A 43,603-nucleotide genomic window follows, 5' to 3' on the forward strand; every position below is an offset into this window, starting at 1 on the left:
CACGGCCGAGCTGTTCAAGACCGCCGTCATCGACGCCCATGCCCGCTTCCAGCCCCAGGCCATGATCGTCGGCGCTTCCTGCACCGCCGAGCTGATCCAGGACGATCCCGCCGGCATGGCGCTGGCCATCGGCCTGCCCATCCCGGTCATTCCTCTGGAGCTGCCCAGCTATCAGAAGAAGGAAAACTGGGGCGCGGCCGAGACCTTCCGCCAGCTGGTCCGTCACCTGACGACCGCCGTCGAGCGCACGCCGATGGCGGGCAGGAAGCCGGTCTGCAACATCCTCGGCCCCACGGCGCTCGGCTTCCGTCACCGCGACGACGTGGTGGAGATCACCCGGCTGCTGGAGCGGATGGGCGTCCAGATCAACGTGACCGCCCCGCTGGGCGCGACGCCCGCCGACATCGCCCGCCTGGGGGCCGCCGACTTCAACGTCGTGCTCTATCCCGAGATCGCCGGAGAGGCCGCCAAACAGCTCGAGAAGCAGTGCGGCCAGCCCTCCATCAAGACCGTGCCGCTGGGCTATGGCGCGACGATCGACTTCATCAAGGAGGTCTGCGCCCTGACCGGGCTCGATCCCGCGCCCGTGCTGAACGGCGTCCCGTCGCGGATGCCCTGGTGGTCGCGCTCGGTCGATTCCACCTACCTGACCGGCAAGCGCGTCTTCGTCTTCGGCGACGCCACCCACGTCATCGCCGCCGCCCGCGTCGCCTCCGAGGAGCTCGGCTTCGAGGTCGTCGGCATGGGCTGCTACAATCGCGAGTTCGCCCGCGAGGTCCGCGCCGCCGCCGCCGACCTGGGCCTCACCGCCCTGATCACCGACGACTACCTCGAGGTCGAGGACGCCATCGCCGCGCTCCAGCCCGAACTGGTGCTGGGCTCGCAGATGGAGCGCCACATCGCCAAGCGGCTGCGCATCCCCTGCGCCGTCATCTCGGCCCCCTTCCACGTCCAGGACCACCCGGCCCGCTTCTCGCCCCAGATGGGGTTCGAGGGCGCCAACGTCCTGTTCGACACCTGGGTGCATCCGCTGGTCATGGGACTGGAAGAGCACCTGCTCCACATGTTCCGCGACGACTTCGAGTTCTCGGACGAGGCCGGTGCCTCGCACCTCGGCGGACACGGCGCGAGCGCGGCGAAGACGACGGTTCCGCTCGCGGCCGACGCCGTCGCCTCGACCGATGTCGCCTCGGTCTCCTCGGAGATCGTCTGGGCTCCGGACGCAGAGGCCGAACTCAAGAAAATCCCCTTCTTCGTGAGGGGCAAGGCCAAGAAGAATACGGAACGCTTCGCCGCAGAGCACGGCTTGGCGACCATAGGGGTGGAGACGCTGTACGATGCGAAATCGCACTACAGCCGCTGAGCACAGCACCCCGACGGGCCCCACGACGCCACAGATGCGTGTGGTCATCGTCACTCTCGACAATCATCTGGCGGGCGCCGTGGCCTCCGCCGAGGCTGAGCTGCGCCGCACCGTCCCGGGCCTGACCGTCGCCCTGCACGCGGCGTCGGAGTGGGGCAGCGACCAGACCGCGCTCGACGCCTGCCTGGCCGACATCGCCACCGGCGACATCGTCATCGCCTCGATGCTGTTCGTCGACGATCACGTCCAGATGGTCCTGCCGGCGCTGAAGGCGCGCAATGAAGCCTGCGACGCCATGGTCTGCATGATGTCGGCGGCCGAGGTCGTGAAGCTGACCCGCATGGGTCCCTACAAGATGGACGGCTCGACCAAGGGTCCGCTGGCCATGCTGAAGAAGCTGCGCGGAAACACCAAGGCGACCGGCGGCGTCCCCGGCGAAAAGCAGATGGCCATGCTGCGCCGCCTGCCCAAGATCCTGGCCTTCGTGCCCGGCACGGCCCAGGACGTGCGCGCCTATTTCCTGACCCTGCAGTACTGGTTCGCCGGCTCGACCGAGAACATGGTCTCCATGGTCCGGTACCTGGTCGACCGCTACGCCGACGGCGAGCGGCGGGCCCTGCGCGGCACGATGAAGGCCGCCGCCCCGGTCGAGTATCCCGAGATCGGCGTCTATCACCCCCGCATGGGCGACACGGCGTCGGCCCGCATGGCCGAGAGCGCGGATGCCCTGCCGACCCACGATGGGTCGAACGGCACGGTCGGTCTGGTGATCCTGCGCTCCTACGTCCTGGCAGGCGACGCCGCCCACTACGACGGCGTGATCGAGGCCTTCGAGGCGCGCGGCGTGCGGGTCATCCCCGCCTTCGCCAACGGCCTGGACGCCCGCCCGGCGATGGACAAGCTGTTCATGAAGGACGGCCGTCCGGCGGTGGACGCCATGATCAACCTGACCGGCTTCTCGCTGGTCGGCGGGCCCGCTTACAACAACTCCGAGGCCGCGGCCGAAGTGCTGGGCAAGTTCGACGTCCCCTACATCTCGGCCCACCCGCTGGAATTCCAGTCGTTCCAGCAGTGGAGCGCGGGCGACCAGGGTCTGTTGCCGCTGGAAGCCACAATGATGGTCTCCATCCCCGAGCTGGACGGCGGCATCGCCCCCATGATGTTCGGCGGTCGCACCGACGGATCGGGCGAGGCCTGCACCGGCTGCCGTCGCCGCTGCACCTTCCCCGGTGCCGACGCCAAGTCGATGGTCGCCTGTCCGGAACGGGCCGCCACCCTGGCCCAGCGCGTCGATCGTATGATCGCGCTTCGCCGCTCGGCCCGCGCGGATCGGAGGATCGCCGCCGTCCTGTTCAACTTCCCGCCCAACGCCGGGGCCGCCGGAACGGCCGCCCAGATGTCGGTCTGGGCCAGCCTGCACAAGACCCTGACCCGCCTCGCCGCTGAGGGCTATACGGTCGAGGTTCCCGAAAGCGTCGATGCGCTGCGCGAAATCATGCTGGAGGGCAACGCCGCCCGTCTCGGCACCGACGGCAACGTCCACGTCCGCATCCCGGCCGAGGACCACGTCCGCCGTGAGACCTGGCTGAAGGACATCGAAGCGGTCTGGGGCCCCGCCCCCGGCAAGTCCCTGACCAACGGCTCGGACCTGTTCGTGCTGGGCGCGCGCTTTGGCAACGTCTTCGTCGGCCTGCAGCCGCCGTTCGGCATCGAGGGCGACCCGATGCGGTTGATGTTCGAGGGCGGCTTCGCCCCGACGCACGCCTTCAGCGCCTTCTACCGCTGGATCCGCGAGGACTTCGGTGCCCACGCCGTGCTCCACTTCGGCACCCACGGCGCGCTGGAGTTCATGCCCGGCAAGCAGACCGGCCTATCGGAAGCCTGCTGGCCCGACCGCCTGATCGGCGACCTGCCGAACCTGTATCTCTACGCCGCCAACAACCCGTCCGAGGGCATGATCGCCAAGCGGCGCTCGAACGCGACGCTGATCAGCTACGTCACGCCGCCGGTCAGCGACGCAGGCCTCTACAAGGGTCTGCTGGACCTCAAGGCCCTGGTCGATCGCTGGCGGGCGACCGAGGTCGAGGCCTCCGCCGAGCGCGCCCAGCTGGCTCCGATGATCTTCGAGGCCGCCGAAGTCCTGAACCTCGAGCTGATCGACGGCACCGAGGGCGCCCGCGTCAACGCCCTGATCGCGACGCTCCAGGAGCTGGAGCAGACCCTGATCCCCAACGGCCTGCACGTCCTGGGCGAGGCCTTCACCGCCGACGAACGGGTCGATCTGCTGCTCGCGGTCAGCGAAGCCCGCGAGGGACCCAAGCCCGGCCGCGACGCGGTCCAGGCCATCGTGGACGGCGCCGACGCCCGCACGGCGCTCGGCATCAGCGGTCTGGCCTCCGACACCGCCGGCATCGACCTGTTCCGCCACCTGCACGCCACCAACGTCTCGCTCTCGACCAACCCCGAGATGGAGGCCCTGATCGCGGCCCTAGACGGCGGATATGTCATGCCGTCGCCCGGCGGCGACCTGCTGCGCACGCCCGAGATGCTGCCGACGGGCCGCAACATCCACGGCTTCGACCCCTTCCGCATCCCCTCGGCCTATGCCGTCGCCGACGGCCGCCGCCAGGCCGACCGCCTTCTGGCCAAGCACAAGCTGGAAACGGGTGCCCTGCCGGAATCCATGGCCATCGTGCTGTGGGGCACCGACAATCTGAAGTCCGAAGGCGGCCCGATCGCCCAGGCCATGGCCCTGATGGGTGCCCGCCCCCGCTTCGACGGCTACGGCCGCCTGTGCGGTGCGGAACTGGTCTCGCTGGAAGAGCTGGGTCGTCCCCGCGTCGACGTGATCGCCACCGTCTCGGGCATCTTCCGCGACCTGCTGCCGCTGCAGATGAAGATGCTGGCCGACGCCGCCTGGCTGGCCGCCACCGCCGACGAACCCGTCGAGCAGAACTTCGTGCGCAAACGCGCGCTGGAGCATCAGACCAAGCTGGGCTGCGACCTCGAAACCGCCGCGCTCCGCGTCTTCTCCAACGCCGAGGGGGCCTACGGGGCCTCGGTCAATTCCCTGATCGACTCGGGCGCCTGGACCGAAGAGGGCGAGCTCGCCGACGCCTTCGAGAGCCGCAAGGGCTTCGCCTATGGCCGCAACGGCAAGCCGATGAAGCAGGCCGCCCTGCTGAACAGCGCGCTCGCCGGCATCGACCTGGCCTATCAGAACCTCGACTCGGTCGACCTCGGCGTGACCACCATCGACCACTATGTCGACACCCTGGGCGGCGTCGCCAAGTCGGCTGAACGCGCCCGCGGCAAGGCCTCGCCCGTCTACATCGGCGACCAGACGCAAGGCGAAGGCAAGGTCCGGACCCTGGCCGAACAGGTCACCCTGGAAAGCCGCACCCGCGTCCTGAACCCCCGCTGGTTCGAGGGTCAGCTGAAGCACGGCTCCGAGGGCGTCCGCGCCATCGAGGCCCAGGTGACCAACACCCTGGGATGGTCCGCCACGACAGGCGACGTCCAGCCCTGGGTCTATCAGGAAATCTCGGAGACCTTCGTGCTGGACGCCGTCATGCGCGACCGTATGGCGACCCTGAACCCCAAGGCCTCCGCCCGCATGGCCAACCGGCTGCTTGAAGCCTCCGACCGCGCCTACTGGGCCCCGGACGCCGCTACGCTCCAGGCGCTCCGCGACGCCGCCGACGAACTCGAAGACCGCCTCGAAGGGCTCACGCCCGCCGCGGCGGCTTAAGGACCACACTGATGACCATGACCCTCGACATGCCCCAGACCCTCAAGCGCCGTCCCCCGGACGGCGCGGGATCGGTGCAGGTGGAAATGGACGCCACGCTGAACATCGGCTCGGCCAAGGTCTTCGCCGTCTACGGCAAGGGCGGCATCGGCAAGTCGACCACCAGCTCCAACCTGTCCGCTGCCTTCTCGCTCCTGGGCAAGCGCGTGCTGCAGATCGGCTGCGATCCCAAGCACGACAGCACCTTCACCCTGACCAAGCGCCTGGTCCCCACCGTCATCGACGTCTTGGAGACGGTGAACTTCCACTCCGAGGAGCTACGCCCCGAGGACTACGTCTATGAAGGCTTCAACGGCGTGCGCTGCGTCGAGGCGGGCGGACCGCCCGCCGGCACCGGCTGCGGCGGCTATGTGGTCGGTCAGACGGTCAAGCTGCTGAAGGAACACCACCTGCTGGAAGACACCGACGTGGTGATCTTCGACGTGCTGGGCGACGTGGTCTGCGGCGGCTTCGCAGCCCCGCTCCAGCACGCCGAGCGGGCGCTGGTCGTCACCGCCAACGACTTCGACAGCATCTTCGCGATGAACCGCATCGTCGCGGCCATCAAGGCCAAGTCCAAAAACTACCAGGTCCGTCTGGGCGGCATCATCGCCAACCGCAGCTCGGGCACCGACGAGATCGACCGCTTCAATGCCGCGATCGGCCTCAAGCGCATCGCCCACTTCCGCGACCTGGACGAAATCCGCCGCAGCCGCCTGAAGAAGTCGGTCGTGTTCGAGATGGACGGCTCCGACGAGCTGGAAGCCGCCAAGGCCGAATACATGCGCCTGGCCCAGTCGCTGTGGGACGGCATGGAGGCCATCGAGGCCGAGCCGATGCGCGACCGCGACATCTTCGAGTTCCTGGGGTTCGATCAGTGAGCGCCACCCTCGACACCCGCACGACAGCGACTTGGGACCAGTATCGCGGCCGGCTGGAGACCTATTTCGACCGCACGGCGCTGGACGCCTGGGCGCAGCTGACCAGTGACGCGCCGGTGTCGAAGATCCGCGCCACGGTGCGGGCCGGGCGCGACGAGATGCGCGGCGTCCTGCTGAACTGGATGCCCGCCGATCTGACCGGCCTGCGCATTCTGGACGCCGGCTGCGGCACCGGGGCCCTGGCCGTCGAGGCCGCCCGCCGCGGCGCCGAAGTGGTCGCCATCGACGTCTCCGCCAGCCTGGTCGACATCGCCCGCGAGCGCGCGCCCACCGACCTGGCCGGCGCCATCGACTGGCGCGCCGGCGACATGATGAGCCCGGACCTCGGCGACTTCGATCACATCGTGGCGATGGACAGCCTGATCCACTATCCGACCGACGACATCGTGGCCGTGCTGGCGGCCCTGTCGCAGCGGACACGCGGCTCGATCGTCTTCACCGTCACCCCGCGCACGCCGGCCCTGATGCTGATGCTGACCATGGGCAAGCTGTTTCCGCGCGCCGACCGCGCCCCGGCCATCGTCCCGGCCAAGCTGGACGCGCTCGCCGCCCGCCTCTCGGCCCTGCCCGGCGTTTCGGTGGGCCGCACCCGCCGGGTGCAGGGCGGCTTCTATACGTCCCAGGCATTGGAGCTCGTGCGCCGATGACCGACCTGCGGCAGAGAGCAAACGCCAACCGGGCCGCCTTCGCGCGCCTGATGCGCGCCTGCCTGCCGTTCGCCGACGCCGCCACGACCGAGCTGCCGCTGTCGCGCCTCCTGCGCCTGTCGCTGTTCCAGGTCTCGGTCGGCATGGTCACCGTGCTCCTGACGGGCACGCTCAACCGCGTCCTGATCGTGGAGCTGAACGTCCCGGCGGTGCTGGTCGCCACCATGGTCGCCCTGCCTTTCCTGTTTGCCCCGTTCCGCGCCCTTATCGGGCATCGATCGGACACCCATCGCTCCCATCTCGGATGGCGGCGCGGGCCCTACATCTGGTTCGGGACACTGCTGCAATTCGGCGGCCTGGCCATCATGCCCTTCGCCCTCCTGATCTCGGGTGGCCAGGGAGTCGGCGCGGTCTGGATCGGCCATGTCGCGGCGATGGTCGCCTTCCTCCTGACCGGCGCGGGCATCCACACCACCCAGACGGCAGGGCTGGCGCTCGCCAATGACCTGGCACCCGAGCACGCCCGGCCCCGCGTCGTGGCGTTGCTCTACGTCATGCTGCTGGTCGGCATGCTGATCGCGGGCGTCGCCATGGGTCTGATCCTGATGGACTTCCAGGCCGTGAAGCTGGTCGGCGTCGTCCAGGGCGCGGCCCTCGTCGCAGTCGTCCTCAACATGACCGCCCTGTGGAAGCAGGAGGCGCAGAACCTGGCGCTCACCGCGCCGTCCCAGCCCCGCCCGCCGTTCCGCGACAGCTGGGCCCAGTTCATCGCCGGCGGCCGCTCGGGCCGCCTCTTGGTCGCCACCGGCCTCGGCGCCGCCGCCTTTTCCATGCAGGATGTGCTGCTCGAACCCTACGGCGGCCAGATCCTCGGCCTGTCGGTCGGCCAGACCACGGGCCTGACGGCGCTCTGGGCGCTTGGCACCCTGATCGGTCTCGGCTGGTCCGCCCGTCGTCTGAATCAGGGCGGCGAGCCGCACCGAATGGCCGGCCACGGCCTGGTGATCGGCGTTCTGGCCTTCGCCGCTGTCATCTGCGCCGGACCGTTCGCGTCCGCGCCCCTGTTCTGCCTCGGCGTCGCGATGATCGGTCTCGGCGGCGGACTGTTCTCCGTCGGCACCCTGACGTCAGCGATGTCGCTCGCCCGCGACGGCCGGTCCGGCATTGCGCTTGGCGCCTGGGGCGCGGTCCAGGCGACCGCCGTCGGCCTCGCCGTTCTCACCGGGGGCGCGCTTCGCGACCTCGTCTCCGCCCTGTCCTCGTCAGGCCTCCTCGGCCCGGCGATGAGCCAGCCCTTCACCGCCTACGGTGTCGTCTACCACCTGGAGATCGGCCTCCTGTTCGCCGCCCTGGTCGCCATCGGGCCCCTTGCCCGATACGCGCCCGCCGCTTCGCCTCAGTCGCTTACCCCTCAACGGTTCGGCCTCGCCGATCTGCCCGCCTGATCCTGGTTCGCAAAGGAGCCTGACATGGAAAACAGTCCCTTCCTCTTCGGTGATTTCGACGCCGCAGAACTCGCCCTGATGGTCTTCTGGCTCTTCTTCGCCGGACTGATCGTCTACCTCCGTCGCGAGGATCGCCGCGAAGGCTATCCTCTGGAGAACGACGTCACCGGTCAGCACGAGCCGCTGGGCGGCCTCTTGTTCACCGCCAAGCCCAAGACCTTCCTGCTCCCGCACGGCCACGGCACCCGCGTCCTGCCGCGTCCGGAGAACCGCGACACCCGCCCGATCGCCGCGCGTCGCAGCGCCCCGACCGACGGATCGCCGCTGGAGCCCACGGGCAATCCCCTGCTGGATGGCGTCGGACCGGGCGGCTACGCCGAGCGTCCGAACTATGCCGACCTGACGCTGGAAGGCCTGCCGCGCATCGTGCCGCTCCGGGTCGCTCCTGACTTCCACGTCGCCCGTGAGGACATCGATCCGCGCGGCCTGGCGGTCCTGGGCTGCGACGGCAAGAAGGGCGGCGAGGTCTCCGACATCTGGGCCGACCGATCAGAGCAGATCATCCGCTACCTCGAGGTCGCCGTCGGCACCAAGAAGGTGCTGCTGCCCATGCAGATGTGCATCGTCGATGGCGGCGCGCGCGCCGTGAAGGTTCGCGCCATCACCTCGGCCCAGTTCGCCGATGTCCCGACCACGGCCAGCCCCGATCAGGTCACCCTGCTCGAGGAAGAGAAGATCGTCGGCTACTACGGCGGCGGCCACCTCTACGCCACGCGCGACCGCCAGGAGCCCTGGCTGTGAGCCGCCCGGCCGGTATCAGCGCCGCCATCGGCCAGGAGCACGAAGGAGAGCCCGTCCGCGGGCTTCCCGGCCGGCTTCCCGAGGGCGAGCACATCCTGTGGCAGGGCGCGCCGGACTGGCGCGTTCTGGCTCGGACCGCCATGCGGGCCCACTGGGTCGCCGTCTATTTCGGTGTCCTGGCGGTCTGGAATCTGGTCAACGGCGTCATGCAGGGGTCAGGCCTGGCCTCCACCCTGACCTCGGTCGGCTGGACGGTCGCGGTCGGCGCAGCCGCGGTCGGCCTGCTGGTGGGTTACGCCGTCTTGGTCGCCCGGACGACAGTCTATACGATGACCAACAAGCGCTTCGTGCTGCGCCACGGCGTGGCCCTGTCGAAGTGCTTCAACATCCCCTACCGTACCATCGGCGCGGCGGCGGTGAAGGTTGATTCCAAGGGCTTCGGCGACATTCCGCTGAGCCTCGCCGACGGTGCCCGCATCGCCTATCCGCACCTGTGGCCCCACGTCCGGCCGTTCACCATCCTGAACCCCCAGCCGATGATGCGGGCCCTGCCCGACGTCGCCTCGGTCGCCGAACGCCTGAGCCTGCAGCTCCAGCTCGCCGCCAACGCCGCCGACAAGCCCTTCGTGGCCGAGCCGGTGCGCACGACGGCGCGTCCCGAGCGTCAGGCCCCCTCCGACGGCCAGCCCGCAGCCGCCTGAACCCGAGATCAAGGAACCCGGCCATGTCCAACCTCGACGAACAGCCCTTTCCCCGAGCGCCCCTGATCGCCGCCATCCTGGTGGTCGGGCTGACGGTGGCCGGCGTCGGGGCGACGCGGCTGGGCCTGATCTCGCCCGGCGTCGCCGAAGCGTCGAACGCCACGGCAGTGGCCTCCGCCGACATGCGCTTCGCCGACCGCGCCGACGGCGGGGTGGTGGTCACCGTGATCGATGACGGGGAGCGCATCATCCCGCCCGCGACCGGCGGCTTCGTCCGGGGTGTGCTGCGTGGCCTGGTCCGCGACCGCCGCGCGCAAGGGATGGGCTCCGAACAGCCTTTCCGCGTCACCGAATGGTCGGACGGCAAGGTGACCATCCAGGACCTGGCCACCGGCCGCGTGGTCAAGCTGGATGCCTTCGGCCCCACCAACCGTCAGGCCTTCCTCGACCTGATGACCCCACCTTCGGAGACCGCCGCATGAGCCGTCGTTTCGACACCGGCTGCACGATCGAGGTCGAGCACTCCGACGAGAATCTCTGCGCCCACGTCGCGCTGGACGGCGATCCCGTCATCGGCCCCGGCGATGCGGTGCAGGTGCACGGTGAACCCATCCACGTCGCCTTTGGCGAACGCCGCACCTTCCGCCGCACCGCCACGGTGACACGCGCCACCTGGCTGGAACGCACCTTCACCCGCCTGACGTCGGGCCTGGAGTTCGGCGAACTCTACGATGTCAGCTTCACACCCCGGAGGACCCTGTGACCGCCGTCCCCTTCGACCAATATGAAGAAACTCCCGGCCTGACGGCGCTCCGCCGCGAGGCCGCCCGCCAGAAGGTCAACGCGGACAGCTCGATGAAGCTGGCGACCGAGGACACGGTCCTGTCGCCCCGGTTCTATACGACCGACTTCGCCGCGCTGGACCGCATCGACGTGACGCCGGTCCGGGCCCAGTGGGACGCCCTGATGGCCGAGTTCGCCGAGGACCGGAACAAGGACCACTTCAAGCGCGACGCCGCCTTCGACGGCATCATCGAAAACCTGCCCGAGGATCTGCGGAAGGAATTCACCGACTTCCTGGTGTCGTCCCTGACGTCAGAATTCTCGGGCTGCGTCCTCTACGCCGAGATCGCCAAGCGGGTGCAGAACCCCGACATCCGGGCCCTGTTCAAATACATGAGCCGTGACGAGAGCCGCCACGCCGGCTTCATCAACGACACGCTGAAAGACGCGAAGATCGGCGTGGATCTGAGCTTCCTGACCAAGGTCAAGAAGTACACTCACTTCAAGCCCAAGTTCATCTTCTACGCCGTCTATTTGTCGGAGAAGATCGGCTACGCCCGCTACATCGCCATCCACCGCCATCTGCAGCGGAACCCCGAGAAGCGCTTCCACCCGATCTTCAAATGGTTCGAGCAGTGGTGCAACGACGAGTTCAAGCACGGCGAGGCCTTCGCGCTCCTGATGCGCAACGATCCGAAGCTGCTTTCCGGCGGCAACGTCTGGTGGATCCGCTTCTTCCTGCTGTCGGTCTACGCCACGATGTACGTCCGGGATCACATGCGGCCGGCCTTCCACAAGGCGCTGGGCGTCGACATCACCGAGTATGACTACGACGTCTTCCGCATCTGCACGGAGATCTCCAAGCAGGTCTATCCGGTCTCGCTGCGCACCGATGAGCCCCGGTTCCGCGACGGCATGGAGCGCCTGCGCCAGACCTCGGACGCCATGGGCGACGCCAAGGCCAGGGGCGGCCTGATCGCGGGCATCCAGCGCTTCGGCCTGACGCTGAAGGCGGGCGCCACCTTCCTCGGCCTTCTGCTCCTTCCTGTAGACCGCCATCCCCTGCCCGCCGACGTCCGCATGGAGCCGCGCTGGTAGTCATGGACGCGGTTCAGCCCCTCATCGTCGCCGCCGGTCTGTGGTGGGCCTCCACGGGGCTGATTCTGTGGCTGGTGCGTCGTGACGCGGCCAGCTTCGGCGTGTCGCTGATGCTCGGCGCGATCGTGGCCGTTGCTGCCATGCTGGGCCTGTGGATGTCGGCCGACGACACCAGCGCGAACGGCGCCTACGTCGCCTTCGGCGCCGCGCTGGCCGTCTGGGGCTGGCACGAGATGGGCTTCCTCATGGGCAAGCTGACCGGCCCGCGCCGCACCCCCTGCCCGCCCGACGCCGCCGGCTGGCGTCGCTTCGCCGTATCCACGGAAACGGTGATCCATCACGAGATCGCGCTCGCCCTGACCGCGCTGGCCTTCATCGCCCTGACCTGGGGCCAGCCGAACCAGGTCGGGACCCTGACCTTCCTCCTGCTGTTCGGCATGCGCCTGTCGACCAAACTCAACATCTTCCTGGGCGTGCCCAATCCGCCGTCCGGCCTGCTACCCAAGGGCCTGGCCTATCTGGGCACCTACTTCAGGAAGGCCCGCTTCAACGCCCTGTTTCCGGTATCGCTGGCCGCTTCGATCATCGTGACGATCCTGCTGGCCGAGGCCGCCCTGCTCAGCAGCGGCGGGGCCCGCACCGGCTATGTCCTGATGCTGTCGCTGGCCGCGCTCGGCCTGCTCGAGCACGGCTTCCTCATGCTGCCGGCCACCCGCCGCCGACCTGCGCCCGAGAGCGCGCTGTGGGCCTGGGCGCTGACGGCCGAAACCAAACCAACCCAGGTCGCCCTCGCGGAGGCCGACCAATGACAAAGACCACCGGGGGACTGTCCGCCATGAACTATGAAACCTTCTTCCAGGCGGAGCTCGACAGCCTTCGTGACGCCGGCAACTACCGCGTCTTCGCCGAGCTGGAGAGGAAGCGCGGCTCGTTCCCCCGTGCCGTCAAGCACGGCGACGGCCCCGACGAGGTCACCGTCTGGTGCTCCAACGACTACCTCGGCATGGGCCAGTCCGCCCATGTGCTGAAGGCCATGCACGAGGCGCTGGACAGCTGCGGTGCCGGCGCCGGCGGCACCCGCAATATCTCGGGCACCAACCACCACCACGTCCTGCTGGAACGCGAGCTCGCCGACCTGCACGGCAAGGAAGCGGCGCTGCTGTTCACCTCGGGCTACGTCTCCAACTGGGCCGCGCTCGGGACCCTGGCGGCGCGTCTGCCGAACTGCGTGGTCCTGTCCGACGCCCAGAACCACGCCTCCATGATCGAGGGCATCCGCCACAGCCGCGCCGAGCGCCAGATCTTCCGCCACAATGACCCCGAGCACCTGAACCAGCTCCTGTCCGAGATCGACCCGTCGCGGCCCAAGCTGGTCGCCTTCGAGAGCGTCTATTCCATGGACGGCGACATCGGCCCGATCCGCGAGATCGTGGAGGTGTCCGAGGCCCACGGCGCCATGACCTATCTGGACGAGGTCCACGGCGTCGGCCTGTATGGACCGCGCGGCGCGGGCGTGGCCGAGCGCGAAGGCCTGATGGACCGCATCACCGTCATCGAGGGCACGCTGGGCAAGGCGTTCGGCGTCATGGGCGGCTACATCGCCGCCTCCAGCGCGCTGTGCGACTGGGTGCGCAGCTATGCGTCGGGCTTCATCTTCACCACGGCGCTCCCGCCCGCGGTGGCGGCCGGCGCCTGCGCCAGCGTGCGCCACCTGAAGTCATCGGAGATGGAACGCTCCCGCCACCAGGACCGCGTGGCCCGCGTCCGCTGGCGCCTGGACCTGGCGGGCATTCCGCACCTGGCCAACGACAGCCACATCATCCCGGTCATGGTCGGCGACCCGCACAAGTGCAAGATGATCTCCGACTGGCTGATGGAGCATCACGGCATCTATGTGCAGCCCATCAACTATCCCACCGTGCCCCAGGGGACCGAGCGGCTGCGCATCACCCCCTCTCCCGTCCACACCGACGAGGACATCGACCGCCTGATCGACGCCCTGTCCGAGATCTGGAGCCACTGCGCCCTGGCCCGGACCTCGGTCGCGGCCTAGTCCCCACTCGCTACACGCGTGAAGCTATTCTCCGTGCTTGCCTAAACTTGCCCATTCGGGCGGGGCGGCCTTGTGAATCCATTGCTCGGAGACCAGCCACCCCTTGAAGGGGCGTAAAACCAGCACGCAGGCCAGGGCGATCAGCGGGAAGGTCACGGCGAAGTGGACCCAGATCGGGGGCTGGACCGTGAACTCGAAAGCCATGAAGGCGATCATGCCGACCACGCCGATGGCGCTCATGGCGAAGAAGGCGGGGCCATCGGCGGGCTCGGCGAAACCGTAGTCCAGACTGCAGACCGGGCAGGCGTCGCGGATGGTGAGAAAGCCCTTCAGCAGCGGTCCCTGGCCGCAGCGGGGACAGCGGCAGCGCAGGCCTGTCGAAAGCGTCGACAGGCGGGGCCATTCGGCGGGCGGTGTTTCGGACATGGTTGCTCCTGTCGGCCTTTGGAACGAACGCATCAAGGGGCCTGCGGTCACACCCTGTTAACCGCGTCGAAAGGGCGATCGGGCGATTCAGGGGCGACATGGCCCGCGCGCGATCCAGGACCGCGATAGGACGGACCTCGACGGCGCTCGGCGTCGCGGGGACGATCGCGCTCGTCCCCGTGCTGACCGGCGTCGCGCCGGTGGTGGCGCAGGAAGCCGCCGCCGCGCTGGATCCCTTGACGATCCGCATCGGAGCCAATGAGGGCTTCACCCGGGTGGAGTTCGCCGGCGTCGTCGGCAGCCGCGCCCGCGTCCGCCGCGAGGGCCAGACCGTCATCGTCCGCGTTGGCACGACGGCGGCACCGGACGTCAGCCGCCTGAAGGTGGATCCGCCGCCGGGCGTAGCCGAGGTCCAGACCCGGTCGGTCATGGACGCCACCGAGATCGTCGTCACCCTGGCCGAGGGTGCCGACGCGCGCTCGGGGGTGGCCGACGGCGCGGTGTTCCTAAACCTCTATCCCGCAGGGGCGGCGGTGCCAGTCGAGACCGCCAGCGCGGTTCCCGCGGGCGGGGCGGTACCGGTCACGGCGACGACGGCGCAGGACCGCGTGACCCTGACGTTTGGCTGGGCTTCGCCCGTGGGCGCGGCGGTCTTCCGGCGCGGCGAGGCGGTGTGGGTGGTGTTCGACACCGCCGCCCGCATGGACATGAGCCGGGCGCGCGCGCTGGGTCCGGCGTCGGACGCCCGCTGGGCCGTGGGCCCGGATTATACCGCCATCCGCATTGCCGCGCCGGAGGGGCTGGCGGTCACGGCAAACGGACAGGGCCCCCAGTGGAGCGTCACCATCGGCGGGCCGAGCGGGGGCGGATCGGGCATCACGGTCGATCGCGAGGACGCGGGTGCGACGTCGCTGGTCGCCACCATGGCCGGGGCGACCAAGACGGTCTGGTTGACCGACCCGATGGTCGGCGACCGCTTCGCGGCGGTCACGGCGCGGGCACCCGGCAAGGGATTTGGGGACCGGCGCCGGACGGTGGATCTGACCCTTCTGCCGACGGCGCATGGCCTGGCGGTGGAGACGCCGACCGACGACCTGATGATCCGGGCCGAGGGCGATCTGGTGACGCTGGGTCGGCCCGGCGGCCTGACCTTGTCGCCGCCGTCGATGGCGCTGGAGGCGGCCACGCCGGTCGAGGCGGAGACGCCCCGGAAGGCGGACTTTCCGGCCCTGGTGCTAGCGGATTGGGCCGCGACCGGCGAGGAGGGCTTCTCCGCCCGGCATCGCCGGCTGCAGGACGCGGCGGCGGAGGAATCCATCGCGGCGTCAGACAATCCGCGCGCGCCCATCGAAGCGCGGGTGGCCTATGTGCGATTCCTGGTGGGATCGGGGCTGGGGTACGAGGCGGTCGGCGTGGTCAACGCCATGTTCGCACAAACCCCCTCCTTGCAGGGCGAGCCGGAGCTGAGGGGACTGCGCGGGGCCGCGCGGGCCTCTATCGGGCGGGTCGAGGAGGCCGCCCTGGACTTCGGCGCGGGGCCCTTGGCAGGCGATCCGTCGGCCAAGGTCTGGCAGGGCTGGATCGCAGCCGAGCAGGGCGACTGGGCGGGCGCGCGTCAGGCGTTCGCGGCCGGGGCCGCGGCCATCGACCAGTTTCCGGCGGAGTGGCGGGCGCGGTTCGGGGCGGCGCATGCGATGGCGGCGCTGGAGACCGGAGACCTGAACGCGGCGCGGGCGCTTCTGGCCTACAGCTTCTCGCAGGAGGCGCCGGCGGCGGACGAGCTGACGGCGCGGCTGGTGCAGGCGCGGCTGTTCGAGATCGACGGGCAGACCGATCGGGCGCTGGCGGTCTACAAGGCCATCGCGCGGGCCCCGCTGGACGGGATCGCCACGCCGGCGAAGCTTGGCGTCATCAAGATCGAGATGGCCAAGGGGACGATGACGGCGGACGCCGCCGCCGGCCAGCTGGAGCAGCTGAAGTGGCGCTGGCGGGGCGACGCGACCGAGCTGGCCGTGATCCGGACGCTGGGGGAGCTCTATCTGTCGCAGGGGCGGTACCGCGAGGCGATGGACACGCTGAAGCGGGCGGGGAACCGGCTGGCCAACCTGCCGGGCGCGGCGGAGCTGCAGCTGGATCTGTCCAATGCGTTCAAGGCGCTGTTCCTGGACGGGGCGGCGGACGGGTTGCAGCCGGTGCAGGCCCTGGCGCTGTTCTATGATTTCCGCGACCTGACGCCGGTGGGGGCGGACGGGGACGAGATGGTGCGGCGCCTGGCGCGGCGGCTGGTGGACGTGGACCTGCTGGACCAGGCGGCGGAGCTGCTGCGCTATCAGGTCGAGAACCGGCTGGAGGGGGTGGCGAAGGCGCAGGTGGCGACGACGCTCGCGACGGTGCTGCTGATGGACCGTCAGCCCGAGCCGGCGTTGCAAGCGATCTGGAACTCGCGGACGACGTTGCTGCCCAGCGCGCTGAACGCCGAGCGGCGGGCGCTGGAGGCGCGGGCGCTGATGGAGCTGGGGCGCTATGACCATGCGCTAGAGGTGCTGGGCGATGACCGGTCGGCGGAGGCCAACGGGGTGCGGGCAGACATCTTCTGGAAGCAGGAGAACTGGGCCGGCGCGGCGTCGCTGTACGAGGCGCGGCTGGGGGATCGGCACGCGGACACGGCGCGGCCCCTGACCCCGGACGAAGAGAGCCGGGTGATCCGGGCGGGCGTGGGGTATTCGCTCGCGCGGGACGGCGGGGCGCTGGCGCGGCTGTCGCGGAACTATGCGCCGTTCACGGCCAATGCGCGGTCGCCGGCGGCGATGCGGATCGCGCTGGATGGTCTGGACGGGATGGATGGCGTGGTACGGGCCCAGGACTTCGCCGGGCTGACGGCGTCGGCGGACACCTTCACGGGCTGGATCGCCCAGATGAAGCAGCAGATGCGGGAACGCACCGGCGGGGCGCAAGCGGCTGCCGGACAGGCGACGGGCGGGAGCCGCCCTGCGACCCCCGCCCGTGCTCAGGCTCAAGCGCCAGCGGCCGCGAGACCCGCGGCCGGCTGAAACGGCTTACTTGTTGACCGCGTCCTTCAGCGGCTTGGACACGCGGAAGCGCACGGCCTTCGACGCGGCGATCTTGATGGTGGCGCCAGTGGCCGGGTTGCGGCCTTCGCGGGCGGCGCGGGCGGCGGTGTCGAACACGCCCAGGTTCGAGATGCGGACGTCGCCGCCGCCGATCAGCGACTTGTGGATGTTCTTGACGATGGCGTCCAGAACGCGGCCGGCGTCGGCCTGCGAGACACCGGCATCCTTGGCGACGGCGGCGATGAGTTCAGCTTGAGTGGTCATTGTGGGTCGTTTCCCGAATTAGCTCGCCTTGATTCCCAAGGCGATGACGGGGGGATCAACGCGCCTTTCCCCGGACAATGCAAGCGGGAATGGCGCTGAAACCCCCGCGTGGTGGGGTTCTAGCCGCTGCCTGAGGCCTGTCGGAAGCTCTCGACCAGGCTGCCCGCGACCAGTCTCCAGCCGTCCACGAGGACGAAGAAGATCAGCTTGAACGGCAGCGATATGACCACGGGCGGGAGCATCATCATGCCCATCGACATGAGCACGCTCGCGACCACCAGATCGATCACAAGGAACGGAACGAAAAGGAGAAATCCGATCACGAAGGCCCGCTTGAGCTCGCTGATCATGAAGGCCGGGATGATGACGCGAAGGGGCAGTTCGTCGGCGGTCGTGGGGGTCTCCAGCTGGCTCAGTCGGGTGAAGAGGGCGAGGTCCTCGGGCTCCACCTGGGCCAGCATGAAATCTTTCACAGGTTCCGACGCCAGATCGAACGCCTGGGGCAGTTCCATCTCCTGATCCATCAGGGGACGGATGCCCGAATCATAGGCGTCTTGCCACGTCGGGGCCATGACGATGGCGCTGAGGAAGAGCGCCAGGGACACCAGAACCGCGTTCGGCGGCGACTGCTGCATGCCCAGCGCGGTGCGAAGGAGGCTGAGGACGACCACGATCCTTACGAAGCTGGTGGTCATGATGACGATGGAGGGCGCCAGCGACAGGACGGTCATCAAACCGACCAGCTGGACCACGCGCTCGGTTAGGCCCGCACCGGTGCCCAGGTCGATGTTGATGGCGGAACCGGAAGCGGCGGCGGCCGCCGCGTCCTGGGCGAAGGCTGCGATCGGCCAGGCGAGGCAGATCAGGGTAGCCAGCGCCGAGAGCTTGAGCGCGCGCAGGATCTCGGCGCGGGTGGGGATGACGAAGATATCCTTCGCCCTCACTTTCCCTTCCCCTTCGGCTCGATGAGCTCCTTGCCCTCGCCGAGCAGGAGGACGCGCTCCTCGTCGTCGATCTTCACCAGAACCAGGCGACGGGCGGGGTCGAGCACAAGCGTCTCGACCACGGTCATGCGCCGTTCGCCGCGCTCGGCGTTGAGGCGCGCCATGAGCTGGGGGGCGTAGCGGCGGGCGGCCCAGGCGGCGAGGCCGATCAGGCCGAGCGTGAAGGCCAGGCCGAACAGTGCCCTGAGGAGATCGAGGAAGTTCATGCGACGGCGGCCCCGGGAAACTGACCGGAGCCTTAAGGAACTCGGTTAACGCCGCGTTTAGATAAGGCCTCGTTAACCACACACCCGGCATTTTCGTCCCACCTGATGATGAGGAGACGACCGATGGGCGTCGCCGACCTGCCGCTGCTAGGACAGATCCGGGGCCGCCTGACGTGGCTCGACGAGCGTCAGCGGCTGATCGCCCAGAACGTCGCCAACTCCGACACGCCCGGCTACGTCGGGCGCGACCTGAGACAGCCGACGGATTTCGCCGCCGCCCTGCGCGATGGCGGGGGGCTGCATATGGCCCAGACGCGGCCGGGCCACATGCCGGTGGGCGGGCCAAATGGTGCACCGGTGGCCCGTTTCACGTCCGAGGCCGCGCCCGACTCGGAAACGACGCTCGACGGCAACGCCGTGGTGGTCGAGGAGCAGATGCTGAAGATGGCCGAGAGCCGCATGGCCTACGACGCGGCCATCGGCCTGTATCAGAAGTCGCTGGCCATGCTGCGGCTGGCCGCCAAGCCGCCGGGCCGCTGAGGGAGCTGAATAGATGACCGATCCGATCAACGGCCGGGGTGGCAATCAACGCAACAGCGCCATGCAGGTGGCAGCCTCGGCGCTCACCGCCCAGCAGTCGCGCATGCGCATCATCGCTGAGAACATCGCCAACGCCGAGTCGACCGCGCGCACGGCCGGTGGCGAGCCCTATCGCCGCCAGGTGCCCGTGTTCGAGGCGCGGCGCATAGACGGGGCCATGGGAGTATCTTTGGCCGAGGTGCGGCCCGACCAGCGCGAGTTCCGCCGCGAATACGACCCCAGCCATCCGGCGGCGGACGCCGACGGCTATGTGCTGCGGCCCAATGTCGACACCCTGATCGAAGCGATGGACATGCGCGAGGCGCAGCGCGCCTATGAGGCCAATCTGAACGTCATCGAGACGGCGCGGACCATGGCGAGCCGCACCCTCGACATCCTGAAGCGCTGACGGAGAGCCATAGATGAATCCGTTGATGGCGGCCCGCGCCTATGCCGCGGCGCAAGGAACCGGCGGTGCCACCGCGGGCGCGGCGGTGGCGGAGGCGGGGGGGCCTGACTTCTCCCAGCTGGTGCAGAACGTCATAGGCGACATGACCCAGGCGACCCGCGCGGCCGAGACCCAGATGGTCCAGACCGTCCAGGGCCAGGGCTCGATGATCGACGTGGTGACGGCGGTGGCCTCGGCCGAGGCCTCGCTGGAGACGGTGATCGCGGTGCGCGATCAGGTGATCTCGGCGTATCAGGAAATCATGCGGATGCCGATCTAGGTGGCACGACCGCTGGGCCCGCGGGGCCTCGCTGCTTGAGCGCGGGGTTGTGGCGCTGCCGCTCGCGACGTGGCCGCTCGTTGCCCGGGCGCAGGCGAGTGTCACTGTGGCCCGGCCCGTTGCGTCTCGCTGCTAACGCGCTGTTTGCAGTGCCGCCATTCCCTGACAGGATGTCGGAAAGGGGCACATGATGACAATCACAACCAGCATGCGGGACAACAACCTGAAGCGTGACGACCGCATGGTCATCCTGGCCTCCTCGGTCGGGACGGTGATCGAGTGGTACGACTTCTATCTGTACGGCTCGCTGGCGGCGATCATCACGGCCCAGTTCTTCTCGGGCGTGAACGAGACGACCGGCTTCATCTTCGCCCTGATGGCGTTCGCGGCCGGGTTCGCCGTGCGGCCGTTCGGGGCGGTATTCTTCGGACGGCTGGGCGACCTGTGGGGGCGCAAGAACACCTTTCTGGTGACCATGCTGCTGATGGGGCTGTCGACCTTCGTGGTCGGGCTATTGCCGTCCTATGCCGCGATCGGCGTGGCAGCGCCGGTGATCCTGATCGCGATGCGGCTGGTCCAGGGGCTGGCTTTGGGCGGAGAATACGGCGGAGCGGCGACCTATGTCGCCGAGCACGCGCCGCCGGGGAAGCGGGGCCTCTACACCAGCTTCATCCAGATCACGGCCACGGCGGGCCTGATGCTGAGTTTGCTGGTCATTCTGGGTGTCCGGGTCGCCGTGGGCGAAGAGGCGTTCATCGATTGGGGCTGGCGGATTCCGTTCCTGCTGTCGATCCTGCTGCTGGGCGTGTCGCTTTGGATTCGGCTGAAGCTGGCCGAGAGCCCGGCGTTCCAGCGCATGAAGGCGGAGGGCAAGGGGTCGACGACCCCGCTGAAGGACAGTTTCGGACGCTGGCCCAATCTGAAGCTGGTGCTGATCGCGCTCCTGGGCCTGACGGCCGGACAGGCGGTGGTCTGGTACACAGGGCAGTTCTACGCCCTGTTTTTCCTCGAGAAAGTGCTGAGGGTCGAGGCGGCGCTGGCCAATGTGCTGATCGCGACAGCGCTTCTGCTGGCCACGCCCTTCTTCGTCTTCTGGGGCTGGCTGTCGGACAAGGTGGGGCGAAAGCCGATCATCCTGGCCGGGTGCCTGCTGGCGGCCGCGACTTACTTTCCGCTGTTCGGCATGCTGACGGAGGCGGCGAACCCCCGGCTCGCGGCGGCCGTCGCCACGGCACCGGTGACAGTGATCGCCGATCCGGAGGACTGTTCGGTACAGTTCGATCCGGTCGGCAAGACCGTGTTCGACAGTTCGTGCGACCTGGCCAAGAGCTGGCTGGCCAAGGCCGGTGTCAGCTACGCCAATGAAGCCGCGGCGGCAGGGACGGTCGCGCAGGTTCGGATCGGCGAGGTGACAGTCGCCAGCTTCGACGGCGCCGCGCTGGACCCGGCGGCGTTCGGGGAGACCAAGGCCGCGTTCGAGGCGGAGCTGGGGGCCGCCCTGACGGCGGCGGGCTATCCGGCCAAGGCAGACAGCGCGCTGGTCAACCGGCCGCTGGTGGTGGCGATCCTGTTCGTGCTCGTCTTCTATGTGACCATGGTCTACGGGCCGATCGCGGCGGCTCTCGTGGAAATGTTCCCGACCAACATCCGCTATACGTCCATGTCGCTGCCCTACCACATCGGCAACGGCTGGTTCGGTGGCTTCCTGCCGACGACAGCCTTCGCCATCGTGGCGGCGACGGGCAATATCTACGCTGGGCTCTGGTACCCTGTGGTCGTCGCCATCATGACCGTCGTTCTGGGCGTCCTGCTGGTTCGAGAGCGGAAGGACGTCGACCTGTCCGCCTGATCACCGCTCGACCATTCGGGTGTAGAGGTGCCAGGTAGCGTAACCAAGCACCGGCAGGACCACCGCGAGGCCGACGAACAGCGGCAAGGCGCCGAGCACCAGCAGGACGGCGACGCGGACGCCCCAGGAGGCGACCGTTGGCAGGTTGGCGCCCACCGCGCGGATCGAGGTGCCGACGGCGGTGCCCGCGTCGACGGGCTTGTCCACCACCATCGGAAAGGACACGAGCGTCAGGAAGACGGTCAGGACGGCGAAGACGGCGCCGACGGCGTTGCCGACCAGGACCATGGTCCAGCCCTCGCGCGTGGAAAACAGCTGCTCGAACCCGCCGGCGATCGTCATGGGACCGACACGGGCGAGCGTGAGTTCGTAAATGACCCAGGCTGCCCCGATCCAGGCGGCGAAGAAGACCAGCGACATCAGGGTCAACATGACCAGCGGGGTCCGACTGCGGCCGTTCAGCGGATCAAAGAAGTGGCGGTAGCTGGAGGAAATGCCGAGATCGCGCCGGCGCGCGATCTCGTAGAAGCCAGCGGCGACGGCCGGTCCCATCACGGACAGCCCAGCGACGAGCGGGAAGAAGACAGGGAGCAGCCGGTCGTTAAGAGCGATAGCGGCGGTCAGCAGGCCGAGAACCGGATAGAGGACCGCCAGCACCAGGATGTCGCCGCGCTTGGCGTTGAAGTCCTTCCACCCCTCCGCCAAGGCCCAGTCGAGGTCACGTCCGGTGATACGGTGAATGGCAGGTGCACTGGAACGCGGGGCGACGGGAATGCTGGACATGGCAAGCTCCGGAAGGCGGTCGACGGCGGCAGTCTCTCTTTGGTCAGGATACGCTGAGCGCATCGGGGGGTTACCGGAAGCTAGGCGCGCGCGGGCGCGGAGGCCAGCGCGATCCCGTCACGGTTGGGTGATCGCCGGCGCTCGGTCCCCCTTTGCTGAAGAAGCCGGATCTCATTTTGTCTATCCGATCATCCAAGGCTGCCCGGGTTGTCTGCTGGCCATCCGCACCCATCGCCTCGCCGCTCCTGCCCGCGCCGGATCGAGACAATCGCAAGCTCCCCATGCCCTGAATCGTTCATATGCCCCCTCGTCCCGCCCTGCGGGTCCGCCTTTGTCCAAGGAGCGCGCCGTATCCTGGACGTTTCAGATAGAGGTGCTCGACACCTGCGGCTTCTTCACCGCCCAACGCGGGCGGGCCCAGGCCATGGATATTGCCTCGCCCAGCCCGGGGTGAAGCGACATCGCCGCACCCTGATAAATTCCCATATACTTCAATGCGTTGGTTCCAAATCACGGCTTCTTGACCTTCCGCCCCCTCGCCTATAGGTTCCGCGCCGAATTCAGACCCCTGTCGGGGCCCGCAAAATCTTGCGCGGCCGGGCGGGGCCAGAAGCGCCAGAACCCATGTCCACCCCACCGGAATCGCGCGAAGAGGCGATCGCTCGCCTCAATCGCTCCGCATCCGCGCTGGAGGCGGCGGCCACGTCCGACAAGACCGCCGAGGCGGTCGCACAGGCGGTGGCGGGCAAGGCCTACCGGATCGTCGCCGAGCTGATCGGCGGGGTCCTGGTCGGTCTGGCGCTGGGCTTCGTCGTCGACCGCTTCGCGGGCACGACGCCGTGGGGACTGATTGGCGGCGTGCTCTTCGGGTTCGCCGTCTCGATCTGGATGGCGTGGCGGACGACCAAACGTCTCCAGGCCGAGGCCGATGCGGCCGGGGTGGTCCCGAAGTCCATCCCGTTCGACGATGAAGACAACGAGGAGCGATAGGCTTTGGCCGATCCGATCGAACAGTTCGAAGTGAAACCGATCCCCGGCCTTGAGTTCGGCGAGGTGACGCTGCCTGTGCTCGGCGCTCAGCAGATCGCCGTGACGAACTCGCACGTCGCCATGACCATCGCCTTCGCCCTCGTCGTTCTGTTCCTGACCGCCGTGACTTCGGGCGCCAAGGTCGTTCCCGGCCGGCTTCAGTCGGCGGGCGAGACCCTGTTCAGCATGATCGACGGGGTGACCGACTCGATCATCGGACACGAAGGCCGCAAATACTTCCCCTTCGTCTTCACCCTGTTCACCCTCGTGCTGGGCATGAACCTGCTGGGCATGTTCCTGACCTTCACGGCGACGTCGCAGCTGGCCGTCACCGGAACGCTGGCGCTGATCACCATCCTGCTGGTCGTCGGCATCGGCGTTGCCAAGCACGGCCTGGGCTTCTTCCTCCTGTTCTGGCCAACCTCGGCGCCTCTGGCGATCCGCCCGGTCGTGGGCCTGATCGAGTTCCTGTCCTTCCTGCTGCGCCCGATCACGCTCGCGCTTCGTCTGTTCGGCAACATGCTGGGCGGCCACATCGCGCTGAAGATCTTCGCCGGCTTCGTCGTGAGCCTCGGCATCGTTGCCTTCAGCGGCGAGGGCATCGGCGTGTTCGGCCTTCCGCTGGCAGGCCTGTCGATGGTCATGGTCGTCGCCATCACCGCTCTCGAGTTCCTCGTGGCCTTCCTCCAGGCCTTCGTCTTCGCCGTTCTGGCCAGCATCTATCTCAACGATGTGGTCAACCTGGGTCACGGGCACTAAGCCCCGACCCAGCCGCTCAACCCCTCCTTCCAACCCCGACTGAATAGGATCACCAACATGGAAGCCGACTCGTTCAAGTACTTCGGTATCGGCCTGGCCACCCTGGGCATGCTCGGCGCCGGCATCGGCGTGGGCAACATCTTCGGCCAGTTCCTGGCCGGCGCCCTGCGCAACCCCTCGGCCGCCGCCTCGCAGGTCGGCAACCTGTTCGTGGGCGCCGCCCTGGTCGAGGCCCTGGGCATCCTGGCCTTCGTGCTCGGCATCCTGGCCTGGCTGGGCTAAGGCCCACGCCGCTTCAGTGAAGACCGGCGGCGTTTCCTCCAGCCGAGGAAGCGCCGCCGTCCTGTTTCCCCTTCCCGCAGACGGACGTCATGGCCGCTCCTGAGAAAACCGACGAACACGGCGGAACCTACGCCACGACCGAAGCCGCGCACGGCGGCGGCGAGGCCGGTGGCCTGCCCCAGTTCGACACCTCGGTCTGGGCCGGGCAGATCGTCTATCTGCTGTTCCTCTTCTTCGTCCTCTACCTGCTGATCTCCAAGGTCTTCGCCCCGCGTCTGCGCCGGGTGATGGACGAGCGGGCCTCGACCATCTCGAACGCCATCGCGACCGCCCGCTCCGTCCAGGCCGAGGCCGCCGAGCAGGCCGCCGCCGCCAAGGCCGAGGTCGAGCAGGCCCGCAACGACTCCCGCCGCCTGGCCGCAGAAGCCAAGGCCCGCGTCGCCGCCGACGCCGAGGCCCGCCGTCAGGCCGAGGAGGCCGAGGTCAACGCGAAGATCGAAGCCGCGGAAGCCCGCATCGCGGCCACCCGCGACGCCGCCATGGCCCACGTCTCGACCATCGCCGCCGACACGGCCTCGGCCATCGTCGAGCGACTGACCGGAAAGCCCGCCTCGGCCACGGAAGTCGCCGACGCCGTCAAGGGAGCCGTGTGAGATGCCCTACTTTCTGAACTTCGACTACTTCTACCGCCTCGAAAATCCAGAACTGTGGGTCGGCATCGGCCTGGTCCTGTTCTTCGTGATCCTGGTGGTCGCGGGCGTGCCGAAACTGGTCGCCGGCCAGCTGGACGCCAAGGCCCACAAGATCCAGTCCGACCTCGACGAGGCCGCGCGCCTGCGGGCCGAAGCCGAAGCCCTGCTGGCCCAGATCCGTGCCGAAAAGGCTGAGGCTGAAGCGCAGTCCAGGGCCATGCTTGCCGCCGCCGAGGCCGACGCCCGCCTGATGGAAGCCGAAGCCAAGGTCAAGCTGGAAGAGGCGCTCGCGCGTCGTCAGGCCATGGCCGAACGCCGCATCGCCTCCGCCGAGGCCCAGGCCGCGGCCGAGGTGAAAGCGGCCGCCGCCGACGTCGCCGCCCAGGCCGCCGAGACCATCCTCGCCGCCCGCGCAGCGACGGCCAAGACCGACCCGCAGCTCGACGCCGCGATCGCCCAGATCGGGACTCGCCTGAACTAACTCCGCCTTGGCATCTCGGAAGGCGCGAAGCGCCTATCCGGGACGGGCTGCCTTCCAGGACTCAATGGGCGGGCGCCGCCCCGCTCATATCCCCGTGTTTGGCTCTCTTCTCCCGCTCCATCAGCCGGGCGTAGACGTTGCCCAGCACTATGCCGAAGACGATGTGCGTGGCCAGCATCCAGGCCACCACGGCGAAGCCGCCGCCAGCGTTGAACATGCGGGGATCGCCGAACATCACGGCGCCGCCCATCATCACGACCCAGGCGCTGACCGCGAAGACGATGCCCTTGGTCTCCGGCGTCTGGGTCGGAACTCTTGGGCAGAGCACGCCGAACAGCGCCCCTAGCACAAGCGTCCCGACGAGGAAGTGGGCGATCCATCCGACCAGCAGGTTGCCTTCCATGCCGATCAGCGTGGCGACGACCGATGGAAATGGCTGGATCCAGGGCCCCGCAACCACATTCACGGCCTCGAGGATCGATACGGCAACGGTGGCGACAAAACCCGCGACCATGCCCTTTTGTACGCGTGACATCATAACGACAGCGCCTCCCAACGCTTCTTTCGTTCCGATAACGCGCCTTGCAGCATACGCCTGTCCGTTGCCGGGCAGAATGTCGCAGGCTTCACAAGTCTGTGCTTCGCTTATGCGAAACGCACGTCGAGCTCTGCCTCGGTCATGTCGAACAGCCGGGCCGCATCGGGCTCGACCAGAGCATGCGGCTCTGCCTTCGCTAGCCCCGGCGGCCCCCTCATCTCCCTGGCCTTCTGCGGCCCGACGAAGGCCCCCGGTCCGATCGCGGGATCGGTCGCCGCCATCAGGATCGGCAGGGCTCCGTCCGCCGCCGAATGGCTGATGAAGGGCTCGATGAACGGCCGATAGACCAGCTGCATCACTGCCCGGCTAACGGGTCGGCGCCCCAGAGGCCCGGACCCGATCAACCCGGTCCGCGCATACCCCGGATGCGCCACCACGCTGGTCAGGCCCCACCCGTTCGCCCGGCTCCTCCGATCCAACTCCAGCCCGAACATCAGCATCGCCAGCTTCGTCTGCCCGTAGACCGGCCAGGGCTTGTAGCCCGTCCGATAGTTCAGATCATCGAACCGCAACCGCCCCTGCCGATGCATGATGCTCGACAGCTGCACCACCCGCGCCGACCCCGCCTTCAGCAGCGGCATGAGCCGCGCCGTCAGGGCGAAGTGCCCCAGATAGTTCGTCGCCCACTGCAGCTCGTGACGATCCTCGGTCTCCTGCCGAGGCTCCACCGCCATGATGCCTGCATTGTTCACCAGCACATGGATCGGCGATCCGTCCGCCAGCATCCGCTCCGCGAACGCCGTAACCGACCGCTGCTTCGACAGATCCAGCGCCTCGACCCTCAGCCGGGCCTTGGGAACCTCACGCCGGATGCGCTTGGCCGCCGCCTCGCCTCGGTTGACATCGCGCACCGCCAGGATCACCTCGGCACCCTTGCGGGCCAGCTCCAGCGCGGTCTCATAGCCGGTGCCGCTGTTGGCCCCGGTGACGATGGCCAGACGGCCGGTCTGGTCGGGAATGTCGCGGGTGGTCCAGGTCATGGGAGTGGTCCTCTAGGTGTCCAGGCCGAAATCGAAACGGTCGCTAGACATATCTGCACTGCGTGCAAATATGCAAGAGGTGCAAACCGAGACCGAACAACCCGGCCTGCGCGAACGAAAACGCGCCGACACCCACGCTCGCATCCATCAGGCGGCGCTGGCCCTGTTCGCGCGCCAGGGCTTCGAGGCCACGACGCTGGACGACATCGCCGCCGCCGCCGGGGTGTCGCGCCGAAGCCTGTTCCACTATTTCGGCTCCAAGGAGGACATCGTCCTCTCGACCAAGGCCGGTCTCGCCGAACTGATCGAGGCCGCCATCGCGCGCCGTCCCGCCGACGAGCCCCTGCTGGAGATGGCCGAGCACGCTCTGACCGACATGGCCCAGGATTTTCAGGGTCCCGAGGCGCGGGCACTGGCCCGCCTGATCCACGACACGCCCGCTCTGCGCGCCGGCGACCACGCCAGGTACGAAGCCCTGGAACACCGCATGGCCTCGGCGCTCGCCGCGAGAAAGGGTCTGCCCGCCGACGACCTTCAGGCCCGCGTGGTCGCCACCACCGCCGTCGGCGTGCTTCGCATGGCGACCGAGACCTGGCTCGCCGCCGACGATTCGCGCGGTCCGGAAGTCCATGGCAAGGCTGCGTTCATGGCGTTACGGGCGGCCACAACGGCGAAGCGATAGCCCCTTTCGCCAACTAGAGCTGATCCGGCGTCAGACCCGTTCTCTTCGCGATGCGGGCGAGCATCTTCGGCCCGATCTCTTCCCGGTCATGAAACGCGAAAACAAAATCGTCACGTCCCTGCCGAGCTAGAACGCGATGAGACCCGGACCGCCTCTTCTCGGCCCAGCCTTGACGGAGCAACGCGGCGAGGAGGCGAGACGCCTTCACGCTCGGCCAGTCGCTCATGCGGCGGCGAACAGTCCATCGACTTCCGGAGCCGGTTCACCGTTCTCCAGGCGATCGGCGAGGATGCGCAGAACCAGAGCCTCGACCCGAGCGAGCGCCTCCGACCGCGTGGCCCCATAAGCGAGGGCCCCTGGAATCGCGTCCACCTCCGCGATCCACCGCCCGTCGTCTTCGCGCTCGAACTCGACCTTCATGCCCCCATGATCGTCGAACGAGGGCGAGATGTCGACCGCCCTACTCCGCCGCCATGTTGTGCCCTTCCGGCGCGGTCCAGCGCAGTCGGGGCGAGCGGGCAGCGCGGGTCTCGTCCAGACGGCGCAGAGGCGCATGGAAGGGCGCGTTTTTGAACCGGTCGACCTCGCCGGCCTTGGCGGCCTGGGCCAGCAGGCGCAGGGCGTTGATGAACCGGTCCAGCTCGGCCTTGGACTCCGTCTCGGTCGGCTCGATCAGCATGGCCCCGTGCACGACCAGGGGGAAGTACATGGTCATGGGGTGGAAGCCCTCGTCGATCATCGCCTTGGCGAAGTCCAGCGTGGTGATCTCCGTGCCCTTCAGCCATTCGTCGTCGAACAGGGCCTCGTGCATGCAGGGGCCGTCGGGGAAGGCGGCGCTCATCACGTCCGACAGCCGGGCCTTGATGTAGTTGGCGTTCAGAACCGCGTCCTCGGCGACCTGGCACAGGCCGTCGGAGCCATGGCTCATCATGTAGCTGAGGGCGCGGACGAACATGCCCATCTGGCCGTTGAAGGCGCACATGCGGCCGAACGCCTGGGCCGCCTCGTCCTCGCCGCGCTCGATCAGCTTGAAGCCGTCGCCGTCGGCCACGACCCACGGGGCCGGCGCGAAAGGCGCGAGGGCTTCGGACAGCACCACCGGACCGGCCCCCGGCCCGCCCCCGCCGTGCGGCGTCGAGAAGGTCTTGTGCAGGTTGATGTGCATGGCGTCGACGCCCAGGTCGCCCGGTCGCACCCGGCCGACGATGGCGTTGAAGTTGGCACCGTCGCAGTAGAAATAGGCTCCCGCTTCGTGCGTCAGCCGCGCGATCTCGATGATGTCACGCTCGAACAGGCCGCAGGTGTTGGGGTTGGTCACCATGATGGCGGCGACGTCGTCACCCAGCTTGGACGCCAGGTCGGCCACGTCCACGCGGCCGTCATCGGTCTGGGCCACTTCAACGACGGTGTAGCCGACGAAGGCCGCCGTGGCCGGGTTTGTTCCGTGGGCCGAGGTCGGCACCAGGACCTTGCGGCGCTTCAGGTGTTCGCCCGACGCCTCGTGCGCGGCGCGGATGGCCATCAGGCCGCAGAGCTCGCCGTGGGCACCCGCCTTGGGCGACATGGCCACCGCCGGCATGCCGGTCAGGGTCTTCAGCCAGTGGGCCAGGGTGTCCATCAGCTCCAGAGCGCCCTGCACAGTCGAGACCGGCTGCAGGGGGTGGATGTCGGAAAAGCCCGGCAGGCGCGCCATCTTCTCGTTAAGGCGCGGATTGTGCTTCATCGTGCACGAACCGAGCGGATAGAGCGCCAGGTCGATGGCGTGGTTCTTCTGGCTGAGCCGCACGTAGTGGCGCATCGCCTCGGGCTCGGCGAGCCCCGGCAGGCCGATCGGATCGCGGCGGACGAGGTCGCCCAGATCGCCGCCGTCGGACTTCGGTTCGGCCAGATCGACGCCGGTCTTGAACCAGCCGTCGCCCTCGAAGATCAGGGGCTCGTCCTGCAGCAGGCCGCGCCCGCCGGTCAGGGTCGGGTGCTTGTAGTCATGATCCGGCGTGGACGGAGCCGGAGCGGTCGGACGGCCGACGGTGTTCATGGTGCTCATCACTCAGGCTTCCTTTAGTTCGCCAGGACCTTGGCGAGCGCGCTCGCCAGGATCTGGATGTCAGCGTCCAGCGTCGTCTCGGTGGCGGCGACCAGCAGGACGTCGTCCATGCCGGCCCCGGGGTTCAGACGGCTGAAGGGCACGCCAGCCAGCACGCGGTGCTCGGCCAGACGCTCCACCACTTCAGCGGCGGGGCGCGGCAGGCGCACGGCGAATTCGTTGAAGAAGCGCGGTGTCAGAACTTCCACGCCCGGAATGGCGGCCAGCGCGTCCCGCGTCGCCAGGGCCTTCTCATGGTTCAGCAGGGCCAGCTTCCTCAACCCCGTCTCCCCCAGCAGGCTCATGTGGATCGAGAAGGCCAGGCAGCACAGGCCCGAGTTGGTGCAGATGTTCGACGTCGCCTTGTCGCGCCGGATGTGCTGCTCGCGCGTCGACAGGGTGAGCACGAAGCCCCGCTCGCCGTCCGCGTCGACCGTCTCGCCGCACAGGCGGCCCGGCATCTGGCGGATCAGCTTTTCGCGGCAGGCGAACAGGCCGACGTAAGGACCCCCATAGTTCAGAGCGTTGCCGATCGACTGGCCCTCGGCCGCGACGATGTCGGCCCCCATCTCGCCGGGCGATTTCAGCAGACCCATCGACACGGCCTCGGTGACCACCACGATCAGCAGGGCACCGGCGGCCCGAGCGGCCTCGGCGATCTTGGTCACATCGGTGGCAGTGCCGAAGACGTTGGGCGTCTGCACGACCACGCAGGCCGTGTCCGGTCCGATCTTGCCGATCACGTCGGCTTCGGCGTCGATCGCGGCCGGCAGCACCTCGGTCTCGACACCCACGGCGTGGACCACCGTCTCGGTCGCCGCGACATAGTGGGGATGCACCCCGCCCGAGATCACCGCCTTGTTCCGGCGCGTCACCCGTGTGGCCATCAGCACGCCCTCGGCCATGGCGGTCGAGCCGTCATAGAGCGAGGCGTTGGCCACCTCCATCCCGGTCAGGTTCGCGACCTGGGTCTGGAACTCATAGAGGTACTGTAGCGTCCCTTGCGCGATCTCGGGCTGGTAGGGCGTGTAGCTGGTCAGGAACTCCGAGCGCTGGATGATGTGATCCACCGTCGCCGGCACATGGTGGCGATAGGCCCCGGCCCCGCAGAAGAAGGGCACGTCGCCCGCGACCGTGTTCTTGGCCGCCAGGCCTTTCAGCGCCCGCTCGACCTCCAGCTCCCCCATGACGCGGGGCAGGTCCACGACGCCGTCGCGCCGCGCGGACTGCGGCACGTCCACGAACAAGTCGTCGATCGACGAAACGCCGATCGCCGCCAGCATGGCGGACCGGTCGTCGGGGGTCAGGGGCAGGTAGCGCATATCTCTATTCCGCTCATCCCCGCGAAAGCGGGGACCTAGTGCTTTGGGCGAAGACTGTCGCCGGGGAGGACGAACCACTCATCCCAGTCACCCTGCCTCGCAACAGGACTGGGTCCCCGCTTTCGCGGGGATGAGCGGAAGAAACTAAAGGGTGGTCAGGAACTGGTCGTAGGCCGCGCGGTCCATCAGGCCGTCCAGCTCGGCGGGGTTGGTGACCTTGATCTTGGCGAACCAGCCGGCGCCCTCCGGGTCGGCATTGACGGTCTCGGGCGCCGAGGCCAGGGCGTCGTTGCCCTCGATGACTTCGCCCGAGACGGGGGCATAGACGTCCGACGCCGCCTTGACGCTCTCGACCACGGCGAACCCGTCCTTTTGCGATACGGCGCGGCCGGCTTCCGGCGTTTCGACGAACACGACATCACCCAGCTGGTCGGCGGCGTGCTTGGTGATGCCGACCGTGGCGACGTCGCCCTCGAGCCGGACCCATTCGTGATCCTTGGTGAACTTCATGACGGCCTCTCAGCTCTTGGGTTTGCGGTGATAGCGTTGGGCGACGAAGGGCATGGCGACGACCTCGGCGGCCGCAGGCTTGCCCCGCACGATGACCTGGAGCGCGGTGCCCAGCGCCGCGTGCGACGGCGGCACATAGCCCATGGCGATGTTCTTTCCGAGGCTGGGCGACGGTCCGCCCGAGGTGACCTTGCCGATCACCTGGCCCTCCGCATCGGCGATCTCCGCGCCCTCCCGGGCCGGGGCGCCTTCCTTGACGTGCAAGCCGATGCGAACGCGGGCGGGGCCCTCCGCCAACTCCTTCAGCACCCGCTCGGCGCCATTGAAGTTCGCGGCTTCCTTCCTCGACTTCGACAAGGCGAAGGTCAGCGCGCCCTCGACCGGCGAGGTCGTCGGATCGATGTCGTGCCCGTGCAGCGGCAGGCCGGCTTCCAGCCGCAGGGAGTCCCGCGCTCCGAGGCCGATCGGCTTCACCCGCGCGTCCTGGAGAAGCAGGTTCCAGATGCGCTCGGCGTCCTTGGCCGGGACCGAGATCTCATAGCCGTCCTCGCCGGTGTAGCCCGAGCGGGAGACGTAGCAGTCCACGCCGAACAGCATCAGTCGGGCCGTGTCCATGAAGCCGAACTCGGCCAGCACCGGCTCGTGGGCGACCATGACCTCGGCGGCTTCCGGCCCCTGAATGGCGATGAGGGCCCGGTCGTCCAGCACCGTCAGTTTCGCGTCCCCGGACAGGTGCGCCGCCCAGAAGGCGAAGTCCTCGTCCTTGTTGCCGGCGTTGACGACGACGAACAGGCCGTCGTGATCGGGCTTGCCAGCCATCAGATCGTCGATGATCCCGCCCGCTTCGTTCAGCAGCAAGGAATACTTCTGCTTGCCGGCCTTCAGCGCCTGATAGTCGCCGGGCACGAAACGTTCGAACTGGCGAAGCGCGTCCGCGCCCGTGATCTTGGCCTGGCCCATGTGCGACACGTCGAACAGACCGGCGTGCTCGCGCGTCCAGCGGTGCTCGGCCAGCACGCCCTCGTACTGGACCGGCATGTCATAGCCGCCGAAACCGACCATGCGCGCGCCCAGCGCCCGGTGCGCGGCGTTCAGCGGCGTGGTCTTCAGGGATGCGTCGGTCATGCGTTCAGACTTTCGAGGGCCGCGTCACTCGGCGGAAAGCTCCGCCGTCATCGCGCCCCCGCTGTCTGGGAAACCTGAGAGATTCCGCCGGTGACCCGGCTTGCTCCGTCGGCGCACTCCGTCAGGAGTGACTTTCCAGCGTCCGAACGTCCTCGCGGTCCTTTTGCCTGAGCGTTTCCGGGGCGGTTGCGCCTTCGGCTCCGGCCCGTAGCGATGGGCCGATCTCTCCCGCGAGAGCGACGCCACCAAGGCCCCGACTCCGCGCCGAAGTCAAGCGTGGCGGGCGACGTAGGCGTCCAGATCGGCGATATGACGCGCTTTCTCGGTCTCGGACAGGAAGGAGCCGGTGAAGCTGTTCCGGGCGATCCCGGCCAGCTGTTCGCGGCTCAGGCCGGTCGCATGAGCCAGCTGACGATAGTTCTCGTTCACATAGCCGCCGAAGTAGGCCGGATCGTCGGAGTTCAACGTCACCTTGATCCCCCGCCGCAGCATCTCCGGCACGGGATGGCGCTTGAGGTCGTCGACGACGCAGAGCTTGAGGTTCGACAGGGGGCAGACCGTCAGCGTCATCTGCTCGGCCGCCAATCGCGCGATCAGGGCCTCGTCCTCCATCGACCGGTTGCCGTGATCCATGCGGTCGATGTGGAGCAGGTCGAGCGCCTCCCAGACATAGGCGGGCGGCCCCTCCTCTCCGGCATGGGCCACACGCTTCAGACCCATCTCGCCTGCCCGGTCGAAGACACGCCGGAACTTCGACGGCGGATGCCCGACCTCGGACGAGTCCAGCCCCACGCCCTCGATCCGGTCCAGCCAGGGCTCGGCGGCCTTCAGCGTGGCGAAGGCGGCGTCCTCATCGAGATGGCGCAGGAAGCAGAGGATGAGCTTCGATGACACGCCCAGCCGCGCCTCGGCCTCCGCCATGCCGGAAAGCAGGCCGTCGGCCACGACCTGGAACGGGATGCCCCGGTCGGTGTGGGTCTGCGGATCGAAGAAGATTTCGGCGTGGCGCACATTGTCGGCCGCCGCCCGCTCGAAATAGGCGACCGCCAGATCGTGGAAATCCCGCTCGGTGCGGAGCACGTCGGCCCCGGCGTAGTAGATGTCCAGGAAGTCCTGCAGGTTCGAGAAGCTGTAGGCCGCGCGCACGGCCTCGACGCTGTCAAAGGGGATGGCGACCCTGTTCCTCCCCGCCAGTTCGAACATCAGCTCGGGCTCCAGACTGCCCTCGATGTGCAGATGCAGTTCCGCCTTGGGCAGGTCGTCAATGAAGGCGTCGAGGTCGGTCATGGGGCCGTCTCCCAAAGGTGCCTGATGCGAATAGGCGTAACGCGTGCGTCCGCGACCTTGCGCAGGAAGGCCCCGTCGGCGGTTACCAAATCCGAGCCGCGCGTCTCGGCCAGCGCCAGATAGAAGCAGTCATAGGCCGGGTGATCCAGCTTGAGCGAGAGATCGAGGGCTCGAACCGTCAAGGGCGTCATGCGAACCAGCTCCAGGCCGAGCTCCCCAAGGATGGTCTCGGCCTGTCTCGCCTCGAAGGCGGTGACGCGCGACAGGCGCACGTTCTTCCAGAGCGCATTGGCGCATTCGCTGACGATCAGTTCCGGTGCCGCGCATGACTGTTCGGCGACCAGGGTCCGAGCTTCCTCGCTGCCCTTCTCGGGGAGCAGACACTTGATGAGGACGCTGGCGTCCACGACGATCATCGCGTGTCGCGATCCTCGCGTATGAGAACTTCCGAACCGGGCGACAAGGGCCCGCCGTTTCGGTCCGCGATCGCCTTCCTCAAGGCGTCGGCCCGGGCCATCCACTCGACCTTGTCCGCCGAACCCAGAGCCTGATCCAGCAGGGCGCGATGCTCCGCTTCGGCCGACCGGCCATTGGCGGCCGCCCGCGCCTTCAGCCGACGCGCCACCTCGTCATCGACATTCCGCACATGCAGGTTCACGGGCATGGCCACACTCCTCTGCTAGCAGATATAGCACTACCCGTTGGAGACGACGAGCCTCAGGTTCCCGCGCCGGATCTCCGGCGTTGGTGTCTCCGGCCCCGGCGGAGGCGGCGCATCCTCCTTCGCGGACCAGGCGCGCGGCCGCTCGACATAGCCCGACCGCGTCAGGATGCGCTCGGGCAGGCCGCAGCGTTCCAGCATGGCGACCTCGACCTCGGTCCGCGCGTCGGCCCATTCCAGGAGCTGGCGGTTGTGACCCCGGGCCGGTGGGGCGACGCTGACGACGCGGATATGCGGATAGCCTTCGTGGAGGAACCGCGTCGTCGCGGCATGGTCGCCGTCGGTGGTCAGGATGTAGGCGACGTCGACCTTGTTCGCGGCGGCGTCGGCGGCGATGGCGAGCGCCAGGTTGACGTCACTCTGCTTCTCGGTCGCGTCCATCCACTGGTGGCCGCAGGCGTGGCAGTGGTCCGAGTGGACGACGAAGTGGCCCATCAGGCATCGCACCTGCCTGGCCCGCAGCGCCTCCTCATAGGCCAGCAAGGCCTCCATGCGGTCACGGCGCTGGGGCCGGTGGGCAGAGACCCAGGTCACGCCGGCCATGCGTTCGCCGGGTGGAACAAGCGCGCGGCCCAGCGCCATCAGGTCCAGCCACAGCAGCTCGCGCCGATTCAGATCGAGGATCGCGTGATGCAGGTTGAAGCCGTCGACATAGAGCCGGGCGCGCTTTCGGAAGACGGGCAGGCGAAAGCCGTCGCGGCGCACGACCGGCGTCTGGCCTCCCCTCGATCCCGACCGCCCCATGGATGGCCCCATCCTGTCTTCCCCCAAAGACAGTTAACCCGAGGATCGATGACGAGTCCGTGGCGCCGAGGCTACAGAGCGGCCGAGACGCTTACATCCGCTCCGGCGTCTCTATGCCCAGAAGGCGCAGCGCCGTTTCCAGCTGATCCAGCGCCGCCTTCGCCAGCGCTAGGCGGGATCCAACCACGGCCGGGTCTTCGGCCGCCAGAACCGGGCAGGCGGCGTAGAACTTCGAGAAGCTCTGGGCCAGGCGATAGGCGTGCTCGGCGATCGCGTGGGGCGCACGGCGGTCATAGGCGTCCGACACCGCCGCGTCGAAGGCGTCCAGCGTCAGGGCCAGCTCGCGCTCGGCGGGCTCGGCGACGACGATCGGTCCGGCCAGCACGCCCTGCGCCTCGGCCTTCCTCAGCAGGGATTTGATGCGGACGGCCTGATACAGCAGATACGGCCCGGTCTTGCCCTCGAAGCTCATGAAGCGGTCGAGGTCGAAAACGTAGCTGGTGGTCCGGTTGTTCGACAGGTCGGCGAACTTCAGCGCCGCCACGGCCACCTTGGCGGCGATGTCCTCGAACTCGGCGTCGGGCAGGTCGGCCCCGAGCTCGGCCTCGCGCAGGCGCTCGCGGGCCTTGTCGCGGGCCTGGGTGATCAGGTCGTGCAGCTTCAGCACCCCGCCCGCGCGGGTCTTGAAAGGCTTGCCGTCCGAACCGTTCATGGTGCCGTTGGCGGCATGCTCCAGCTGGCCCGGCGTAGCGTAGCCGCACTTGTAGGCGGCGCGGAACACCTGCTCGAAATGGTCGGCCTGACGCGCGTCTACGCAATACAGGACGAGGTCGAAATCCTGCTCGCGGCGGCGTTGCAGGATGGTGGCCAGGTCGGTCGTGCCGTACATGGCCGAGCCTTCGGACGAGACCAAGAGCAAGGGCGGCAGCTCGCGCTTGTCGTCCTCCTCGACCACCCGGATGATCCAGGCACCCTGATCGAACTCGGCCAGCCCCTTCGCCTTTATCTCCTCGACCATGGCCGGGATCAGGGGATCGGCGTCGCTCTCGCCGTTCCACAGGTCGAAGGTGACGCCCAGAGCGCCGAACTCGCGTTCCAGCGCAGTGCGGCTGACCGCCACGAAATGCCGCCACAGGGCGCGGTAGCCGGGGCGGCCGGCCTGAAGCTCCGCCGTCGCCTTGCGGGCGCGGTCGCGAAAGGCGGTGTCTTCCTTGGCCCTCGCGGCCGCCTGCGGATACAGCCTTTCCAGGTCCTCAAGCGTGACCGGACTCTGTTCGGGAAACGGGCCCTCGCCCTCGACCAGAAACGCAGCCGCCTTGCCTTCGTCGCCGACCGCGACGATCAGCAGACCCATCTGAAAGCCCCAGTCGCCGAAGTGGGCGTCGCCCCAGACGGTGTCACCCCGGAAGCGGAACAGCCGCTTCAAGCTCTCGCCGATGATGGACGAGCGCAGGTGGCCCACGTGCATAGGCTTGGCCACGTTCGGCCCAGCGAAGTCGACGATGACCCTGCGCGGTTCCGCCACCGGCGATGCGCCCGCGAACGCCGCGTCGTCGGCCACAGCCTGGGCTCGCGTCGCCAGCGCGGCGTCGGAGACCTTCAGATTGATGAAGCCGGGCCCAGCGACCTCGACGCCCGACAGGCGCGCATCGCCGTCAAGCCGCGCAGCAACCTTCGTCGCCAGCTCGCGCGGGTTGGTCTTCATCGCTTTGGCGGCGGCGAGCGCGCCGTTGGACTGGAAATCGGCCAGATCCGGCCGGTCCGAGACCGTCACCCGCGCCAGCGCCGCGTCCACGCCTTCGGCGGCGAAGGCGGCCGCGACCGCTTCGCCCAGGGCCGTCTTCAGGTCGGTCATTGTTCCGTCGGCGCCGTCGCGGCCTGGGCACCTGCGTTGATGCGGAAGCGGCTGCCCGTGCGATTGAACTCGGCCATCTCCGGCGTCACGTCGAAGCCGATCAGGATCTCAAAGTTGCCGCCCGACGTCGTCGCGTCGGCTCGCGGGATCACGATGGTCTGGCCTTGTTCAACCGAGGCCGTGCGCTGGCCGTCGAAATCCACCGGCAGATCGAAATATTCCTTGGCCAGAATCGCCGAATTCCGCTCGGTGACCGCGATCCAGTAGCGATAGGTGCGGCGATCATCGCTGGCCTGGGGGCCACGGCCCAGGTTGAACAGAACATTGGTCTGGACCGTGATCGGCTCGTCGGACTGATACGAGCAGCCTGCCGTCACGCCTTCGATTTCCCCGGTGTAGCCAACGGCCGACACGGCGGCCCGGCCACCCTCGAGCTCCACGTAACGGGCGGCGTCATAGAGAATCTTGACGAACGGACAGGGGCCGGCGTTCGGCCTGTTGCGAAGCGGAGCGAAGCGAGGCTGCCGGGCGCGCGGCCCCCCCTCTTCGCCTCGACCGGCCTCCTGGCGGTCGCGCTCGCGCTGCTGCTGGCTTTGGGCGGAGGCGGCACCGGCCGAGGCGAGGACCGCAAAGGCGGCGAGGGCGACGGTCGCAAGACGCATTCTGAACGGTTCCGGAAATCAAGGCGCTGACGAAAGCGCCGTCAGGCATCTCGCCTGATAGCGGCTAAAGCGAGGCGTCGCAAACCTCGCGAGGCCTCGCCACGGTGGCGATGTGGCAGGGAAGCGACTAGGTTTCCGACATGAACGCTCTCGCCCCCTCCCCCGACATTGCCCCGCGCCCCCTGACCGTGAGGATGGCCACGCCGCGCGGCTTCTGTGCCGGGGTCGATCGGGCGATCCAGATCGTCGAGCGCGCGATCGAAAAGTTCGGCGCGCCGGTCTATGTCCGCCACGAGATCGTGCACAACAAGCATGTGGTGGATCGGCTGAAGGGTCTCGGTGCCGTCTTCGTCAAGGAGCTGGACGAGTGTCCGGATGATCGGCCGGTTGTCTTCTCGGCGCACGGCGTGCCCAAGTCAGTGCCCGCCACGGCCCGGGCGCGTGAGCTGCTGTTTCTGGACGCCACCTGTCCTTTGGTCTCCAAGGTCCACGTCGAGGCCGAACGACACCATGCCAACGGCAGGCACATCATCCTGATCGGCCATGCCGGCCATCCAGAGGTGGTCGGCACGCTTGGCCAACTGCCCGAGGGCGCGATCAGTCTGGTGGAGACGGTCGAAGACGCCGAGGCGTTCCAGCGGCCGGGCGATCAGCCTCTAGCCTACGCCACGCAAACCACGCTGTCGCTGGACGATACCGCCGAGATCGTCGCGGCACTGAAGCGGCGCTTTCCGGAGCTACCGGACCCGCACAAGGAAGACATCTGCTACGCCACCACCAATCGGCAGGAGGCGGTCAAGCAGTTGGCCAACGGCTCGGACCTGGTGCTGGTCGTCGGATCGAAGAATTCGTCCAACTCGGTGCGGCTGGTTGAGGTCGCGCTGCGGGCCGGGGCCCGGGACGCGCGGCTTCTGGACGACGCAAGCCAGCTGGACTGGACCTGGCTCGAAGGGGTTTCGACCGTCGGCATCACGGCCGGGGCGTCCGCCCCCGAGCCTCTGGTTCAGGGCGTGATCGACGCCCTGCGCGGGCGGTTCGACGTCACTGTTGCGGATGATCCGGGCGAGCCCGAGACGGTGACGTTCAAGCTGCCTCGGGCTTTGACGGTCTAAGGCGTCAGTTCCGGTCGGCCTGTTGCGATCCACCGGACAGGGCGGCCGCTTCAGCCGGTGACGCCGGGGCCGCGACCTCTTCCTCGGTGGCGGTTGCCATCGAGTCTGGGGCCGGCGTGACGCCGCCGTCGGTCGGAAGCGCCGTCGGACCGCCGACGGCCGGGGCGGTGGTGGACTCGATCTCGGGGGCGGGAGCGGCGTCGGCCGGCTCCTCGGCGGCGGGGGTGCAGGCGGCGAGCGCCAGGGCGGCGGCTCCAGTCACGAACAGCAAGGTGCGCATCGGGTTCTCCTTGGACGGCGTTCGACGAGGAACGGCCAAGGTCGCCAATGGTTCAGTCGCCGACGAAGTCCTGGGCGAACTCGGGGGCGTCGCCGTCCTCTATGGGGTCTTCCTCGTCCTCGGAGCCGGTGCGCGAGGGGTCCGGCACCTCGAAGCCGACAGGCAGCGACAGGTCGAGCAGGCCCGCCGCCTTCATCTCGGCCGCGCCCGGCAGGTCATAGAGGCTGGCGAGGCCGAAGTGCTCCAGAAAGCGGTCGGCGGTCGCATAGGTCACGGGGCGGCCCGGCGTGCGGCGACGTCCCCGCAGACGGACGAACCCCATCTCGAGCAGAAGGTCGAGCGTGCCCTTGGATATGGAGACGCCCCGCACGCTCTCGATCTCGGCGCGGGTCACAGGCTGGTGGTAGGCGATGATGGCCAAGGTCTCCAGCGCGGCCTTGGACAGGCGGCGGGGCTCCTCGCGCTCTTCTGTCATAAGAAAACCGAGGTCGGCGGCGGTGCGGAACCGCCAGCGATCGGCGACGCACTCCAGCTCCACGCCCCGGCCTTCGTAGCGGGCGCGGAGCGAGGCAATGGCGCGGCCAACGTCGGCCCCTTCGGGCAGGCGGCGCGCGATGTCGGCGGCCGACAGAGGCCCGGCGGCGGCGAACAGCAGGGCCTCGACCCGGCGTTCGATCTCGGCCTCGTCGGGGGCGAAACGCAGGTCGCTCACGGCGTCAGCTCCAGCGGCTGGCCCCGGCCCCGGCGTTTCAGCCAGACGTCCTCGAACGCCTTCTCCTGTCGCACGTCCATCGCGCCTTCCTTGACCAGTTCCAGACTGGCGGAGAGGGTCGAGGCGGTGAAGCTGGCCTGGCTTGGCCCCTCGCCTTCGTCCCGGACCGGGGCCACGCGGGTCAGCGGCGTCCAGTCGGCGAGGCGGGGCAGGATGTTCCTCAACCAGTCGCGGGCTTCCTCAAGCGCGAAGGCCTCGATGCGCTGGGTCGGATTGTACTGGCGGCCCTGCTCACGACGCCGTTGGCCGACATAGGCGGCCATGAGCTCATACAGGCTGGCGTCGATGCGGTCGGACGGCACGATCACCGTCGCCTCCGGGTCGCCGCGCGTGAAGACATCGCGCTTCAGCTGGGGCCTGGCCATGAGGGCTTCGGACGCCTTTCGCATGGCCTCCAGCTTCTGCAGGCGAAAGGCCAAGGCGGCGGCCATTTCCTCGGCCGGCGGTTCGTCGGCCTTGCCCTTTTCGGTGCGGGGAAGCAGCAGCCGCGACTTCAGATAGGCCAGCCACGACGCCATCACGAGGTAGTCGGCCGCCAGGGAGAAGTTCCGGCGCCGAGCCTCGTGCACGAAGGCCAGATACTGCTCGGCCAGTCGCGTGATCGACAGCTTCAGCAGGTCGACCTTCTGCGTCCGGGCGAGCGCCAGCAGCACATGCAGAGGGCCTTCGTAGCCGTCCAGATCGACCACGAAGGCGTCGCGCGCGTCGACTTCATCGACGGCGGTGAAGTCCAGGTTCGGTTGGAACGCCTCCGCCATCCTCAGGCCTGAGCCTCGCCAACGTCGGGACCCTTGGCGGCAGTCAGGCGACCAGCCAACATGGCGTCGAACCGGCCGCGCGCCTCGAATACATCCAGCGGCTCGGGCGTATGGACGATGCGGGCGAGCGCCGCCGAGGCCCGGCGCGCGGCTCCTCCCTTCAGCTTGCCCACCCCGGCCATGACCTGCTCCATCTCCGCCATGTCGCCGGTCCAGTGAATGACGAGGTCGCACCCGGCCTTGAGCGACTTTTCGGCCCGCTCGGTCAGATCGCCGGAAAGGGCATTCATGCACAGGTCGTCGGACAGGAGCAGGCCGCCGAACCCGAGCCGCTCACGGATCAGTCGGATCGCCTTCTTCGACTGGGTCGCCGGACGCTTTTTGTCGATGGCGGTGAAGACGATGTGGGCCGTCATGCCGATCGGCATGTCCGACAGGGCCTTGAACGGGGCGAAGTCCCAGGCGTCCAGATGATCCAGATCGGCGTGGACGGTTGGCAGTTCCTTGTGGCTGTCGGCGAAGGCGCGGCCGTGGCCGGGCATGTGCTTGATGACCGGCAGGACGCCGCCCGCCAGAAGTCCCTCGGCCACGGCCCGACCGAGCTGCGCCACGGTCGCCGGATCCTGGGCGTAGGCGCGGTCGCCGATGATGTCGTGTGCACCGGGCGTGGGCACATCCAGCACCGGGGCGCAGTCGACGTTGATCCCCACGGCCTTCAGGTCGTGCGCCATCAGCCGCCCGCCCAGCCGCGCGAGCTCGCGCGCTGTGAGGGGATCGTTGGTCGCCTTCAGGAAGGCCTCGCCCGGTGGATACCTGGACCAGTGCGGCGGCCCAAGTCGCTGGACCCGGCCGCCCTCCTGATCGACCAGAACGGGGCAGTCCCAGCCCACCGACTCGCGCATCGTATCCGTCAGCCGCAGGACCTGCTCCGGGCTTTCGACATTGCGTCGAAACAGGATGAAGCCCCAGGGCCGCGCCTCGGCGAAGAAGGCGCGCTCGTCCCCGGTCAGGATCGGGCCCTTGCAGGCGAGGATGGCGGCGCTGGACACGCCGCCTAGCGTACCAGGCAGTCGCCACCGCCCGCCTGGATGGCGGCGCAGAAGGCGCGGGCGTCTGCCGCCGACAGCCCCGTGAACGTCGTGCGATAAACCGTCGAGCCGTTCGAAGCCGTCACCTCCTGCACCCGCTTGGTGGCGTTGCGGGCGAATTGCGGAAAGCGGGCAGCGACGGCGGCGTACTCGCGATCGGCGATGGCCGTCGAGGAGAAGGCACCAATCTGGACGGCTGCGCTGCCTCCGGCGCCGTCAGCGACAGGCGCGGGGGTTTGGACAGCCGCCGGCCGGGTGGCCGGAGCCGTCGGACGCACGGGTTCGGCCTTCTCGGCGGTCTCGATAGGACGCGGGACGGGGCGAGGCAGTGGCGTCTCGGGCGGAGGAGCGAACTCGGGAGCGGCGGTGGTTTCAGGGACCTCGTCATAGAGGCCGACATCCGCTTCCGGGTCTATCGGCTGGGCCTCGATCGGGGCCTCAACTTTCATCTGGGCCACGGGCGTGCCGACAGCCGGCGGCGCGTCCGTCGAGGACCGCAGGCCGGAGCGATAGAACAGGACGACCGCGATGATGAGGACCAGCAGCACCCCGGCGCTGACCAGCAAGGTCACCGGCGGCGCTTTCCGGGGCGGCGCGCGGCGCGGGTCGTAGCCGCCCCTGTTGAACGGCAGGTCGTCATCCGTCGGCGGCGTATAGGCGCCTCGGTCGCGGGGACGGTTGTCGTCGTCGTAGGACATGGTCTGTGCGCCTCGGTTCGGGCTCCGCACGAATCGGCGATCCGGCCCGTCAGTCTATGCCGCCCCGGCCCCCGTGAGGAATCACAGATCGAGCGCGAGGTCGAGGGTGAACAGCTTCCTGTGTTCCTCGATGGCATAGCGGTCCGTCATGCCGGCGATGTAGTCGCAGACGGCCCGGGCCCTCCTGTGAAGATCGTCGGTCACGGCGCGGGCACCCCACTCCGTCGGCAGGACCTCTGGCTCGGCCATGAACAGCTGGAACATTTCGGCCAGGATACGCCGGGCTTGGCTGCGGGTCCGGTTGACCCGGTAGTGGCGATACATCCGCTCGAACAGGAAACGCCGGAGGTGGCCCAGATCGGCAAGCATGGTGTCGGAGAACTGCACCAGCGTGCGCCGTGCCGCCCTGACGTCCTCGGTCGAGGCCACGCCGTCTTCGGTAATGCGCCGTTCAGTCTCGGCCAGGACATCGTCGACCATGACGCCGATCATGCGCCGCACGGCCTCGAGCCGCAGCATCCGCTCGGACAGGTTCGGCCAGTCCTGGCGGG

Annotated in this window: 48 protein-coding genes, 1 pseudogene and 1 riboswitch (1 of these 50 cut by a window edge); of the genes and pseudogenes, 24 read left to right on the forward strand and 25 right to left on the reverse strand. The window is 68.5% G+C overall.

Annotation, left to right across the window (positions count from 1 at the left end; all coding sequences use genetic code 11):
• The 12 genes in view from bchB to hemA are tightly spaced (at most 34 nt apart) and all read left to right on the forward strand, a layout consistent with a single transcriptional unit that may run on beyond the window.
• Positions 1-1,363, forward strand: partial view of a ferredoxin:protochlorophyllide reductase (ATP-dependent) subunit B gene (bchB, locus tag IP78_RS01500; RefSeq protein ID WP_054109946.1) — the 3' portion only. The gene continues 203 nt to the left of window position 1, outside the view; 1,363 of the gene's 1,566 nt are visible here — the last part of the coding sequence; the start codon falls outside the window, past its left edge; its stop codon occupies positions 1,361-1,363.
• A 34-nt stretch (positions 1,364-1,397) separates the two neighbouring features.
• Complete coding sequence (locus IP78_RS01505) at positions 1,398-5,114, forward strand: magnesium chelatase subunit H (protein WP_231680847.1); 3,717 nt, start codon at positions 1,398-1,400, stop codon at positions 5,112-5,114.
• Positions 5,115-5,131: 17 nt separating this feature from the next.
• On the forward strand, positions 5,132-6,034 hold the full coding sequence (gene bchL, locus IP78_RS01510) for a ferredoxin:protochlorophyllide reductase (ATP-dependent) iron-sulfur ATP-binding protein (RefSeq protein ID WP_197272343.1): 903 nt from the start codon (positions 5,132-5,134) through the stop codon (positions 6,032-6,034).
• Complete coding sequence (gene bchM, locus IP78_RS01515; protein WP_054109948.1) at positions 6,031-6,741, forward strand: magnesium protoporphyrin IX methyltransferase; 711 nt, start codon at positions 6,031-6,033, stop codon at positions 6,739-6,741. Before bchL ends, bchM begins: the two co-directional genes overlap by 4 nt.
• On the forward strand, positions 6,738-8,186 hold the full coding sequence (locus IP78_RS01520) for a BCD family MFS transporter (RefSeq protein WP_054109949.1): 1,449 nt from the start codon (positions 6,738-6,740) through the stop codon (positions 8,184-8,186). The genes bchM and IP78_RS01520 overlap by 4 nt, the downstream gene beginning before the upstream one ends.
• A gap of 24 nt (positions 8,187-8,210) precedes the next feature.
• Positions 8,211-8,987 (forward strand): photosynthetic reaction center subunit H, encoded by a 777-nt coding sequence (gene puhA / locus IP78_RS01525; RefSeq protein ID WP_054109950.1) that lies wholly within the window; start codon positions 8,211-8,213, stop codon positions 8,985-8,987.
• On the forward strand, positions 8,984-9,688 hold the full coding sequence (puhB, locus tag IP78_RS01530; protein WP_231680848.1) for a photosynthetic complex putative assembly protein PuhB: 705 nt from the start codon (positions 8,984-8,986) through the stop codon (positions 9,686-9,688). The genes puhA and puhB overlap by 4 nt, the downstream gene beginning before the upstream one ends.
• 23 nt (positions 9,689-9,711) lie before the next feature.
• Positions 9,712-10,170 (forward strand): photosynthetic complex assembly protein PuhC, encoded by a 459-nt coding sequence (puhC, locus tag IP78_RS01535; RefSeq protein WP_054109951.1) that lies wholly within the window; start codon positions 9,712-9,714, stop codon positions 10,168-10,170.
• On the forward strand, positions 10,167-10,451 hold the full coding sequence (locus IP78_RS01540) for a hypothetical protein (protein WP_029415332.1): 285 nt from the start codon (positions 10,167-10,169) through the stop codon (positions 10,449-10,451). Before puhC ends, IP78_RS01540 begins: the two co-directional genes overlap by 4 nt.
• The gene (gene acsF / locus IP78_RS01545) at positions 10,448-11,569 is read left to right on the forward strand and encodes a magnesium-protoporphyrin IX monomethyl ester (oxidative) cyclase (RefSeq protein ID WP_082384788.1); all 1,122 of its coding nucleotides are present in this window, start codon (positions 10,448-10,450) and stop codon (positions 11,567-11,569) included. The genes IP78_RS01540 and acsF overlap by 4 nt, the downstream gene beginning before the upstream one ends.
• A 2-nt stretch (positions 11,570-11,571) precedes the next feature.
• Entirely contained in the window at positions 11,572-12,378 is an 807-nt protein-coding gene (gene puhE, locus IP78_RS01550) for a putative photosynthetic complex assembly protein PuhE (RefSeq protein ID WP_054109952.1), read from the forward strand.
• Between the two features lie 26 nt (positions 12,379-12,404).
• Entirely contained in the window at positions 12,405-13,622 is a 1,218-nt protein-coding gene (gene hemA, locus IP78_RS01555) for a 5-aminolevulinate synthase (RefSeq protein WP_054109995.1), read from the forward strand.
• A gap of 24 nt (positions 13,623-13,646) precedes the next feature.
• Here the strand turns inward: hemA and IP78_RS01560 are convergent, their stop codons facing one another.
• Positions 13,647-14,048: a DUF983 domain-containing protein gene (locus IP78_RS01560; RefSeq protein WP_054109953.1), complete on the reverse strand. Its 402-nt coding sequence runs from the start codon at positions 14,046-14,048 to the stop codon at positions 13,647-13,649.
• 98 nt (positions 14,049-14,146) lie between these two features.
• On the opposite strand from IP78_RS01560, the gene IP78_RS01565 reads away from it, so the two are divergent.
• Positions 14,147-17,098, forward strand: coding sequence for a tetratricopeptide repeat protein (locus tag IP78_RS01565; RefSeq protein WP_054109954.1), 2,952 nt, complete (start codon positions 14,147-14,149; stop codon positions 17,096-17,098).
• Positions 17,099-17,104: 6 nt separating this feature from the next.
• On the opposite strand, the gene IP78_RS01570 is transcribed toward IP78_RS01565, so the two are convergent.
• The 3 genes from IP78_RS01570 to IP78_RS01580 form a co-directional block, all read right to left on the reverse strand.
• Complete coding sequence (locus IP78_RS01570) at positions 17,105-17,383, reverse strand: HU family DNA-binding protein (protein ID WP_054109955.1); 279 nt, start codon at positions 17,381-17,383, stop codon at positions 17,105-17,107.
• A 119-nt stretch (positions 17,384-17,502) separates the two neighbouring features.
• Positions 17,503-18,327: a flagellar type III secretion system pore protein FliP gene (gene fliP / locus IP78_RS01575; RefSeq protein ID WP_054109956.1), complete on the reverse strand. Its 825-nt coding sequence runs from the start codon at positions 18,325-18,327 to the stop codon at positions 17,503-17,505.
• On the reverse strand, positions 18,324-18,593 hold the full coding sequence (locus tag IP78_RS01580) for a flagellar biosynthetic protein FliO (RefSeq protein WP_054109957.1): 270 nt from the start codon (positions 18,591-18,593) through the stop codon (positions 18,324-18,326). Before IP78_RS01580 ends, fliP begins: the two co-directional genes overlap by 4 nt.
• A gap of 123 nt (positions 18,594-18,716) precedes the next feature.
• On the opposite strand from IP78_RS01580, the gene IP78_RS01585 reads away from it, so the two are divergent.
• The 4 genes from IP78_RS01585 (at position 18,717) to IP78_RS01600 (ending at position 21,749) form a co-directional block, all read left to right on the forward strand.
• Positions 18,717-19,133 carry a flagellar basal body rod protein FlgB gene (locus tag IP78_RS01585; RefSeq protein ID WP_054109958.1) on the forward strand — a complete coding sequence of 139 codons (417 nt, stop codon included), beginning with the start codon at positions 18,717-18,719 and terminating at the stop codon, positions 19,131-19,133.
• Positions 19,134-19,146: 13 nt separating this feature from the next.
• A complete protein-coding gene (flgC, locus tag IP78_RS01590; protein WP_231680850.1) occupies positions 19,147-19,581 on the forward strand; it encodes a flagellar basal body rod protein FlgC in 435 nt (144 codons plus the stop codon).
• Between the two features lie 13 nt (positions 19,582-19,594).
• Positions 19,595-19,900, forward strand: coding sequence for a flagellar hook-basal body complex protein FliE (locus IP78_RS01595; RefSeq protein WP_054109959.1), 306 nt, complete (start codon positions 19,595-19,597; stop codon positions 19,898-19,900).
• Positions 19,901-20,090: 190 nt separating this feature from the next.
• Positions 20,091-21,749: an MFS transporter gene (locus tag IP78_RS01600; protein WP_054109997.1), complete on the forward strand. Its 1,659-nt coding sequence runs from the start codon at positions 20,091-20,093 to the stop codon at positions 21,747-21,749.
• Here IP78_RS01600 and IP78_RS01605 read toward each other — a convergent pair whose 3' ends face one another.
• On the reverse strand, positions 21,750-22,532 hold the full coding sequence (locus IP78_RS01605; RefSeq protein ID WP_054109960.1) for a DUF2189 domain-containing protein: 783 nt from the start codon (positions 22,530-22,532) through the stop codon (positions 21,750-21,752).
• 624 nt (positions 22,533-23,156) lie between these two features.
• Between IP78_RS01605 and IP78_RS01610 the strand changes: the two genes are divergently transcribed.
• From IP78_RS01610 to IP78_RS01630, 5 genes are all read left to right on the forward strand, one after another.
• Positions 23,157-23,522 (forward strand): AtpZ/AtpI family protein, encoded by a 366-nt coding sequence (locus tag IP78_RS01610; protein WP_054109961.1) that lies wholly within the window; start codon positions 23,157-23,159, stop codon positions 23,520-23,522.
• A 3-nt stretch (positions 23,523-23,525) separates the two neighbouring features.
• On the forward strand, positions 23,526-24,320 hold the full coding sequence (locus IP78_RS01615; protein WP_054109962.1) for a F0F1 ATP synthase subunit A: 795 nt from the start codon (positions 23,526-23,528) through the stop codon (positions 24,318-24,320).
• 57 nt (positions 24,321-24,377) lie between these two features.
• Positions 24,378-24,602, forward strand: a complete 225-nt coding sequence (locus IP78_RS01620; RefSeq protein WP_054109963.1) for a F0F1 ATP synthase subunit C — start codon at positions 24,378-24,380, stop codon at positions 24,600-24,602.
• A gap of 89 nt (positions 24,603-24,691) precedes the next feature.
• Positions 24,692-25,255: an ATP synthase F0 subunit B' gene (locus IP78_RS01625; protein ID WP_054109964.1), complete on the forward strand. Its 564-nt coding sequence runs from the start codon at positions 24,692-24,694 to the stop codon at positions 25,253-25,255.
• 1 nt (position 25,256) lies between these two features.
• Positions 25,257-25,775, forward strand: a complete 519-nt coding sequence (locus tag IP78_RS01630) for a F0F1 ATP synthase subunit B (protein WP_054109965.1) — start codon at positions 25,257-25,259, stop codon at positions 25,773-25,775.
• Positions 25,776-25,836: 61 nt separating this feature from the next.
• Here IP78_RS01630 and IP78_RS01635 read toward each other — a convergent pair whose 3' ends face one another.
• Positions 25,837-26,313 carry a DUF6789 family protein gene (locus IP78_RS01635; protein WP_054109966.1) on the reverse strand — a complete coding sequence of 159 codons (477 nt, stop codon included), beginning with the start codon at positions 26,311-26,313 and terminating at the stop codon, positions 25,837-25,839.
• A gap of 107 nt (positions 26,314-26,420) precedes the next feature.
• A complete protein-coding gene (locus IP78_RS01640; RefSeq protein WP_054109967.1) occupies positions 26,421-27,353 on the reverse strand; it encodes an SDR family oxidoreductase in 933 nt (310 codons plus the stop codon).
• Positions 27,354-27,423: 70 nt separating this feature from the next.
• Here IP78_RS01640 and IP78_RS01645 point away from each other — a divergent pair, with 70 nt between their 5' ends.
• The gene (locus IP78_RS01645; RefSeq protein WP_054109968.1) at positions 27,424-28,035 is read left to right on the forward strand and encodes a TetR/AcrR family transcriptional regulator; all 612 of its coding nucleotides are present in this window, start codon (positions 27,424-27,426) and stop codon (positions 28,033-28,035) included.
• Positions 28,036-28,048: 13 nt separating this feature from the next.
• Here IP78_RS01645 and IP78_RS15760 read toward each other — a convergent pair whose 3' ends face one another.
• The 12 genes from IP78_RS15760 to IP78_RS01705 form a co-directional block, all read right to left on the reverse strand.
• On the reverse strand, positions 28,049-28,261 hold the full coding sequence (locus IP78_RS15760) for a type II toxin-antitoxin system HicA family toxin (protein ID WP_054109969.1): 213 nt from the start codon (positions 28,259-28,261) through the stop codon (positions 28,049-28,051).
• The gene (locus tag IP78_RS01655) at positions 28,258-28,455 is read right to left on the reverse strand and encodes a type II toxin-antitoxin system HicB family antitoxin (RefSeq protein WP_054109970.1); all 198 of its coding nucleotides are present in this window, start codon (positions 28,453-28,455) and stop codon (positions 28,258-28,260) included. Before IP78_RS01655 ends, IP78_RS15760 begins: the two co-directional genes overlap by 4 nt.
• Positions 28,456-28,495: 40 nt before the next feature.
• The gene (gene gcvPB / locus IP78_RS01660; protein WP_054109971.1) at positions 28,496-30,079 is read right to left on the reverse strand and encodes an aminomethyl-transferring glycine dehydrogenase subunit GcvPB; all 1,584 of its coding nucleotides are present in this window, start codon (positions 30,077-30,079) and stop codon (positions 28,496-28,498) included.
• Between the two features lie 14 nt (positions 30,080-30,093).
• A complete protein-coding gene (gene gcvPA, locus IP78_RS01665; RefSeq protein WP_054109972.1) occupies positions 30,094-31,440 on the reverse strand; it encodes an aminomethyl-transferring glycine dehydrogenase subunit GcvPA in 1,347 nt (448 codons plus the stop codon).
• Positions 31,441-31,584: 144 nt separating this feature from the next.
• Entirely contained in the window at positions 31,585-31,950 is a 366-nt protein-coding gene (gene gcvH, locus IP78_RS01670) for a glycine cleavage system protein GcvH (RefSeq protein ID WP_054109973.1), read from the reverse strand.
• A 9-nt stretch (positions 31,951-31,959) separates the two neighbouring features.
• Positions 31,960-33,075 (reverse strand): glycine cleavage system aminomethyltransferase GcvT, encoded by a 1,116-nt coding sequence (gcvT, locus tag IP78_RS01675; RefSeq protein WP_054109974.1) that lies wholly within the window; start codon positions 33,073-33,075, stop codon positions 31,960-31,962.
• A 145-nt stretch (positions 33,076-33,220) separates the two neighbouring features.
• Positions 33,221-33,316, reverse strand: a riboswitch (glycine riboswitch).
• 29 nt (positions 33,317-33,345) lie between these two features.
• Complete coding sequence (locus tag IP78_RS01680; protein ID WP_054109975.1) at positions 33,346-34,362, reverse strand: adenosine deaminase; 1,017 nt, start codon at positions 34,360-34,362, stop codon at positions 33,346-33,348.
• Positions 34,359-34,778, reverse strand: coding sequence for a type II toxin-antitoxin system VapC family toxin (locus IP78_RS01685; protein WP_054109976.1), 420 nt, complete (start codon positions 34,776-34,778; stop codon positions 34,359-34,361). The genes IP78_RS01680 and IP78_RS01685 overlap by 4 nt, the downstream gene beginning before the upstream one ends.
• Positions 34,775-35,026: a hypothetical protein gene (locus IP78_RS01690; RefSeq protein ID WP_054109977.1), complete on the reverse strand. Its 252-nt coding sequence runs from the start codon at positions 35,024-35,026 to the stop codon at positions 34,775-34,777. The genes IP78_RS01685 and IP78_RS01690 overlap by 4 nt, the downstream gene beginning before the upstream one ends.
• Positions 35,027-35,056: 30 nt before the next feature.
• Positions 35,057-35,839 carry an NYN domain-containing protein gene (locus IP78_RS01695; RefSeq protein WP_231680852.1) on the reverse strand — a complete coding sequence of 261 codons (783 nt, stop codon included), beginning with the start codon at positions 35,837-35,839 and terminating at the stop codon, positions 35,057-35,059.
• A 79-nt stretch (positions 35,840-35,918) separates the two neighbouring features.
• Positions 35,919-37,682: an arginine--tRNA ligase gene (gene argS, locus IP78_RS01700; protein ID WP_054109979.1), complete on the reverse strand. Its 1,764-nt coding sequence runs from the start codon at positions 37,680-37,682 to the stop codon at positions 35,919-35,921.
• Positions 37,679-38,344: a hypothetical protein gene (locus tag IP78_RS01705; RefSeq protein WP_054109980.1), complete on the reverse strand. Its 666-nt coding sequence runs from the start codon at positions 38,342-38,344 to the stop codon at positions 37,679-37,681. Before IP78_RS01705 ends, argS begins: the two co-directional genes overlap by 4 nt.
• Positions 38,345-38,484: 140 nt before the next feature.
• On the opposite strand from IP78_RS01705, the gene ispH reads away from it, so the two are divergent.
• A complete protein-coding gene (ispH, locus tag IP78_RS01710; RefSeq protein WP_054109981.1) occupies positions 38,485-39,456 on the forward strand; it encodes a 4-hydroxy-3-methylbut-2-enyl diphosphate reductase in 972 nt (323 codons plus the stop codon).
• Between the two features lie 4 nt (positions 39,457-39,460).
• On the opposite strand, the gene IP78_RS01715 is transcribed toward ispH, so the two are convergent.
• The 6 genes and pseudogenes from IP78_RS01715 to IP78_RS01740 form a co-directional block, all read right to left on the reverse strand.
• The gene (locus tag IP78_RS01715; RefSeq protein ID WP_054109982.1) at positions 39,461-39,736 is read right to left on the reverse strand and encodes a hypothetical protein; all 276 of its coding nucleotides are present in this window, start codon (positions 39,734-39,736) and stop codon (positions 39,461-39,463) included.
• 52 nt (positions 39,737-39,788) lie between these two features.
• Entirely contained in the window at positions 39,789-40,448 is a 660-nt protein-coding gene (scpB, locus tag IP78_RS01720; protein ID WP_054109983.1) for an SMC-Scp complex subunit ScpB, read from the reverse strand.
• Complete coding sequence (locus IP78_RS01725; protein WP_054109984.1) at positions 40,445-41,266, reverse strand: ScpA family protein; 822 nt, start codon at positions 41,264-41,266, stop codon at positions 40,445-40,447. Before IP78_RS01725 ends, scpB begins: the two co-directional genes overlap by 4 nt.
• A gap of 2 nt (positions 41,267-41,268) precedes the next feature.
• Positions 41,269-42,315, reverse strand: coding sequence for a beta-N-acetylhexosaminidase (gene nagZ / locus IP78_RS01730; protein WP_054109985.1), 1,047 nt, complete (start codon positions 42,313-42,315; stop codon positions 41,269-41,271).
• 5 nt (positions 42,316-42,320) lie between these two features.
• Positions 42,321-43,052, reverse strand: coding sequence for an SPOR domain-containing protein (locus tag IP78_RS01735; RefSeq protein WP_054109986.1), 732 nt, complete (start codon positions 43,050-43,052; stop codon positions 42,321-42,323).
• 81 nt (positions 43,053-43,133) lie between these two features.
• Positions 43,134-43,603, reverse strand: a pseudogene (locus tag IP78_RS01740) (deoxyguanosinetriphosphate triphosphohydrolase); the annotation flags it as partial.

This window comes from Brevundimonas sp. AAP58, from assembly GCF_001295975.1.
Classification (GTDB): domain Bacteria; phylum Pseudomonadota; class Alphaproteobacteria; order Caulobacterales; family Caulobacteraceae; genus Brevundimonas.

What these genes read in the sequence shown, in the direction of transcription:
- IP78_RS01570 (WP_054109955.1), bottom strand. Translation starts at nt 17,383, where the DNA reads ATGACCACTCAAGCTGAACTCATCGCCGCCGTCGCCAAGGATGCCGGT.
- puhA (WP_054109950.1), top strand. Translation starts at nt 8,211, where the DNA reads ATGGAAAACAGTCCCTTCCTCTTCGGTGATTTCGACGCCGCAGAACTC.
- bchL (WP_197272343.1), top strand. Translation starts at nt 5,132, where the DNA reads ATGACCCTCGACATGCCCCAGACCCTCAAGCGCCGTCCCCCGGACGGC.
- IP78_RS01640 (WP_054109967.1), bottom strand. Translation starts at nt 27,353, where the DNA reads ATGACCTGGACCACCCGCGACATTCCCGACCAGACCGGCCGTCTGGCC.
- hemA (WP_054109995.1), top strand. Translation starts at nt 12,405, where the DNA reads ATGAACTATGAAACCTTCTTCCAGGCGGAGCTCGACAGCCTTCGTGAC.
- IP78_RS01725 (WP_054109984.1), bottom strand. Translation starts at nt 41,266, where the DNA reads ATGGCGGAGGCGTTCCAACCGAACCTGGACTTCACCGCCGTCGATGAA.
- flgC (WP_231680850.1), top strand. Translation starts at nt 19,147, where the DNA reads ATGACCGATCCGATCAACGGCCGGGGTGGCAATCAACGCAACAGCGCC.
- IP78_RS01625 (WP_054109964.1), top strand. Translation starts at nt 24,692, where the DNA reads ATGGCCGCTCCTGAGAAAACCGACGAACACGGCGGAACCTACGCCACG.
- IP78_RS01560 (WP_054109953.1), bottom strand. Translation starts at nt 14,048, where the DNA reads ATGTCCGAAACACCGCCCGCCGAATGGCCCCGCCTGTCGACGCTTTCG.
- IP78_RS01580 (WP_054109957.1), bottom strand. Translation starts at nt 18,593, where the DNA reads ATGAACTTCCTCGATCTCCTCAGGGCACTGTTCGGCCTGGCCTTCACG.
- IP78_RS01630 (WP_054109965.1), top strand. Translation starts at nt 25,257, where the DNA reads ATGCCCTACTTTCTGAACTTCGACTACTTCTACCGCCTCGAAAATCCA.
- IP78_RS01595 (WP_054109959.1), top strand. Translation starts at nt 19,595, where the DNA reads ATGAATCCGTTGATGGCGGCCCGCGCCTATGCCGCGGCGCAAGGAACC.
- argS (WP_054109979.1), bottom strand. Translation starts at nt 37,682, where the DNA reads ATGACCGACCTGAAGACGGCCCTGGGCGAAGCGGTCGCGGCCGCCTTC.
- IP78_RS01605 (WP_054109960.1), bottom strand. Translation starts at nt 22,532, where the DNA reads ATGTCCAGCATTCCCGTCGCCCCGCGTTCCAGTGCACCTGCCATTCAC.
- gcvPA (WP_054109972.1), bottom strand. Translation starts at nt 31,440, where the DNA reads ATGCGCTACCTGCCCCTGACCCCCGACGACCGGTCCGCCATGCTGGCG.
- IP78_RS01565 (WP_054109954.1), top strand. Translation starts at nt 14,147, where the DNA reads ATGGCCCGCGCGCGATCCAGGACCGCGATAGGACGGACCTCGACGGCG.
- IP78_RS01585 (WP_054109958.1), top strand. Translation starts at nt 18,717, where the DNA reads ATGGGCGTCGCCGACCTGCCGCTGCTAGGACAGATCCGGGGCCGCCTG.
- IP78_RS01680 (WP_054109975.1), bottom strand. Translation starts at nt 34,362, where the DNA reads ATGACCGACCTCGACGCCTTCATTGACGACCTGCCCAAGGCGGAACTG.
- IP78_RS01705 (WP_054109980.1), bottom strand. Translation starts at nt 38,344, where the DNA reads ATGCGTCTTGCGACCGTCGCCCTCGCCGCCTTTGCGGTCCTCGCCTCG.
- IP78_RS01600 (WP_054109997.1), top strand. Translation starts at nt 20,091, where the DNA reads ATGACAATCACAACCAGCATGCGGGACAACAACCTGAAGCGTGACGAC.
- IP78_RS01645 (WP_054109968.1), top strand. Translation starts at nt 27,424, where the DNA reads ATGCAAGAGGTGCAAACCGAGACCGAACAACCCGGCCTGCGCGAACGA.
- IP78_RS01520 (WP_054109949.1), top strand. Translation starts at nt 6,738, where the DNA reads ATGACCGACCTGCGGCAGAGAGCAAACGCCAACCGGGCCGCCTTCGCG.
- IP78_RS01735 (WP_054109986.1), bottom strand. Translation starts at nt 43,052, where the DNA reads ATGTCCTACGACGACGACAACCGTCCCCGCGACCGAGGCGCCTATACG.
- IP78_RS01620 (WP_054109963.1), top strand. Translation starts at nt 24,378, where the DNA reads ATGGAAGCCGACTCGTTCAAGTACTTCGGTATCGGCCTGGCCACCCTG.
- IP78_RS01690 (WP_054109977.1), bottom strand. Translation starts at nt 35,026, where the DNA reads ATGCCCGTGAACCTGCATGTGCGGAATGTCGATGACGAGGTGGCGCGT.
- puhC (WP_054109951.1), top strand. Translation starts at nt 9,712, where the DNA reads ATGTCCAACCTCGACGAACAGCCCTTTCCCCGAGCGCCCCTGATCGCC.
- IP78_RS01610 (WP_054109961.1), top strand. Translation starts at nt 23,157, where the DNA reads ATGTCCACCCCACCGGAATCGCGCGAAGAGGCGATCGCTCGCCTCAAT.
- IP78_RS01505 (WP_231680847.1), top strand. Translation starts at nt 1,398, where the DNA reads ATGCGTGTGGTCATCGTCACTCTCGACAATCATCTGGCGGGCGCCGTG.
- IP78_RS15760 (WP_054109969.1), bottom strand. Translation starts at nt 28,261, where the DNA reads ATGAGCGACTGGCCGAGCGTGAAGGCGTCTCGCCTCCTCGCCGCGTTG.
- gcvT (WP_054109974.1), bottom strand. Translation starts at nt 33,075, where the DNA reads ATGACCGACGCATCCCTGAAGACCACGCCGCTGAACGCCGCGCACCGG.
- IP78_RS01540 (WP_029415332.1), top strand. Translation starts at nt 10,167, where the DNA reads ATGAGCCGTCGTTTCGACACCGGCTGCACGATCGAGGTCGAGCACTCC.
- IP78_RS01655 (WP_054109970.1), bottom strand. Translation starts at nt 28,455, where the DNA reads ATGAAGGTCGAGTTCGAGCGCGAAGACGACGGGCGGTGGATCGCGGAG.
- IP78_RS01635 (WP_054109966.1), bottom strand. Translation starts at nt 26,313, where the DNA reads ATGATGTCACGCGTACAAAAGGGCATGGTCGCGGGTTTTGTCGCCACC.
- gcvH (WP_054109973.1), bottom strand. Translation starts at nt 31,950, where the DNA reads ATGAAGTTCACCAAGGATCACGAATGGGTCCGGCTCGAGGGCGACGTC.
- gcvPB (WP_054109971.1), bottom strand. Translation starts at nt 30,079, where the DNA reads ATGAGCACCATGAACACCGTCGGCCGTCCGACCGCTCCGGCTCCGTCC.
- IP78_RS01695 (WP_231680852.1), bottom strand. Translation starts at nt 35,839, where the DNA reads ATGGGGCCATCCATGGGGCGGTCGGGATCGAGGGGAGGCCAGACGCCG.
- IP78_RS01715 (WP_054109982.1), bottom strand. Translation starts at nt 39,736, where the DNA reads ATGCGCACCTTGCTGTTCGTGACTGGAGCCGCCGCCCTGGCGCTCGCC.
- IP78_RS01685 (WP_054109976.1), bottom strand. Translation starts at nt 34,778, where the DNA reads ATGATCGTCGTGGACGCCAGCGTCCTCATCAAGTGTCTGCTCCCCGAG.
- puhE (WP_054109952.1), top strand. Translation starts at nt 11,572, where the DNA reads ATGGACGCGGTTCAGCCCCTCATCGTCGCCGCCGGTCTGTGGTGGGCC.
- ispH (WP_054109981.1), top strand. Translation starts at nt 38,485, where the DNA reads ATGAACGCTCTCGCCCCCTCCCCCGACATTGCCCCGCGCCCCCTGACC.